The sequence below is a fragment of the Methylobacterium sp. Leaf85 genome, assembly GCF_001422125.1.
GTDB classification, from domain to species: Bacteria; Pseudomonadota; Alphaproteobacteria; order Rhizobiales; family Beijerinckiaceae; genus Methylobacterium; species Methylobacterium bullatum.
The window spans coordinates 506,860-548,297 of record NZ_LMME01000001.1 but is presented as its reverse complement, the minus strand read 5'-3'; the positions used below and the strand labels follow the sequence as shown (position 1 = coordinate 548,297).

At 66.9% G+C, this 41,438-nt stretch carries 35 protein-coding genes and 1 pseudogene (1 of these 36 running past the window's edge); 18 read left to right on the top strand and 18 right to left on the bottom strand.

Annotated elements, in window-relative coordinates; genetic code table 11:
• Window positions 1–2 precede the first annotated feature (2 nt).
• Both ASF08_RS02500 and ASF08_RS24440 read left to right on the top strand, forming a co-directional pair.
• Window positions 3–1,243, top strand: a pseudogene (locus ASF08_RS02500) (IS256 family transposase).
• Between the two features lie 190 nt (window positions 1,244–1,433).
• Complete coding sequence (locus ASF08_RS24440; RefSeq protein WP_156629423.1) at window positions 1,434–2,291, top strand: hypothetical protein; 858 nt, start codon at window positions 1,434–1,436, stop codon at window positions 2,289–2,291.
• A gap of 326 nt (window positions 2,292–2,617) precedes the next feature.
• Here the strand turns inward: ASF08_RS24440 and ASF08_RS24435 are convergent, their stop codons facing one another.
• Together ASF08_RS24435 and ASF08_RS02485 are read right to left on the bottom strand one after the other, a co-directional pair.
• Window positions 2,618–3,019, bottom strand: coding sequence for a hypothetical protein (locus ASF08_RS24435; protein ID WP_156629422.1), 402 nt, complete (start codon window positions 3,017–3,019; stop codon window positions 2,618–2,620).
• A gap of 133 nt (window positions 3,020–3,152) precedes the next feature.
• A complete protein-coding gene (locus ASF08_RS02485; protein WP_056140725.1) occupies window positions 3,153–3,800 on the bottom strand; it encodes a CatB-related O-acetyltransferase in 648 nt (215 codons plus the stop codon).
• 239 nt (window positions 3,801–4,039) lie between these two features.
• Between ASF08_RS02485 and rimP the strand changes: the two genes are divergently transcribed.
• The 9 genes from rimP (at window position 4,040) to ASF08_RS02440 (ending at window position 15,051) form a co-directional block, all read left to right on the top strand.
• On the top strand, window positions 4,040–4,813 hold the full coding sequence (gene rimP, locus ASF08_RS02480; RefSeq protein ID WP_056140722.1) for a ribosome maturation factor RimP: 774 nt from the start codon (window positions 4,040–4,042) through the stop codon (window positions 4,811–4,813).
• 86 nt (window positions 4,814–4,899) lie between these two features.
• Window positions 4,900–6,501: a transcription termination factor NusA gene (nusA, locus tag ASF08_RS02475; RefSeq protein ID WP_056140719.1), complete on the top strand. Its 1,602-nt coding sequence runs from the start codon at window positions 4,900–4,902 to the stop codon at window positions 6,499–6,501.
• Between the two features lie 196 nt (window positions 6,502–6,697).
• A complete protein-coding gene (locus ASF08_RS02470) occupies window positions 6,698–7,516 on the top strand; it encodes an RNA-binding protein (RefSeq protein ID WP_056140717.1) in 819 nt (272 codons plus the stop codon).
• The gene (gene infB, locus ASF08_RS02465; protein ID WP_056140714.1) at window positions 7,517–10,438 is read left to right on the top strand and encodes a translation initiation factor IF-2; all 2,922 of its coding nucleotides are present in this window, start codon (window positions 7,517–7,519) and stop codon (window positions 10,436–10,438) included. It begins immediately after the preceding gene.
• Window positions 10,439–10,579: 141 nt separating this feature from the next.
• On the top strand, window positions 10,580–11,011 hold the full coding sequence (rbfA, locus tag ASF08_RS02460) for a 30S ribosome-binding factor RbfA (RefSeq protein WP_018044938.1): 432 nt from the start codon (window positions 10,580–10,582) through the stop codon (window positions 11,009–11,011).
• Window positions 11,012–11,146: 135 nt separating this feature from the next.
• Window positions 11,147–12,172 (top strand): tRNA pseudouridine(55) synthase TruB, encoded by a 1,026-nt coding sequence (truB, locus tag ASF08_RS02455; protein WP_018044939.1) that lies wholly within the window; start codon window positions 11,147–11,149, stop codon window positions 12,170–12,172.
• A 205-nt stretch (window positions 12,173–12,377) separates the two neighbouring features.
• The gene (locus tag ASF08_RS02450) at window positions 12,378–13,892 is read left to right on the top strand and encodes a TadE/TadG family type IV pilus assembly protein (protein ID WP_056140907.1); all 1,515 of its coding nucleotides are present in this window, start codon (window positions 12,378–12,380) and stop codon (window positions 13,890–13,892) included.
• Window positions 13,889–14,473, top strand: coding sequence for a TadE/TadG family type IV pilus assembly protein (locus ASF08_RS02445; protein ID WP_056140711.1), 585 nt, complete (start codon window positions 13,889–13,891; stop codon window positions 14,471–14,473). Before ASF08_RS02450 ends, ASF08_RS02445 begins: the two co-directional genes overlap by 4 nt.
• Complete coding sequence (locus ASF08_RS02440; protein ID WP_338011733.1) at window positions 14,458–15,051, top strand: TadE/TadG family type IV pilus assembly protein; 594 nt, start codon at window positions 14,458–14,460, stop codon at window positions 15,049–15,051. The genes ASF08_RS02445 and ASF08_RS02440 overlap by 16 nt, the downstream gene beginning before the upstream one ends.
• 45 nt (window positions 15,052–15,096) lie before the next feature.
• On the opposite strand, the gene ASF08_RS02435 is transcribed toward ASF08_RS02440, so the two are convergent.
• The 3 genes from ASF08_RS02435 to ASF08_RS02425 form a co-directional block, all read right to left on the bottom strand.
• Window positions 15,097–16,266 carry a M20 aminoacylase family protein gene (locus tag ASF08_RS02435; protein ID WP_056140706.1) on the bottom strand — a complete coding sequence of 390 codons (1,170 nt, stop codon included), beginning with the start codon at window positions 16,264–16,266 and terminating at the stop codon, window positions 15,097–15,099.
• A gap of 138 nt (window positions 16,267–16,404) precedes the next feature.
• Entirely contained in the window at window positions 16,405–16,854 is a 450-nt protein-coding gene (gene cueR, locus ASF08_RS02430) for a Cu(I)-responsive transcriptional regulator (protein WP_056140702.1), read from the bottom strand.
• Window positions 16,851–19,340, bottom strand: a complete 2,490-nt coding sequence (locus ASF08_RS02425; protein ID WP_056140699.1) for a heavy metal translocating P-type ATPase — start codon at window positions 19,338–19,340, stop codon at window positions 16,851–16,853. The genes cueR and ASF08_RS02425 overlap by 4 nt, the downstream gene beginning before the upstream one ends.
• Before the next feature lie 132 nt (window positions 19,341–19,472).
• On the opposite strand from ASF08_RS02425, the gene ASF08_RS02420 reads away from it, so the two are divergent.
• Window positions 19,473–19,703, top strand: coding sequence for a hypothetical protein (locus tag ASF08_RS02420; RefSeq protein ID WP_238253763.1), 231 nt, complete (start codon window positions 19,473–19,475; stop codon window positions 19,701–19,703).
• A 16-nt stretch (window positions 19,704–19,719) separates the two neighbouring features.
• On the opposite strand, the gene ASF08_RS02415 is transcribed toward ASF08_RS02420, so the two are convergent.
• The 11 genes from ASF08_RS02415 to ASF08_RS02365 all read right to left on the bottom strand — a co-directional run bounded on the left by ASF08_RS02415 (window position 19,720) and on the right by ASF08_RS02365 (window position 31,807).
• The gene (locus tag ASF08_RS02415; protein ID WP_056140697.1) at window positions 19,720–20,985 is read right to left on the bottom strand and encodes an ATP-binding protein; all 1,266 of its coding nucleotides are present in this window, start codon (window positions 20,983–20,985) and stop codon (window positions 19,720–19,722) included.
• A 30-nt stretch (window positions 20,986–21,015) separates the two neighbouring features.
• Window positions 21,016–22,074, bottom strand: a complete 1,059-nt coding sequence (locus ASF08_RS02410; protein ID WP_056140692.1) for a lysylphosphatidylglycerol synthase domain-containing protein — start codon at window positions 22,072–22,074, stop codon at window positions 21,016–21,018.
• Window positions 22,075–22,199: 125 nt separating this feature from the next.
• A complete protein-coding gene (locus tag ASF08_RS02405; protein ID WP_056140690.1) occupies window positions 22,200–22,856 on the bottom strand; it encodes a uracil-DNA glycosylase in 657 nt (218 codons plus the stop codon).
• Window positions 22,840–23,613, bottom strand: coding sequence for a PIG-L deacetylase family protein (locus ASF08_RS02400; protein ID WP_056140686.1), 774 nt, complete (start codon window positions 23,611–23,613; stop codon window positions 22,840–22,842). The genes ASF08_RS02405 and ASF08_RS02400 overlap by 17 nt, the downstream gene beginning before the upstream one ends.
• Before the next feature lie 2 nt (window positions 23,614–23,615).
• Window positions 23,616–24,839: a glycosyltransferase family 4 protein gene (locus ASF08_RS02395; RefSeq protein WP_056140685.1), complete on the bottom strand. Its 1,224-nt coding sequence runs from the start codon at window positions 24,837–24,839 to the stop codon at window positions 23,616–23,618.
• Window positions 24,836–25,681, bottom strand: a complete 846-nt coding sequence (locus ASF08_RS02390) for a sugar phosphate isomerase/epimerase family protein (RefSeq protein ID WP_056140683.1) — start codon at window positions 25,679–25,681, stop codon at window positions 24,836–24,838. Before ASF08_RS02390 ends, ASF08_RS02395 begins: the two co-directional genes overlap by 4 nt.
• A complete protein-coding gene (locus tag ASF08_RS02385; protein ID WP_056140677.1) occupies window positions 25,678–27,264 on the bottom strand; it encodes a YcaO-like family protein in 1,587 nt (528 codons plus the stop codon). The genes ASF08_RS02390 and ASF08_RS02385 overlap by 4 nt, the downstream gene beginning before the upstream one ends.
• A 188-nt stretch (window positions 27,265–27,452) precedes the next feature.
• Window positions 27,453–28,478, bottom strand: coding sequence for a Gfo/Idh/MocA family protein (locus tag ASF08_RS02380; protein ID WP_056140672.1), 1,026 nt, complete (start codon window positions 28,476–28,478; stop codon window positions 27,453–27,455).
• Window positions 28,478–29,662, bottom strand: coding sequence for a class I SAM-dependent methyltransferase (locus tag ASF08_RS02375; RefSeq protein WP_056140669.1), 1,185 nt, complete (start codon window positions 29,660–29,662; stop codon window positions 28,478–28,480). Before ASF08_RS02375 ends, ASF08_RS02380 begins: the two co-directional genes overlap by 1 nt.
• A gap of 31 nt (window positions 29,663–29,693) precedes the next feature.
• Window positions 29,694–30,590 (bottom strand): hypothetical protein, encoded by an 897-nt coding sequence (locus tag ASF08_RS02370; RefSeq protein WP_056140666.1) that lies wholly within the window; start codon window positions 30,588–30,590, stop codon window positions 29,694–29,696.
• A 23-nt stretch (window positions 30,591–30,613) separates the two neighbouring features.
• Window positions 30,614–31,807: an inositol-3-phosphate synthase gene (locus tag ASF08_RS02365; RefSeq protein WP_018044958.1), complete on the bottom strand. Its 1,194-nt coding sequence runs from the start codon at window positions 31,805–31,807 to the stop codon at window positions 30,614–30,616.
• A 316-nt stretch (window positions 31,808–32,123) separates the two neighbouring features.
• On the opposite strand from ASF08_RS02365, the gene ASF08_RS02360 reads away from it, so the two are divergent.
• The 4 genes from ASF08_RS02360 (at window position 32,124) to ASF08_RS02345 (ending at window position 37,243) form a co-directional block, all read left to right on the top strand.
• The gene (locus tag ASF08_RS02360; protein WP_082473010.1) at window positions 32,124–33,314 is read left to right on the top strand and encodes a transglycosylase SLT domain-containing protein; all 1,191 of its coding nucleotides are present in this window, start codon (window positions 32,124–32,126) and stop codon (window positions 33,312–33,314) included.
• A gap of 160 nt (window positions 33,315–33,474) precedes the next feature.
• Window positions 33,475–35,949: a PBP1A family penicillin-binding protein gene (locus tag ASF08_RS02355; RefSeq protein WP_056140664.1), complete on the top strand. Its 2,475-nt coding sequence runs from the start codon at window positions 33,475–33,477 to the stop codon at window positions 35,947–35,949.
• A 77-nt stretch (window positions 35,950–36,026) separates the two neighbouring features.
• Window positions 36,027–36,461, top strand: a complete 435-nt coding sequence (locus ASF08_RS02350) for a MarR family winged helix-turn-helix transcriptional regulator (protein ID WP_056140662.1) — start codon at window positions 36,027–36,029, stop codon at window positions 36,459–36,461.
• Window positions 36,383–37,243, top strand: a complete 861-nt coding sequence (locus ASF08_RS02345) for an NADPH-dependent F420 reductase (protein WP_274534476.1) — start codon at window positions 36,383–36,385, stop codon at window positions 37,241–37,243. Before ASF08_RS02350 ends, ASF08_RS02345 begins: the two co-directional genes overlap by 79 nt.
• Window positions 37,244–37,346: 103 nt before the next feature.
• Here the strand turns inward: ASF08_RS02345 and ASF08_RS02340 are convergent, their stop codons facing one another.
• Window positions 37,347–38,816 (bottom strand): AMP nucleosidase, encoded by a 1,470-nt coding sequence (locus ASF08_RS02340; protein WP_026176131.1) that lies wholly within the window; start codon window positions 38,814–38,816, stop codon window positions 37,347–37,349.
• Between the two features lie 239 nt (window positions 38,817–39,055).
• On the opposite strand from ASF08_RS02340, the gene tsaA reads away from it, so the two are divergent.
• Both tsaA and ASF08_RS02330 read left to right on the top strand, forming a co-directional pair.
• The gene (tsaA, locus tag ASF08_RS02335) at window positions 39,056–39,631 is read left to right on the top strand and encodes a tRNA (N6-threonylcarbamoyladenosine(37)-N6)-methyltransferase TrmO (protein WP_056140658.1); all 576 of its coding nucleotides are present in this window, start codon (window positions 39,056–39,058) and stop codon (window positions 39,629–39,631) included.
• On the top strand, window positions 39,628–40,323 hold the full coding sequence (locus ASF08_RS02330) for an SGNH/GDSL hydrolase family protein (protein ID WP_056140655.1): 696 nt from the start codon (window positions 39,628–39,630) through the stop codon (window positions 40,321–40,323). Before tsaA ends, ASF08_RS02330 begins: the two co-directional genes overlap by 4 nt.
• Here the strand turns inward: ASF08_RS02330 and ASF08_RS02325 are convergent, their stop codons facing one another.
• Window positions 40,324–41,438, bottom strand: the final stretch of a protein-coding gene (locus ASF08_RS02325; RefSeq protein ID WP_056140652.1) for an efflux RND transporter permease subunit. The gene runs 1,984 nt beyond the window's last position; the window shows 1,115 of its 3,099 coding nt (coding positions 1,985–3,099); its start codon lies beyond the right edge, outside the window; the stop codon is at window positions 40,324–40,326.

The following is a 41,438-nucleotide window of genomic DNA, read 5'->3' as shown; positions in this document are numbered from 1 at the left end:
GGCTGATGGAGAAGAGCGCCGACGCGGATTTGCTACGCGAGATGATCGGCTTTGCGGCCGAGCGCTTGATGGAACTGGAGGTGGGCGGCCTGACCGGGGCGGCCCACGGCGAGAAGAGCGCCGAGCGGCTGGTTCAACGCAACGGCTACCGCGACCGGGACTGGCAGACTCGGGCYGGTACGGTGGAGTTGCGCATCCCCAAGCTGCGCAAGGGCAGCTACTTCCCCGGCTTCCTGGAGCCGCGCCGCATGGCGGAGAAGGCACTGACGGCAGTGATCCAGGARGCCTACATCCAGGGCATCTCGACCCGCTCCGTGGATGATCTGGTCCAGGGAGGGCCCCATCGCGGCAGGCCGCKATGGGAACCCGCGATGGGCGGCACGGGCGTGTCGAAGAGCCAGGTGTCGCGCCTGTGCCAGGAGATCGACGAACGGGTCGGTGCGTTCCTCGACCGCCCCATCGAGGGTGAGTGGCCGTATCTCTGGATCGATGCGACCTACGTAAAGGTGCGCCAGGACGGGCGCATCCAGGGTCCCCATCGCACATGTGCGACGGGAGCCCGGTCTCGGTGGCCGTCATCGTGGCGGTCGGYGTGAACACCGACGGTCGCCGCGAAGTCCTCGGCATGGATGTCGGCCCGTCGGAGGCCGAGACGTTCTGGACGGACTTCCTGCGCAAGCTCGCCCGGCGTGGCCTGCGCGGGGTCAAGCTCGTGATCTCGGACGCCCACGAGGGCATCAAGGCCTCGGTGGCCAAAGTCATGAACGCGACTTGGCAACGCTGCCGTGTGCACTTCATGCGCAACGTGCTCGCCCATGCCGGCCGTAGCGGGCGGCGCGTCGTGTCGGCCTTCATCGCCACCGCGTTTGCCCAGGACGACGCGGAGGCGGCCCGGCAGCAATGGCGACGGGTGGCCGATCAGCTCCGGCCCAAGGTGCCCAAGCTCGCCGYCCTGATGRACACGGCCGAACCCGACGTGCTGGCCTACATGGGCTTCCCGGCCGCCCACCGGGTCAAGCTCCACTCTACGAACCCCCTCGAACGACTGAACGGCGAGATCAAACGCCGGACCGARGTCGTGGGCATCTTCCCCAACGAGGCCGCCATCACCCGCCTCGTCGGCGCAATCCTGCTGGAGCAGAACGACGAATGGGCCGTCCAGCGGTCCCGCTACATGACCCTGGAAAGCATCGCCCCAATCGGCGATGATCCCCTCGTCAGCCTGCCGACCCTGGCAGCCTGATCCTCCCGGCCCAAGCCGGTGATCGTGGTGGCCCTCAGCGAGCTACACCACGCCAAGGGACACGACCTCGAAACCCTCCGTCGCCGACTCGCCATACTGGCGACGGAGACAAAACTGATCCGCCTCCAACNCCCTCGTCAGCCTGCCGACCCTGGCAGCCTGATCCTCCCGGCCCAAGCCGGTGATCGTGGTGGCCCTCAGCGAGCTACACCACGCCAAGGGACACGACCCCGAAACCCTCCGTCGCCGACTCGCCATACTGGCGACGGAGACAAAACTGATCCGCCTCCAACAAAGCCTGGACCGGAAGTACGATCCAGCCCAGCCCCGTGCGCCCGCCGGCCAAAGCGATGGTGGGCGGTGGGTCTCCGACGGGGGCGTCGGAGGCAGTCGCCTGACCGATCGTCCGTCAACCGGTCAGGCACTCCGGTCCTCCATCGATAACGGAAGCACGTCAGGCACGTCCACGCGAGAGGAAACCGTCACCGATGACGGGGCCCGGATTCTATCGCTGCGTATTCGTTCGGGACGCGGAGATTGGGACGACCAGCACGCCGTCGTCACACCGGATGGCGAAAGCAGGATTTTCGAGAATTCGGGCGACGCTCAGACCATCCGCGATGGGGCATCGGGAGAGGTTCTCTCGCGTGGCACGTTCGCGTCATGCGAATCGCAATCCCAGCCCTCGATACAACACGTCTTTCTGCCGGCGGTCATCGTCGCTCCGGCCGTCAAGGTAACACTCGAAGCGGCGGCACTTCTCTTCACTTATTTGGAAGCTCGGAGGCCAGGATTCGGCAAGGCGCCGGGCAGAACGGCACTGCGCTACGACTTCGACCCAGATCCGGACAAGAAACTCCCCCTCATTTGGGTTGGTCCGGTCGATCAGGCAACGCTCGACCAAGCTTGTCCACGTAATGCCGAGGTTCAGGCGGTCACGGACGAGGCGACGAAACGGCTGACGGCCTTGAATCCTCTTCTGACGAGACAGCAACTCGGCACCATGATCCATGTCGATATCGCCAAATCAAACAGTCTGCGTCTATGATTATAAAACTGGATCTGCGGGGCTAAGCTCAACAAGGGCGCTGTGCCTAGCCAGAGCCGCCAATAAATTTTGGCCACAGTCAAATGGTATAGTTATTATTCAAGTGAGGCTGATAAAATGACGACCATTAAGAAATTAAAGGCCTCGCCAAGAGTCTGCTCGACAGAAATACTGATCTTGCCGCTGCCGGCAGGAATTCTTTTTGGCTTCTCCCCGTCGGGCCTGTCGGACGATTGATCCACCTCGATCGGACAAGCAATCCGGCCTATTGCGTTGCGGGCTGGTATCTCGTCGAGTTCTTCATGCCCGGAGTTCGTTCATCGTCCTCACTCGGGCGATGCAGCGGAAGGATTGCCCGTTCCGAAGGCTTCTAGGGTGGCCAGGGCTGGTTCTGGTCCGACCCGACGATCTACGACGATTTCGTCACTCGTGTCGAAGAGGATGCCTTGGCGATCCTTCGCCCCCTGGACACAACGCGAGGATGTCTCGACTTCGCCCGCACCCGTCCCGCCACGGTCGGACGTCTTGGCCTGGATTGGCACCTCGTCTCCTGCATCGCGCTCGGCGAACTCGATGAGGCTCGGGCGAGCTGGTCCAAAATGGGCAAGCAGTACCGCAAGGGGGCCGTGATGGAGGATGCGCACTGGCAGTTGATCAACGACCGGACCTGCCTCATCGGCGAGCCGCTCATGGCCAACGATCGAGCCGCTCTCGCCACCCTGTTGCATCGTTGGGAAGCCGAGACCATCGTCGGAAGCCCCCTCGAGCCATTTTGGAGACCGAGCCCGTTCCCGCTAGAGGACAACGCATCTGCGGGCCGGTAAGCGGACATGGAAGGCTCCGGCGAAAGACGGACCGGCATCAAACTTCGGCCTCCAACGCCGCCACATCCCCACCACTGATCGCCGGCAGGCACCGGGTGATCCGCTCGGCATCCCAGTCCCACCACGCCACGGCCTGGAGTCGCGCGGCAATATCGGACGGTACGCGCATCCGCACGAGCGTGGCCGGGTTGCCGGCGACGATGGCGTAGGGAGGTACGTCGCGGGTGACCACGGATTTGGCGGCGACCACGGCTCCGTCGCCGATGCGGATTCCCGGCAGGATCGTGCTGTCGTAGCCGAGCCAGGCATCGTTGCCGATCACCGTGTCGCCCCGGTTGGGGAAGGCCATCTCTTCGGGGAAGCGTCCGGCCCAGGCGCCGCCGAAGATGACGAACGGGTAGGTGGAGGGCGCATCGAGGCGGTGGTTGCCCCCGTTCATGAGGAAGCGCGTGCCCGCCGCAAACGCGCAGAAGCGACCGATTCGCAAGCGGTCGCCCAGGAAGGCGAAGTGGTAGAGGATGTTGTCGAGGAAGGCCTCCGGGCCGGCGGGGTCGTCATAGTAAGTGTAGGCGCCGACCTCGACATTCGGCGGCAGGGGGAGATTGCGGATGAAGGTGATGCGGCTGTGGCCCGCAACCGGGTGAAGGCAATCCGGGTCGGGTCCGAACGACGGATCGGCGGCCATGGCCGAGGCTCCCTGAAACGAGTTGACGGCGACGGAGCGACCGGGATGCGCTCCGCCGGGGAACGGTTCGCGAAATCGCTTGAAACGATCCGACGATGGGACTACTCATAGCACATCAGTTCTGGTTGCAGTCTTGAGGCTGCGGTTCGGGAGTGGGCCCCACCGGGTCCGCTCTTTTTTATTGCCGCAACGCCTCTCGCACCGGATCGCTTCACGCAAGGCCGGACGTACAGCGCAGCATGGCGGACACTTCCGAAAAACGTCTGATCACCGAGACCGGCGTCGCCGCACGGGTCGTGCAGATCATCGAGGCTTCGATCGAGGGCCTCGGCTATCGCGTGGTCCGGGTGCGGGTGTCGAGCGCCAATGGCTGCACCGTGCAGATCATGGCCGAGCGGCCGGACGGCACCATGACGGTGGACGATTGCGAGACCGTGAGCCGGGCGATCTCGCCTCTGCTCGATCTCGACGACCCGGTGGGCAAGGCCTATTATCTCGAGATCTCCTCCCCCGGCATCGACCGGCCGCTGGTACGGGCCGTCGATTTCGAGCGTTGGGCCGGCTACGAAGCCAAAATCGAATTGGCGATACCCCTCGACGGCCGGAAGCGTTTTCGTGGGATCATCCGAGCTCCTAACGCGGATGGCCTCACGGTGCCGATCGATCTTCCCGACGTGAAGGAGGGTCTGCCGAGCCGCATCGACCTGCCACTTCACGATCTCGGCGACGCCTACCTCGTCCTCACCGACGATCTCGTGCGCGAATCGCTGCGACGCGGCGGCGGGCCACCGCCGATGCTGGACGATGAGGACGAAGACGACATCGAAGAGGGCGCCGAGGCCGAGATCGAGCCCCCCGCCCCTCTCAAGAAGAAGGTCGAGCGGCCGCTGAAGCCCAAGGCTTCGGCCAAGCCCAAGCCCGAAAAGATCGAAACCGAGGCGAGCCGGGCCAACAAGGCCAAGCCGGTCCGCACCAAGGCGGTGCGGGTCAAGGACGACGGCAAGCTTCACTAGAACATCGGCCCGGAGCCCAGGTGGATGCCCGATGGCACGCCGGGGTTTCCGAAAAAAACACACGACGAAGAGAGGGACGAAATCCGATGGCTGTCGTCAGCGCCAATAGGCTCGAACTCCTGCAGATCGCCGAAGCGGTCGCCCGTGAGAAGGTGATCGACCGCTCCATCGTCATCGACGCCATGGAGGAGGCCATCGCCAAAGCCGCCCGCTCGCGCTACGGCGCCGAGACGGACGTCCATGCCGAGATCGACCCCAAGACCGGGGCGCTCCGCCTGTCGCGCCACCTCGTGGTGGTGGACGAGGTCGAGAACGACGCCCGCGAGGTCACCCTCGACCAGGCCCGCCGCTACAATCCCGGTGCCCTGGTGGGAGACGTGATCTCCGACACCCTGCCGCCCTTCGATTTCGGCCGCGTCGCAGCCCAGTCGGCCAAGCAGGTCATCGTCCAGAAGGTGCGCGACGCTGAGCGCGACCGCCAGTTCGACGAGTACAAGGACCGCATCGGCGAGATCGTCAACGGCCTCGTCAAGCGGGTCGAGTACGGCAACGTCATCGTCGATCTGGGACGCGGCGAGGGCATCGTGCGCCGCGACGAGATGATCCCGCGCGAGACCTTCCGCCCCGGCGACCGTATCCGCTCCTACCTGTTCGACGTGCGCCGCGAGGTACGCGGTCCGCAGATCTTCCTGTCACGCTCCCACCCGCAATTCATGGCCAAGCTCTTCGGGCAGGAAGTGCCGGAGATCTACGACGGCATCGTCGAAGTGAAGGCGGTGGCCCGCGATCCGGGCTCGCGCGCCAAGATCGCCGTGATCTCGCGGGACGGCTCCATCGACCCCGTCGGTGCCTGCGTCGGCATGCGCGGCTCCCGCGTCCAGGCGGTGGTCGGCGAGTTGCAGGGCGAGAAGGTCGACATCATCCCGTGGTCGGAAGACCAGGCGACCTTCATCGTCAACGCGCTTCAGCCCGCAGAGGTGGTCAAGGTGGTCCTCGACGAGGAGGCCGACCGCATCGAGGTGGTGGTGCCCGACGACCAGCTCTCGCTGGCCATCGGCCGTCGCGGCCAGAACGTGCGCCTCGCCTCGCAGCTCACCGGCTGGGACATCGACATCCTCACCGAGGCCGAGGAATCCGAGCGGCGCCAGAAAGAATTCGCCGAACGCACCGCTGTCTTCATGGCCGCCCTCGACGTCGACGAGACGGTGGGTCAGCTCCTCGCGGCGGAAGGTTTCCGGAACGTGGAGGAAATCGCCTATGTCGAACCGGGCGAGCTCGCCAACATCCAGGGCCTCGACGAGGAAAGCGGTACCGAGATCCAGGCCCGCGCGCAGGATCATCTCGCTCGCGTCGAATCGGAGTTCGACGCCAAGCGCCAGGAACTCGGCGTCGCCGACGACCTGCGCGAGATCGACGGCGTGACCACACCGATGCTGGTGGCGTTGGGCGAGAACGACGTTAAGTCGGTGGAAGATCTCGCGGGCTGCGCCACGGACGATCTCGTGGGCTACACCGAGGGACGCGGCCCCGAGGCCACCAAGCATGCTGGCTATCTCGACGGGTTCGAGATCTCCCGCGCTGAAGCAGAAGCCATGATCATGGCGGCCCGCGTGAAGGCCGGATGGATCGAGGCGCCGGTCGAGGTGGATGAAGCCGAGACCACTGACGGAGAGCCCGAGGCGGTCTGAGCACGGCGTTCCGGGCGAGCCAGGCGCTCCCCCCTGAGGCACCCGCCTAAGGCGGGCCTCAGGAATCGCAGGGCCGACCGGAGAGTGCCTTCGCGACATTCCGGCATCTCACGTCGAGGACGCCGGTAGGTTGCAAGGCGAGAGGGCCGCGAATTGTTGCGGTCCATGCGACGATCAACAGGGATCCGACCGCCGCATGACGGGCGAATACGCAGATGTCGCGGACGATGCCGCCGAACCGGAGCCGAGCACGCTGCTCGATCCCGGTCTCGGGCGCGGCCGGCGCAATGCAATGCGCACATGCCTCGTCAGCCGGGTCTCGCAAAATCCCGATAGGATGATTCGGTTCGTTCTGTCGCCGGACGGCGAGGTGGTGATCGATCTAAAAGCGAAGCTGCCGGGGCGCGGTGCATGGCTCACCGCCGATCGCGTCACCGTGGAGGCGGCCTTGAAGAAGCGGCTGTTCCAGCGCGCCTTCAAGACCAAGGATGCCGCGGCACCGGCGGATCTGGGCGACCGGATCGCCGCGATCCTGCGCGAGGACCTGCGCCAATCCCTGTCACTCGCCAACAAGGCGGGTTGCCTGGTGGCCGGCTTCGCCAAGGTCGAATCCGCGATCGGCGACAAGGCCGGCGTAGCCGCCGTGATACAGGCCTCGGATGGCAGTGCGGATGGCAGGCGGAAGATCGCTGCGGCATTGCACCGGAGGCATGGCGATGCCATATCCCGTGTCCCGGTCATCGATGATTTGTCCAATGAAGAATTGGACATGGCCTTGGGTCGGGATCATGTGATACATGCGGCGCTTGTCGCAGGAGTCGGAAGCACCGGCTGCCTTGCGCGTTGGCGTCGGCTACGCTCTTTCGAGGGCAAGCCCACGACGGCCGAGGGGGCCGGTTACGCCCGAACAGGGCAGACCGCTCCGACTCTGCAGGACGACGACGAGACGGATTTACCCGGCGCACAGCAGTTTGCCGGTTCACGGGACGATGGAAACCCTCAGGGTTTGGACTGAATGAGCGATACGAATAATCCGGGCGACAAGACGCAGGCACGACCCCCCTCGAAGCCGCTGTCCTTGAAGCGCCCGATCGAGCAGGGAACGGTGCGTCAGAGCTTCTCCCATGGCCGCTCCAAGCAGGTCGTGGTCGAGACCGTGAAGCGGCGCGTCATCGGGGCGGCACCGGCCGCTCCCGTTCGCGAAACGCAACCGGTCGCCCCGGCGTCACGCGTGGCGCCTCCCGCTCCGGCGGCTCCGCGCCCCGCCCAGCGGGCGGCGGGTGGCGTCGTGCTGCGGACATTGAGCGAGCAGGAGCGTGACGCGCGCGCCGCAGCTCTCGCCGACGCCCAGCGCCGTGAGCAGGAAGCACGCCGCAAGGTCGAGGAAGAGGCCGCTGCTCAGCGTGCCCGCGAGGCTGAGGAAATCCGTCAGCGCGAGGCCGAAGAGCGTCGCCGCCAGGAAGAGGAGCGCCTTCGCGCCGAGGAGCAGGCTCGCCTGCGTGCCGAGGAAGAAGCTGCTCGTGAGGCGGCTCGCGCCGCTGAGGCAGCTGCGAAGGAGGCCGCTGCGGCAGCCCCCGCAGCTGCGCCCGTTCCGGCAACGCCGCCGAAGCCCGTCTCCAAGACGGTGCCGATGGCGCCCGTCTCGGCTCCGATATCCTCCACCCCGAAGCCTGCTCCGGCAGCACCTGCTCCCGCTCCGCAGGCTGCGGCCCCGGCTCGTCCGGCGGCCCCTGCCGTGCGTCAGCCCCTCACGGCACGCCCGACACCGGCCGAGCCGCGCAAGACTATCACCGCAGACGTGCGCAAGCCGCGCGACCTGAACTTCATGGCCAAGCCGGCGCCCGCGCCCGAGCCAGAGGCGGCTCCGACCGCTTCCACGGCCGCACGCCCGGCCGGTGCGGCGGCTCCCACCGCCCGCGCGCCGGGTCGGCCACAGGCTGCCGAGGAGGAGAGCGAGCAGAAGCGCGTGATCCGCCGTCCCGGCATGCCGCTCAAGATCATCACGCCGCCCAAGACCCCCAAGCAGCCGGGCGGCGACCGCAACCGTGGGCGTCTCACGATCGCTACCGCCACGTCGGGCGAGGACGAGCGCACGCGTTCCGTTGCCTCGTTCCGCCGCCGTCAGCAGCGCATGAGCGGCAACCGGCAGGTTGAGCAAAAGGAAAAGCTCTCCCGCGAGGTGACGATCCCCGAGACGATCACCATCCAGGAACTCGCCAACCGCATGTCGGAGCGGGCCGTGGACGTGATCCGCCTGCTCATGAAGCAGGGCGAGATCCACAAGATCACCGACGTGATCGATTCGGATTCCGCTCAGCTCATTGCCGAGGAACTCGGACACACCGTGCGCCGCGTCGCCGAGTCCGACGTCGAGGAAGGCCTGTTCAACGACGAGCCCGATCTCGAGGAGGATCTCGATCCGCGTCCGCCCGTCGTGACCATCATGGGTCACGTCGACCACGGCAAGACCTCGCTCCTCGACGCCATCCGCAAGACCGCGGTGGTGTCCGGTGAGGCCGGCGGCATCACGCAGCATATCGGCGCCTACCAGGTGGCCTCGCCATCCGGTGACATGGTCACCTTCATCGACACTCCCGGCCACGCGGCCTTCACCTCCATGCGCGCCCGTGGCGCCAAGGTGACGGACATCGTCGTGCTCGTGGTGGCGGCAGATGACGGCGTCATGCCCCAGACGGTGGAGGCGATCAGCCATGCGAAGGCGGCCGGAGTGCCGCTCATCGTGGCGATCAACAAGATCGACAAGCCCGAGGCGAACCCGCAGCGAGTCCGCACCGAGTTGCTGCAGCACGACATCCAGGTCGAATCGATGGGCGGTGAGACCCTGGAATTCGAAGTCTCTGCCAAGACCGGCGACGGTCTGCCGGACCTTCTCGAAGGCCTACAGCTCCAGGCCGAGATCCTGAACCTGCGTGCTAACGAAGCCCGCGACGGCGAGGGTACGGTCATCGAGGCCAAGCTCGATCGCGGTCGTGGTCCCGTCGCGACGGTGCTCGTGCAGCGCGGAACGCTCTTCACCGGCGACATCGTCGTCGCCGGCGCCGAATGGGGTCGCGTCCGCGCCCTCATCGACGACAAGGGAGAGAGCATCCCCTATGCCGGCCCGTCGGTGCCGGTGGAGGTGCTCGGCTTCAATGGGACTCCGGACGCGGGTGACCGCGTGGCCGTTGTGCCGAACGAAGCCCGCGCCCGTGAAGTCACCGAGTATCGCGCCCGTCAGAAGCGCGAGCGCATCGCCGCACGGACCGGCGGTGCGAACCGCTCGCTCGTCGACATGATGCGCGACCTCAAGGAAGGCCTGGGCCGCAAGGAACTCGCCATCGTCGTCAAGGGCGACGTGCAGGGCTCGGTGGAAGCCATCATCGGCGCACTGGAGAAGCTCGGCAACGACGAGGTGTCGGCGCGCATCCTGCTCGCGGGTGTCGGCGGCATCACCGAGTCGGACGTCACCCTGGCGGAGGCCTCCAAGGCCGTCGTCATCGGTTTCAACGTGCGAGCCCACAAGGAAGCGCGCGAATCGTCCGAGAACAAGGGCGTCGAGATCCGCTACTACAACATCATCTACGACCTCGTGGATGACATCAAAGCGACCCTGTCGGGCATGCTCCCGCCGACTCTGCGCGAGGAGCGCCTCGGCGAGGCGCAGATCCTGCAGATCTTCGATGTCTCGAAGGTCGGCAAGATCGCCGGTTGCCGCGTCACCGACGGTGTCGTGCAGCGCGGTGCTCATGTCCGCCTGATCCGCGACAGCGTGGTGATCCACGAGGGCAAACTGTCCCAGCTGAAGCGCCTCAAGGACGACGCCAAGGAAGTCGGGTCGGGTTACGAGTGCGGTATGTCCTTCGAGAACTTCCAGGACATGCGCGCCGGCGACACGATCGAGTGCTACCGGGTCGAGGAGATCCGCCGCACGCTCTAGCAGCGACGCGGCCAGACGAACCCGGCGGCTGCAGCGCGCGCTGCAGCCGCCGTTTTGTTTTGAAGAGGGCCGGCACGTCGATGCGCCCCCGCAAGGTGGGCTGCCCCCTCCAGGCGATCCCGGATCCGAGACCAAGCGATCATGGCTCAGAAACCCAACCCCAGCGGTCCCTCGCAGCGACAGCAGCGCGTGGCCGAGCTCGTCCGGCACGCCATCGCCGAGGTGCTTCAACGCGGTGACATCCAGGATCCCGTCCTCGGCTCGCACGTCATCACCGTGCCGGAAGTGCGGATGTCCCCGGATCTCAAGATCGCCACGGCCTACATCATGCCGCTCGGCGGGCTCGACGAGAAACCTGTCATCGCGGCCCTGGAGCGCAACAAGAAGGCGCTGCGCCAGGAAGTCGCCAGGCGCGTGAACCTGAAATTCGCCCCCGATCTCCGCTTCCTCCGTGACGAGACGTTCGACGAGGCGGATCGCATCGACGCCCTTCTCAGGAGCGAGAAGGTCCGGCGCGATCTCGAATCCCAGCCCCAGGATTCGGACGATCAGGACGGCGGCACTCAGAACTGACCATGGCGGCGATACAGATCGGCCCCAGCGATCCGACCCCTGCGTTACACCCCATCACGAACTGACCCTGGCGTAGATTAAGGATTTTCCGGCTGCAGAGGCCGTTGCTTCCATCTCGCCGCCGACGAGGACATCATGATCAACGATCCGACGATCGAGCATTCCGACGTCGCCTCCCCGCCGCCCCACCGTTCCGGCGAGGAAAGCCCCTCCAAAGGCCGCCGCCAGCAGCGGGGTCAAGGCTCGGATCGGCCCAAGCGCCGCGACGTGAACGGGTGGGTGATCCTCGACAAGGGGGTCGGCATGACGTCGACCCATGCGGTTGCCGTGGTGAAGCGTGCCTTCAACGCCAAAAAGGCGGGTCATGCCGGAACGCTCGATCCGCTGGCCTCCGGCATCCTGCCGATCGCCCTCGGAGAAGCGACCAAGACCGTTCCCTTCGTCATGGATGGCCGCAAGGCCTACATCTTCACCGTGACCTGGGGCATCGAGACGGATACCGACGATGCGGAAGGCCGTCCGGTTGCTACAAGCGACACGCGGCCGGATCGCGCCCTCGTGGAGGCAGCCCTCCCCGCCTTCATCGGCGCTATTGAGCAGGTGCCGCCGCGCTACTCGGCGATCAAGATCGCCGGCGAGCGCGCCTACGATCTTGCCCGCGACGGCGAAGTGGTGGAGCTGGTCGCGCGCCCGGTCCAGATCGACCATCTCGCGGTGGTGGAACACACGCCCGATCGCACCGTCATTTCAGCCGAATGCGGCAAGGGCACCTATGTGCGCGCCATCGCCCGTGATCTCGGCCGCGTGCTCGGATGTTACGGCCACGTCTCGGCGCTTCGCCGCACCCGCGTCGGCCCCTTCGCGGAAGCCGAATCCTGCCTCGTGGCCACTCTCGAAGAGGGCGGTCCGGACGGCAACGCCGCTCATCTTAGGCCCGTCGAAACGGCGCTCGACGCAGTCGTCTCGGTGGCCGTCTCGCGCGACATGGCGCTTCGTCTGATGCGGGGCCAGCCGGTTCTCCTCCGGGGGCAGGACGCCCCCACGGAGGGCAAGGCTTTTGCCACCTGCGGCGGTATCCTCGTGGCCGTGGGCGACGTCGAGCGCGGCGAACTGGTTCCGCATCGCGTATTCCACCTCGGCGGAACGGCACGCCAGGGTTGAGGGGATCGTCGCTTGCCGGCAGCAGCGATACCTTGCTGGTTCTGGTCTGCGGGAACACGACGAATGTCTTCCGTTTGGTTTACGGGTTGTTGACATTCATCAACATTGTCTCCCGCCGACTGCCGAGGGCCGGCGGGATTTAGTGTTCCGTTAGAAGGTTCATCCTACGCCTCGGTGCATGACCACCCGCATCAGACAGTCGGCGATGAATCTACTCGGTCGGTTTCGCAAGGAGACCGACGGTGCCATCGCCATTCTGTTCGCCCTGCTCTCGATTCCCCTGTTGATGCTGTCGGGGCTAGCGATCGATTACAGCGTGAACTCCATGGCCCAGCAAGGCCTCCAGGATGCCGCGGATTCCACCGTCATCTCATTGCTGAAGTTGCCGCTCTCCACCACGGATGCCGACCTCCAGGCGAAGGCGGACAAACAGATCAGGGCCGCCGTTCCCAAACTGGTGGACGCAGGCACGACGGTCACCGCCACGCGCGTGGACAATACGATCACCGTGAAGGTGGTCGGCAAGAGCCCGACCAGCGTGTCCAAGATCGCCGGCTACGAAGCCTTTCCCGTCTCGGTCACAGCCGCCGGCACGCGCGGATCCGGCAATCTCGAGATCGCCCTCGTACTCGACAATACCGGATCGATGAGCGGCGCGAAGATCACCAACCTGAAAGCGGCCGCCAACGACCTCGTCACGTCGCTGTTCAAAGAGGCCGACACCACCAAGCCCAACGCCCTCAAGATCGGAATTGTCCCGTTCTCGATGACCGTGAATGTCGGGCCTTCGAATGCGACCCAGTCATGGCTCGATAAGGATGCGAAAGCCTCCTATCACTCGGACATCTTCGTCTCGCCGGCGAACCGCCTGACCCTGTTCAGCCAGATGAAGGTCGCGTGGGGCGGGTGCGTCGAGAGCCGGCCCGCGCCCTACGACGTTCAGGACACGCCACCGTCGATCGCCAATCCAAACACTCTGTTCGTCCCCTTCTTCGCACCCGACGAGTCCGACAAGGACAATAACGCCGTCAACGATTATATGAACGATTACGTCACCACGTCGTCGGTGACCGACTACCGCACGCGACAGGGCCAGATCACAAAATATTTAAAGAACGCCATCTTACAAAAAGGCCGGATCAGCAGCAACATCCCCTATCTCTACGGGCCCAATTCCGGCTGCGAACTCCAGCCCATCACGCGCCTCACCACATCGCAATCGACGCTTACGAACGCGATCAACGCGATGACCGTGGTCGGCGACACGAACATCGCCATGGGGTTGGTCTGGGGATGGCACCTGCTGTCTCCGAACGCCCCCTTCGCTGAGGGTGTGCCCTATGACGACAAGAACACCCGGAAGTTCGTCGTCCTGATGACGGACGGGCAGAACACCTCCTATGTCGGATCGTCCGCAAACGCATCGATCTATTCCGGCCTCGGCTTCATCTGGCAGAACCGGATCGGGACCACGTCGACGAATACGACCACCCGCACGAACGCCATGAATGCCCGGCTGTCGACGCTCTGCTCCAACATGAAGAATGCCGGCATCACCATCTTCACGGTTCGCGTCGAGGTGACCGAGGGAACCAGCGACATCCTGCGCAACTGCGCCACCAGCTCGGACAAGTTCTACGACGTCCAGAACTCGGCAACACTCACCGATGCCTTCAAGGCGATCGGATCACAGATGAGCGAGTTGCGGATTTCCCGATGAACGTCCGGGGACGCACTCGCCTGATCGTCCGCACGCTGCGGGAACTCCCAGGTGACCGAAGCGGTGCGACAGCCGTCGAGTTCGGGCTCGTCGGTATCCCCTTCTTCGTGCTGCTCGGCGCGATGCTGGAAGGCTTCATGTTCATGGTCGCCCAGGTCTCCTTCGACAACGCCCTGGACCGGGCCGCGCGTGCCGTCTTCACCGGCACGTTTCAACAGGGGTCCAACGGCAGCGACCCGGCGGCCCGCCTCATCCAGGAGATGTGCAAGGACGCCACGCTGTTCACGTGCAACGCGGCGAAGATCAAGCTCGAGGTCACCACCGCGGATGCGGACGACGCGCCGGTGACCTGCTCTCCCTACGACAGCACGAGCCAGTCGATCTCGGCGGGTTTCGGGACCAAGTTCCAGTGCCCCAATGGCGACGATATCGTCACGATCTGTGCCATGGCTGCGATCCCGCGCTATTTCCCGACATCGAAATTGACCTTACCGCCTCTCCCGAACAACGAGCAGATGATTCGGTCGATGGTCGTCTTTCGTGCGGAGCCATACGCGCAGGGAAAATGTCAGGCGAATTGATGCGGGCCGTCATTCTCTGCCGGCGGTTCGTCATCGAGCGATCGGGTGTTTCCGCCGTGGAATTCGCACTCGTGGCACCGGTGATGATCCTGCTGTTCATGGGAACGATCGAACTGCCTCGTGCCTACACGACCGGGCAACATGCCAACCGCGCCGCTCGCTCGATGGCGGATCTGATCTCACGCAAGACCCTGACCGCTCAGGAGGTGGACGGCGTCTACAATACGGGCCGCAACATGATGGCGCCGTACGATGCCACCGACGCGAAGATCGTCCTGACGGCGGCGGGCGTCTATCAGCAGAAAGACGGTTCGTTCAAAGCCAAGGTCTGCTCCAGCACGGCGGTGAATGCCCAGAAATACGCGGCTTCCACGGACCTTGGAGCACCGCCACCGTCGGAGGCGGTCGACAAGGCCCGCTACGTCATCGCCAAGATGACGATCGAATATAGGCCCATCTTCGACATCTTCCCGGCGCTCACCTCCTTCTCGTTCGAGAAGGAAGTGACTTGGCCCGTCCGAGCGATGAACGGAAAGCCGATCATCCTGCCCGGTGGTGTGGCCTGCCCGGCGACGTGATTCGCGAAGGGCATGGCGGATTCAGGGACCCGCCTGGATTGACGGTCAGCGAGCCGGCAGAGCCGTCTCGATCACCCTCGCCCAAAGCGAGGCCCCGTAGGGAATGGCGGCATCGTTGAAATCGTAATGCGGATGGTGGAGCCCGGCGCTGTCCCCGTTCCCCATGAAGATGTAGGCACCGGGCCGGTGGGCCAGCATGTAGGAGAAATCCTCTGCCGCCATCATCGGCGCCACATCGCGCTCCACATGGCTATCTCCGACCATCCCTGCCGCCACGTCTGCGATGAATTCCGCCTCGACCGGGTGGTTCTCCGTCACCGGATATCCGCCGCTGTAATCCACACGGGCGATGGCCCCGTAGGCCGCGGCCGTGTTCGTGACGATGGCATCGATGCGCTCCAGCATGGTGGCGCGTACCGTCTTCGAGAGCGCGCGCATGGTGCCCCGCATGGTCACCTGCTGGGGCAGGACGTTGAAGGCGTCTCCGGCCTCGAGGGCACAGACCGACACGACACCGCTTTCGAGGGGGTTCACGCTGCGCGCCACGACCGATTGCAGCGCGACGACGATGTGGCTCGCCACCAGCACGCTGTCGATGGCGAGATGCGGCTGCGCCGCGTGGCCACCGCGCCCTTCGATCGTGATGGTGAAGCGGTCTGTGGAGGCCATGATCGGGCCGGGACGGATTGCGAAACGGCCGAGTTCCAATCCTGGGATGTTGTGCAGCCCGTAGACGGTCTCGACGCCGAACCGTTCCATCATGCCATCGCGGACCATCGCCTCGCCGCCACCGCCGCCTTCTTCGGCTGGCTGGAAGATCATCACCGCCGTGCCGTCGAAATCGCGTGTCTCGGCGAGGTACTTCGCGGCACCGAGAAGCATCGCGGTATGACCGTCATGGCCACAGGCATGCATCCGCCCCGGCACGGTGGAGCGATAGGCGAGATCGCGCACCTCCTGGATCGGCAGCGCGTCCATGTCCGCGCGCAGCCCGATGGCACGGTTCGAACCGTGCGAGCGCCCGCGAATGATCCCGACGACGCCCGTCCGGCCGATTCCCGTGGCGACCTCGTCGCAACCGAAATCCCGAAGCTTTTCGGCGACGAAGCCGGCCGTGCGATGGACGTCGTATTGCAGCTCTGGATGGGCGTGGAGGTCGTGCCGCCATGCGGTGATCTCATCCGCCAGGGCTGCGATCCGGTCGACGATGGGCATGGTTCACGTCTCTTGCGCGTCTTGGCTCGTCTCGGGCCGAGCTCGTCGACCATAGCGCATACCAGCAAGGGCGAGGCCATTTAGATCGATTTCAAAGGGCGCGGATGACGGATCATGTGCAGAACGTGATGGCCGATGCTAGCGGGAGGGCGGCCTTGCCCGCACGGGCCGTCGTGGAGCCGGCGCATGAGCGGCGGCGAGATCGTCGAGGATCGGGCAATCGGGGCGGGCATCGCCGCTGCAATGGTCCGCGAGTGACGCCAGAGTTCGGGCCATGGCCTCGAGCTCGGCGATGCGGCGCCGCAGGTCCGCAACGTGATGCAGTGCCAAAGCCTTCACCTGGGCGCTGGCGCGGCTGCGATCCTGCCAGAGGGCGAGAAGGCCGGCGATGTCCTCGACGGAGAAGCCGAGATCGCGGGAGCGGCGCACGAAACGCAAGGCGTGCAGATCCTCCTCGCCATACATCCGGTAGCCGGACGTCGTCCTGCCGGCTGGCGGCAACAGGCCGATCTCCTCGTAGTACCGGATCATCTTGGCCGAGACGCCGGTGGCCTTTGCCGCCACGCCGATGGTGACGGCACCGCTCATCCCAGGCCTCCCACGCGGCGTCCCGCATTACGAAGGCGGAGGGCATTGGCGAGCACGAACACGCTCGACAGCGCCATGGCGCCCGCGGCCAGGACCGGCGAGAGCGACGGACCGCCGAACGCATGGAGCAGCCCCGCCGCCACGGGAATCAGCGCGACGTTGTAGGCGAAAGCCCAGAACAGGTTTTGCGTGATGTTCCGCATCACCGCGCGCGACAGGCCGATGGCAGAGACGATGCCGGACAGTGCCCCCGACATCAGCACCACGTCCGCGCTCTCCACGGCGATGTCCGTACCCGTCCCGATGGCGAGGCCGATTTCGGCCTCCGCGAGGGCCGGAGCATCATTGATACCGTCCCCGACGAAGGCCACGGGACCGAACCGGGCGCGCAAGTCCCGCACGGCCTCGACCTTGCCGCCGGGAAGCACCTCGGCGACGATCTCGGCAATCCCCAGCCGGGCCGCGACCCCGGAGGCCGCTCCCCTGGCATCCCCAGTGACCATGGCCACGACGAGACCCTGTGCCTTCAGGGCCGAGACGGCCTCGGCTGCACCCGCTTTGATCGAGTCCGATACGGCCACGAGGGCGGCGAGGCGACCGTCGATGGCGACGTAAAGGGGGCTCTTTCCGTCACCCTCCAATCGGGATGCCGCCTCGGCGAGGCCGGCCATGGCGATGCCGTACCTGTCCAGATGGCGCCGTGCGCCGACGATAATCTTCTGCCCCCCGACGCTCCCCTCGACGCCGTGGCCCGGCACGGCTTCGAAACGGTCTACGGGAAGCAGGGAAACGCCCCGTTCACCGGCCGCCTCGACGATGCTGCGCGCGATAGGATGTTCGGACCGTGCTTCAACCGAGGCTGCGAGCCTCAGCACTGCGTCCGGCTCGAAGCCGGCCGCGGTGATGAAGTCGGTGAGAGTGGGCCTGCCCTCGGTGAGGGTTCCGGTCTTGTCGAAGGCAACGACCTTGGCGTCGCGCAGGGCCTGTAGCGCCGCGCCGTTGCGGAAGAGCACGCCGAGCTCCGCCGCGCGCCCCGTGCCGACCATGATCGAGGTCGGCGTCGCCAGCCCCATGGCGCAGGGGCAGGCGATGATGAGGACGGCGATGGCGTTGACGAGGGCGAAGCCCATTGCGGGACTTGGACCGAAGGCGAGCCATCCGACGAAAGTCATCAGGGATGCGGCGATGACGGCCGGGACGAACCAGCCGGTGACCCGATCGATCAGGGCCTGGATTGGCAGCTTGGCGCCCTGCGCCGCCTGGACCATCCCCACGATCTGCGCCAGCACCGTACGCGCGCCGATCGTGTCCACGCGCAGATCGAAGCCGCCATTGGTGTTCAGCGTGCCGCCGACCGTGCGGTCGCCCTCGCGCTTCCGCACGGGCAAAGGTTCGCCGGTGACCATGCTTTCGTCGACGAAGCTCTTCCCCGCAACGACCACGCCGTCGGCGGCGATGCGCTCGCCGGGGCGGATGCGGACGATATCGCCGAGGCGAAGGGACGCGAGGGGAATGTCGCTTTCGCGACCCTCGCGCATGACGCGTGCGGTCGCCGGCGCGAGTCCGACGAGGCGCGCGATGGCCGCGCCGGTACGCCCTTTGGCGCGAGCCTCCAGCAGGCGGCCGAGGAGAATCAGCGTGACGATGAGGACGGCAGCCTCGAAATAGAGATGGGCCGTCCCGGGCGGCAGAACCTGCGGCGCGAGGGTCGAGACAAGGGAATACGAATACGCGGCCCCCGCGCCGAGGGCGACGAGGACGTTCATGTCCGGATGCCCCTTCACCAGGGCCGGAAAACCCTGCCGGAAGAAGCGCCGTCCGGGCCAAGCGAGGACGAGAGTGGCGAGAACGGCCTGAAACAGGCCGGCCGCCGTGCCGAGATGAGCCTGGACCGCCTCACCAAATCCGGGGACGAGATGCCCCCCCATGTCGAGGACGACAATCGGGGCCGACAGGGCGGCGGAGATGACGGCATCGCGCCGGAGCTCCGAAGCCTCGCGCTCGTGCCGATCCGCGGGCACTCCTCCCTTCACCTCGCCAACGGGAGTGGCCTCGTAGCCAGCGGTCTCGACAGCCTTTACGAGATCCGCAACGTCGACCGCCCCTTCCGCATGGCGCAGCGTGGCGCGCCCGGTGGCGAGGTTCACATTGGCGGTGCTTACCCCGTCGAGGGCGAGAAGCGAGCGCTCCACGCGGCCGACGCAGGACGCGCAGGACAAGCCGCCGACGGACAGCTCCGTGACGGTCTCGGGCACCTCATAGCCAACTCTGCGAATAGCGGCGACGACGCTTGCCGGGTCGTCGTTCAGTGTCAGGCTGACCCGCCCGGTGGCGAGATTGACGGCGACGTCCGAGGCGCCGGGAAGAGCGGCAAGAGCGCGCTCGACGCGACCAACGCAGGACGCGCAGCTCATGCCGACGACCGGAAGGTCGAGACGACGTCCCCTGACGGGGTGCTGCTTGGGGGAAGCGATCACGGTATCCATACGAGCCTATGTGGGGCTTCCCATCGTGGGAAGGTCAAGGCTGCGACGCATGGCTCATCGCGTCGCGTGCACATAGCATCCGGGGCGTTTCCGCGTCATAGGAAGGCGATGATACAGCCTCTCGACACCTGCATGCGAACCTTGAGCGCGCTGATCACCTCCGACATCCCGGCGGGTGAGGCCGAGGCCAATGCCTGCATCGAGACCTATCTCGCGACGTTTCCCGGACCGGCGAAGCAGGTGGCGGCCCTGAGCATGCTCGACCATGCGGTCGACCAGCGCTTGAGCCCCTCCCCCTTCCTGCCCGTGCTGAAGGCGATCATCGAGGCGCAGTACCGGCGCCTCGGCACCAGCCGGAACTGAACGGCCAGGGCCACGGTCAGAGGGTCGTAGACGTTTCGTCGCCAGCCTGCCGTTCCGGTAGCAGCGCGCGGACGGTGGTGCCCCGGTCCGGCTCGCTCTCGATGACGAGCTTGCCACGGTGGCGGTTGACGATGTGTTTGACGATGGCGAGGCCGAGGCCCGTCCCGCCCTTCTGCCGGCTCGAGGCCACATCCACCCGGTAGAACCGCTCCGTCAGACGGGGAATGTGTTCGGGCGCGATACCCGGCCCATCGTCCCGCACGCTGAGCGCAATCTGCGGCTTTCCCGACGCCGGGCGAAGGGTCCGTTCCAGACCGACGACGACGTTGCCGCCCCCGTACTTCACCGCATTCTCCACGAGGTTCTCGACCACGCGGGCGAGCTCGTCGCGCTCGCCGAGCACCGGATAGGTGGCATCCGGCGCGTCGAGGGTGATGCTCACGCCGCGCTCGCGGGCCAGCGGCCCCTGCATGTCCACCATCTGCCGCGCGATCTGACCGAGATCGACGACCTGCGTCGGCGGGACGTGCTCGCGCAGTTCGATGCGCGAGAGCGAGAGCAGGTCGTCGATGAGGCGCGTCATGCGCTGCGCCTGGGTCTTCATGATGCCGAGGAACTTCTCCCTGGCCGGCGCATCGGCCTTGGCCGGCCCCTGCAGGGTCTCGATGAAGCCGAGGAGGGAGGCGAGCGGCGTGCGAAGCTCGTGGCTGGCATTGGCGACGAAATCGACCCGCATCGCCTCAAGGCGACGCGCCGCCGTGAGATCGCGCAGGAACAAGACGACGTTGGGCTGTCCGCCCCCCGGGCCGTCCGGCATCGGCAATGCGCCGATCTGCACCTCGAACGCACGCTCGGTCGGCACACGCGTCGTGTAGAGGGTCTTCAGTGGGGCACCGGTGCGGAGCACCTCCTCGATCCCGTCGAGAACGTCCGGTGCCCGTAAGGCAAAGGAAAGCGGGTGCTTGAGCTTGAGGGCCGGCAGGAGCGTGCGCGCGGCCGGATTGACCTCGATGACCACGCTGCGCCGATCCACCAGGATCACCGGATCGGGGATGTTGGCCAGAAGGGCCTCGGCGATGGAGTGGCGCGTGCGGGCGGCGGCCTCGGGCGGGGCCACCCTCCTCGGCCGGCTCAGGCTGCCGACGAGGCCACCAATGACTATTGCCACCGCGCCCGCGGCGACGATGACGGCAAGGTCACCTCCCACGCTCGAGGCGACAACCGTGATCGTGGCAGCGATGCCTGCGCCGATCCAGGCCGATCTTCGCGCGCCACGGGCCATCGCTCACCGTTCCCTGGCCGAAGACACCGCTCAGGAGCCGCTTGACGCGGATGGCGAAGCCCTGCGCACTCGCCGGACGATCTCATAGACGCCGAGCATCGCCAGGGCGACCACGAAGGGAACGAGGTAGTAGCAGACCCGGAACAGCAGCAGTGAGCCGAGGACCTGATCTCGCGGCAGGCTCGACAGGGCGAGCAGGATCGTCGCCTCGAAGACCCCGAGCCCGCCCGGTGCGTTAGAGGCGATGCCGAGCATGGCCGCCAGGACGTAGACGCCGACGAAGGTGGTGAATCCGATGCTCGAACCAGCGGGGAGCAGGACATAGAGCGTCGCCGCCGCAGCGCAGACGTCACCGATGCCCACCACCATCTGGCTCATCGACACCGTGGCGCCAGGCAGTTCGAGGGACCAGCCCTTGACCCTGACATGGCGGCGCTTGAGCGAGACCCAACCGAGATAGCCGAACACCATGAGTAGGGCCGCAAAGCCCACGCCTTGGTTCAGACGGATGCTGGTGAAGGTGAGCGCCGCCAGTTGCCCCGCCTCGACCACGAGGCTGAGACCGAGGACGACCCCCATGCCGAGCCAGAAAGTGAAGCCAGCGATGACGGTGAGCGCCGCGATCTTCGCCGCGCTCAGACCTTTCTTCGAGTAGATCCAATAGCGGATCGTTCCCGCCGTCAGGAGCGGGAAGCCGAGGGTAAAGCTAACCGCGTAGCTGGTGAACGAGGCGAGCGCCGTCGTCCTGTAGGGGACTTTGATCTTGAGCTGTCGCAGGGCGAGGGCGTCGTAGCAGGTAAGGAACAGATAGCTCACGCCGACGAACAGGAAAGCGAAGCCGAGCTGTTCGCCGGTGGCCGCCGTCAGTGCCGCATGCAGCTCGGCCCAGGTGACCTGCTGCGACAGCTTCCACAACACGCCGAGTGACACCGCGAAGATGACGATGCTGGCGGCGGTGCCGAGCCAGGCGTAGCGATTCCTGTAGGAGCGCTTCGGCGCTGGCGGAGCGCAATCCTCCGTTTCGGCCGTCGTCACGGCGTCGGCCGGCTTCACGTCGGCCCGCCGATGATGGTCTCCCGCAAAGTTCATGTCGTCGGCGTCCGCCTCCGCCGGCCTTCCCGCCCAACCTCGACGGCGGCGTGGATTGGGACCGAGCTTTTGCCGGACCGCGGCCCGTGCCCCGGCATTTAGGGTCTTTGCGTCCGGATGGCCAGTCACCTCGGCCCCTCCGCTGGTGAAGTCCGGTATGAGAGTAGCTTCGCCGCGGCTTGGGCCAGCCCCTCGACGATCCGCTGAGCCACCAGGGGGGAGGTGCAGACGAAGGTCGGGCTCGGATGTGGAATGGCGAGAACCGGTATCCCCGGCCGGAGCCGTGAGAGTGGTTCGCGCGACAGGCCGGCCACGCGCCCGGCAAGCACCACGACGGCGAGGGACGGAAGCAGATCGATGAGCGGCGCGAGGTAGACGGCGGCGGACGCGATCTCGGCTTTCCTCGGTGCCCGGTTGAGGGCGCCGGGCGCGTGGATGACCCAGGGAACGGCGTTCCAGATGAGGCTGTCGCGCCGTGCGATACCGGCCTCCGCCATGAACCGGAACAGGTTAGCGGCGGTGCCGGTGGGGTTGTCGCGCGAGACGATGCCGGTGCGGCCGATGCCCGGACCCGGTGTCTCCAGCAGCAGGAGAAGCCGTGCGCCGATCCCACCATCGTGCGGATCGGGGTCCGGCACGGCCGCGGACCGTTCCGCCGCGATCCGTCGCGCCAGCGCTTGCAAGGGCGCCACATGCGCCGCATTTCGGCGTGCGCGACGGACAGCGAGCTGCTCCGGATCGGCGAGGCTCCTTGGCCGGATCACGTCAGCCTCGGGCGGCATGGTCCTCGAACAGGGCGGCAACATCGGCGGACAATGTCCCGGCAAGGCGGAACCGCTCAGTCCTCGCCTCGCCCGCCAGACGACCCATCAACCCTTCCACTCCACCGAACTGGAACGCGAGCTGGGTCGCATAGGCCGAGCAGGAGGCACCCTTCCGCGCCTCGGCCATCGCCGAATAGCGACACGCGCGCTCCGGCAACGCATAAAAATCTCGCTTGAACGGCTCCTTCGGCGCAGCGTCGCGAACGGTATAGGGAAAATCACGCCACCACAGAATCGGAACGGTCCATCGCGCTTGGCTCATGGCGCGGACCAGCTGGACGTGATCGACATGGCCGCCGACGGCCTGCGGGGCGAAGACGAGATCGGGAGAGAGGTCGCCGACGAGGCACGAAACCGCATCGCCGAGGGTATCGACGATGTCGTCGTCGCCGCGAGGTTCGGCGAAGAGCTCCGGTGCGGTGCCGTAGCCGCGATGCGGCGCTTCCCGAAACGGCATGTGCAGAGGCGGCGCGATCCCGAGCGCTTCGGCCGCGTGCCGATCCTCGTCCCGCCGGAGCGCCATGTAGTCGATCTCCGGACCCAGGCCTTTGTCGGTCTGGCAGGCGAGGGCAAAACCCTTCGGATCGGCGACGGTGGCGGTGAAGATCGTCGCCATCACCACCTTCCAGCCAGCTTCGGCCAGGGTCGCCAGGGTTCCCCCGCATGAGAAGGCGGCATCGTCGAGATGGGGTGAGAGCGCGAGGGCGACGGGCATAGTCAGAGCAGGTGGGGCTCGGCGCGGAACCGGCAGGCGGGATCATGCGGAAGGGTGTCCGCGAAGTCAGTCCGGGGACGCTCGCCCGCGACCTCGGCATAGACGTCCATGATCTGGCGGCCGACCGCCGTCCAGGAATAGACGCGGCGGCACTCGTCGAGTCCGTCCCGGGCGAGACGCCGGCGCAAGGGCTCGTCCTCGATGACGCGCCGGAGCGCATCGGCGAGGGCTTCCACGTCGCCGGGCTGGACCAGCAATCCGTTCTCACCGTCGCGCAAGCAGTCGGACACGCCCACCGCATGGGTCGAGACCACGGCGAGCCCCGCAGCCATGGCCTCCAGGATGGTGTTGGAAAAGCCCTCGGCATAGGTCGGCGAGACGAAGACGTCAGCCTGCCGGTAGAGGTCGGGTACGGTGTGGTAATCCGCGTAGCCCGTGAAGCGGATCTCGGCCTCGGAAAAGTTCAGCTCGGCCGCACGGGCCTTCGAGGAATCCACGTCGGGTCCGATGCCGGAGACGATCGTCTCGAATGGGACGCCGCGCGAACGCAGCAGGCCGAGCGCGTCGATGAAGTCGAGCACGCCTTTCCGGCGGTCGACCCGGCCGTGATAGAACAGCCGCACCGGCCCCGCATGACCCAGAGGACCGGGGGTAAAGCGCGCCGTGTCGACGGCGCCGGGCACGATAGTGAAGCGGTCCGGGTCGGAGCCCAGCCGGTCGCAGACCTCCTCCACGAAGGAGCGGCCGCCGATGAGGAGGGCGTTCGCCTGGGCCAGCACCTCGCACATGGCGACGCGATGGGTCTCGCAGCAGGACCCGACCCAATGGCCGTCACCGCCCTGGATCGAGACGACGTTGGGAACGCCGATCCGCTTCGAGGCGAGCAGCGTCGCCCAGCCCGTTGGATAGCCGTATTGGGCGTGGAGAAGATCGAAGGGCTGAAGCGCGTGCTCGGTCACGATGGTCTCCACCATCGTCTCGATGTCGCGCTCGAAATCGCCGTTCGTCTGCTCGCCGACCTGTTCGAGGCCGATGACGCGCACACCCGGCACGGATGGCGGCGGGCCACCGCCATAGACGCGGGTGCCGAATTCGTCGCCCCGGTACTGGCTGATCATCGTCACGTCGTGGCCGGCATCGACCAGTTCTCGCAGCAGGTTCTGCGCGTACACGCTCATGCCGGAAATCGCCGGGAAGTAGCGGCGGCTGACGAAGCAGATCCTCACGCGTTCACCTCTGCCTTGTGATTGCGGCAGGTCCGCAGGTAGTCCAGCGATCTCGGCACCATGACGTCGGCGCGGTGGCTCTCGCGGGAGAGTTCGACGCAGACGAGGCGCTGGAAGCCGATGGCGTCGAGGGCGTCGAGCACACCGGCGACCTCCATATCGCCCTCACCGAAGGGCAGGTGGATATGCTCGCCCCGCGCCATGTCCTCAATGGCGACGGTGCCGATCACGTCGGCGAATTCCGCCACGGCCGCCGCCGGATCGCGCTCGCCGGTCACGAGGCAATGGCCGGTATCGAGGGCGAGCCTCAAGCCTTCGATGTTCAAGGCGGCGAAATCGTCCAGGGTCTCCACCAGCATGCCGGGTTCCGGCTCGAGGCAGGCGACGATGCCCTGCTCACGGGCATAACCCACGATCTCGGCGACGCCATCGCCGAGCCAGAGGCGGGCCTCGTCCCGGTCGATGCCGGATCTCGGAACGCCGGCCCAAAACGACACGGCTTCCGAATGCAGGATCACGGCGATGTCCACCGCCCGCTTGAGGAACCCGATGCGCCGGGCGCGCCCGGAAGCGTCCGCGCTCACGAGGGTCGGCTCGTGCTTCGCCCTTGGGTCGAGGAGGAAACGGGCACCGGTCTCGATGACGCTGCCGAGGCCGAGCCGTTGCAGCCGGCTCGACACGCGCTGGGCCTCCTGGACCCAGTTCTCGGCGAACGGATCGAGATGGTGGATGTCGAGAGTCAGTGCCACGCCCTGGTAGCCGGCATCGGCGATGAGATCGATGGCGTCGTCCAGGCGATGGTTGGCCGTGCCGTTGGTGTTGTAGGCGAAACGAAGGGTCATGCCGCCCTCCCCTGCTGTTCGAGGCGGAACGGCGCGTGATGCGATTCCGGCTCGCGGTAGAGCGGGTAATGCCGCCCGACGATCTCGTCGGCCAGGGCCACGTCGAAGAGCGGCTGGCCGCCGAGACGATCGAGCGCTTCGGGGGTGAGACGCACGGGGAGCTTCGTCTCGCTGGCCTCACCGAACGTGATCAGCGGATGGTCCCGCTCGATCAGTTTGGCGGCGTTGCGCTCGCCGATGCGGTGATAGCTCATCGTCTCGACTTCCAGCCCCGGTACGATCGCCTTGACCACACCGACGCTGCCGCGTGGCGGAGAGCAATCGACGTAGAGAACGTCGAACCCGGCCTCTTCGAGGCGCTCGCGGGCGATCCGTCCACGGGCATGGCCGTCGGGGGCCTCCGTCGTCGGCAGGTCCGTGAACGCCTTGGTGCTGCGCTCGGAATAGACCGTGTCCTTCAGAACGTCGCGCAGCCCCTCCGGCGGCAGGACGATCCATTCGAGCATGGCTTTCAGGGCGCGGCTCTCCTCCAGATCGAGGCTCGGCAAGGCCTTCTGGATGAAGGCGTTGACGTAGCCCGGCGGCGTCACCCGTTCGGCGAAGGAAAGTGGGCCGTGGCCGAAGGCCTTGCGCACGCGGGCCGCCTGGAATTCGAGGAGCGCCTTGCGCAGGGCCCGCTCGCGGTCCGGATCACAGGCCTCGCCGCAGGCGGAGAGGGCCACGGGGACCGGAGCGTCGGCGGGGTTCCGGTCGTGACCGACGACGTAGATGTTGGTGAGACCGAACTGGTCGGTGGCGAATTTCGGCAGCGCCCGGATGCCGAGATCGTCGAGACGGGCGAGCATAGCCCTGTTTTCCGGGCCGATCCCGTCGAGATCGAGCATCACGCCCTGGTCGAGGGCGCGGAACAGGAGGCCGTTACCGTCGCGCTGGAGCAGTTCGAGCAGGCCGTGGCCAAGGGCGAACTCCACATCCGGCCCGGCGCCGAGGCCGTTGGTGATGAGGTTGGTGAAGGGCTTGTAGCCCTCCGACAGTTCGAAATAATCCGTGGCCGCGATGTCGAGGGGCATCAGAACGGTCTCGCCCGTGCGCGCCCGGACGCTCGGCGTCCATTCGAGCACCCTGTCGCGGCCAACCGGGGAGCCTGCGGGCAGACACAGGGTGAGCGGATCGGCGACTGAGCCAATGCCGAAGACCTTGGTCAGGTCGTGGTAGGAGCCTCGCTCCTTCTTGCGCGGCATGACCGCCAGTGACGGCATCAGGTTCTCGGCGATTTCGGCGACCGCGCCGATCAGCGCCTCGTCGTCGGTGGCGCCGTAGCCAATACCGCTCGGCATGGCGCCGACGAAGAACGGATCGTCGAGGAACAGCGAGACGAACCAGACAGGGATGCCGGTCCGGTCGAGTGGGGCCAGGGGGAAGCCGACGATGCGCCCCTTCGGCAGGATGTCGAGATAGGCGCGCACGGGCTCGGGCAGCGACGCGGGCAGCCCCTCGATGACCCGCGGGCCGCCATAGGTGTAGGGCCGGGGGGACTTGATGCGCGGGTCGCGCGCCCGGGCGTCCTGGTCGTGTTCGCTCATGTCGGTCGTCCCTCAGTTCAGGATAGTCCCACCCATCGACCTCATCCTGAGGTGCCGCAGCGTCGCTGCGGCCTCGAAGGAGGCCTCCGGGACCGAGAGCGATCGCTGGAAGTCTCCTTCGAGGCTGCTTCGCAGCACCTCAGGATGAGATCCGGGGTGGGAAGCAAGTAGGCGTCACGGTCCGCATTCTAGTCCTCGACGACCCGAGCGGTCCGGCAACCTTCGTAAGCCCGAGCCAGGAGCCGCATCGTGTGAAGGTCGCGCTCGGCGCTGTAGGCGTCGCGCTCGGCGGGCCGGCGCAGGGCGGAGCCGAAGGCGCGGACCTGTTCGAGGAAGGGCGAGGCCTCTGCGTCGAAGGAGAGGGCTTGCGCCTGCCCGCTGACACCGTCGGTGAGGCTGAGCGTGCCGCCCGCCACCTGCCCCATCGTGTCGATGGCGGTGAGGGCCCCCTTGGTGCCGATCGCTTCGAGGCGGCGGCGTGGCAGCGCGTCAGGGCAATTGTAAGCGACGTGAAGGTTGGCGAGGATGCCGGAGCCGGTACGGCCGATGAGAAGCGCGCCGTCATCGACGGCGTAATCCTGCGCCCTCGCCTGGGTCAGAGCGGCGATGTCCTCGATGGACTCGTCGAGGAGGAAATCAACGAGGTCGATGCCGTGGGGTGCCAGATCCATCAGCGCCCCGCCGCCTGCCTTCAGCGGGTCGATGCGCCAATTGTCCTGTCCGGCGAAGGAGGTCCAGGCGCGGTCGAGCCAACAGGCATAGACGATGCGGATCGTGGTCACGGCGCCGATGCGGCCCTGGCGGATCGCGTCGCGCATCGCCCGGTGCGCCGGGTGGTGACGCTGGTCGAAGGCGGTGCCGTAGAAGATGCCGCCTTTGCCAACCGCAGCGACCATCGCCTCGGCGTCGGAGAGCGAGGCTGCCATCGGCTTTTCGCAGAGCACCGCTTTGCCCGATGCGGCGAGGGCCTCCACCGCCTCTCGGTGGAGGTGGTTCGGGGTCGCCACGTAGACCGCCTCGACCTCCGGCTCCAAGAGCAGACCGGCGATGTCGGCATGAGCGCGAGCGCCTTCCGCCTCGGCGGCAGCGCGCGATGCCTCTCCGGGATCGGACACGGCAACGAGCCGATGCCCTGCGCTGCGGATGCCGGGAGCCATGTAATCCCGCGCGACCCAGCCGTAGCCGACGATGCCCCAACCGATGGAATCGCCCATCACCAGCGCTCCGGCAGGTCGACGAACTCGCGGCGGCGGACACGGTCCTCGTGGGGCGATTGCTCGCCGCCAACCCAGTCGAGGATCTCGGGTCCGTCCGAATGCGGGGGATAGGTGACCCGGGAGGCGTATTCCGCCTCGTAGCGTTCGGAGGGCCAGACGACGGTGTAGCCGCCCGCCGAGTCGGGCTCATAGAGAGGGTTGAGGCGAAGCGACGTTCCCTCGGTCGGCCAGGTCAGACCATCGAGGATGGCGCGCGGGGCTGGCCTCATTCCGGCGCCGGCGACCACGGAGAACGCCTCCACATGTCGCAGGTCGGCCGGGCGCCGTGGCGACGGCGCGCGCTTCTCGACGAGGGCGCGGGTGAGTTCGTCGTCGTCATAGACGAGCGCGTCCGGAAACAGCTCCTCGATCTCGTCCGCCGAGACCGCACGACCGGCCGAGAAGCCCGGCCGCTCGGAATTGTGGATGTGGCTGAGAACGAGCCAGCCATCGTCGCCGGCATTCTGGCGGAGGCATTCGAGCACGGCCGGCTTGTCGTCGAGGAAGTAGAACGCGTCGTTGCAGACGACGAGATCCACCGGCGCACCCGGGATCGGCCAATGCGGCGAACCGGCGTCGAAACAGACGAACTGCGCCGTCTCGCCGACGACCCAGTGGCGCGCCACCCAAAGCTTGGCGAAGACGACGTCGGCGCCCGCTACTTTGACGCCGCGCGCCTGGATCTCGCGCAGATAATGGCCGATGCCGCAGGCGAATTCGAAGACGCAGAGGGGGTCGTTCCAATGCGCCTCGAGGAGCGTCAGCCCGGCCAGGAAGGTCGGGTCGGTCCAGCGATGCAGGAAGTAGTCGCCGACCCGGCCCCAGCCGAGAAGACGCACGGCGTCGCGCAGACTGGCCTTGCTGCGGTCGCGGACGAGGGCATGGAGGTCCAGGGGATCGGCCGGAGGGCCGGTCCACCAATCGTCCTGATCGGCAAGCAGACCTTCCAGGGCGAGATCGTCCTGACCGTTGTCGAGCAGGGCGAGCGTAGATTCGACGAGGTCGTCGCGCCCGGTTCGGAGGTAGGGAATGCCGTCCACGACGGGCCAGCGCACATTCGTCTCCACGTCGCGCAGGGAATGCGGCGTGTCGGCTTTGAGCGCGTGCCCCGTGTGAGGGGAAAGGAGGTCGAATGGAATCATGACACGCGGCCCATCCTGCCGCTGCAAACCATCACGGGATTCGCATGTCCCTGAGGACACGGTCGTGGAAGCCCTTCACCGGGCCGGCATGGACCAGTTCCATGTCGTCGAGCACGGTCGTCATGGTCAGGGACGCGGCCTTAAGGTGTTGGGAAATCTGAAGAACCCGGTCGATGCAATCGGCGGCGTGGAAGGCGCGACCCTCGGCCGTCGCATCGTCGGGCAGGACGGCGCGCGCCCGCTCAACGGTCTCGCGCAAGGGGGCGTCCAACTCGTCGAGAGCCCATTGCGTGGTCCGCGCCATGATTGGAGCGAGGTGGTCGCCGAGCAGCATTTCGCCGGTGAAACCGGCATCGGGCATTGCCGCGTTGTGGAAGTGGTGGCTCATGGCCGCCAGGAAGACGAGGGTGGGGTCGGCCCGGTAGAACGGGCTCAGCACGACCCCGTAGACCGCCACCATCAGGCAATGTTCGGCATGGTTTTCCGGCGGTTCGAGCAGGATGCGAGGCTTGCCGGGACAGGTCACGCCGGCCCTCGGCTGGTGGCTCAGTGCCGCCACGAAACCCGGTAAAGGACCGCCATGCACCACCCCGTTCGTGCGCAACGCGACGGCCATACGCCGTTTCAGATCGGGGTCGACCGTGGCGGTGACGGCGTCGAGTCCGGACGTGAGAACGTCGCCGATTTCCGCCTCGCCGAGACCGGTGGAGGCGAGGAAAGCGGCGTCGAGGTCACAGAGCCTGGAGGCCGCGAGCGCCTTGGCGGTGATGTCGATGGCGACCGTCTCGGGATCGGCGCCACCGGTCAGGGCCGACCAGCCTTGAGCGAACAGCCGCTCGGCGATGGAGCCGATGCGCCCGGCCGAATGCACGCGCTTGAGGTCGTTGAGCTCGACGAACAACTCGCGCAACGCGAAGGGGGCAGCCATGCCGCCCCCCGTATCGGACGAGGTCATTGCTGGCCGCCGAGCCACTCGAGCAGCATGTGCTGCTGCTTGCCGAAATCGTGCTCCGGCCCATGGCCGTTGGCGACCATCGGCGCCTTGAAGAACGAGGACAGCTGCTCCTGGGGGCCGCTCTCGCCGCGCTTCTTGGCGAGGTCGAGAACGCGGGCGATCTCGATCACCAGGGGTGCGGCAAGGATGGAATCCTTGCAGAGGAAGTTGACCTTGATCTGCATCCGCTGACCGAGAAATCCGGTGACGTCGATATTGTCCCAGGCTTCCTTGTCGTCGCCACGCGGACGGTAATAGTGGATGTGGACCAGATGGTCCTCGACCGGATAGCCGAGGATCGAATCCAGCACCGTACCCTTGGTGTTGAGCTTCGACTGGAGCGAATCCTTGTCGTTCAGGGCGAGACCGTCGCGGTTACCGAGGATGTTGGTGGAGAACCAACCATCCACGTGCAGGGCACGGGCCTTGAGGGCCGGCGCCAGGACGGTCTTCATCATGGTCTGGCCGGTCTTGCCGTCCTTGCCCGCCAACGGCACGCCGTTCTCGCGGGCGAGTTCGAGCAGGGCCGGAATGTCGGCGGCCACGCTCGGGGTGAAGTTGGCGTAAGGCACGCCGCTCTGGATCGCCGCATAGGCGTAGAGCATCGCCGGGCTGATCGCCTCGTCGCTGGAATCGAGACCCTTCTCGAAAGCGTCGCGCGAGTTCAGTGCGGGCGCATCCAGGTTGGGCCAACGTTCCGTGGAGGCGAGGTTGATCACGACGACTTCGTCGAGATTGCTCTCCAGGCGAAAACGACGAAGGTCGTTTGCGATGACGGAGACCGCCTCGCGGTGATCGGCGGCGACGATGCGGTTGGCACCCTCGATGTTCTTGCAGAACTTGGCGCTGCCGACAGCCGGCCAGGGCTTGATGCCCTTGAGCACCTGGGCGCCGTTCTCGATATCCTGCTTGGTGAGCACGCCGTGGCCGGTGGCGGCCGAGGCGAGATCGTCGTCGTTGAGATCCCAGCCGCCGAAAACGAGATCCTTGTAATCGGCCAATCCGGCCACCGAGAGGCCTGCGAGAGGCAACCCGTCGAGGCGGTTCGATCCGGATTTGATCATCTCGATGCCGGCGATGGCGGTGGTGGCGACAGCGCCACCCATACCGACGAAGGCAACGCCGACGCGGCGACCGGTCTGCATGCTCATTGGAAAAAGGCTTCCTTCAATGGGTCCATCGGGGCGCGTCTCGTCGATGTTTCGAAATCGCCCTCTGGGACCATCGTAACTGGGCTACGGAGCCTTCGTTCCAACCCCGGCCAGAATGCCTTTTTGACGCGGCCTCTCTGAACCGCGTCCGAACGATTAATTAAAATATCGTTAAATCATAGCCTTAACCGTTCCTTAAGCGTGCCACGCTTGAATCACGGAGCTGTCCCAATGTGGTCACAGCTCCCAGCGAGATGTCCGCTCGCTGAACTGATCGAAGCCGCGTCCTAGAACGCCGCGGCACGAACAAGGAACAATGATGGGGCTTTTCCCGGAGCCGGCGCATCGCGCCGACGACGCGTGCCGTCTCGAGCCTGACGAGACCCTGGATCGTGACGAGACGGTTGCTTGGCTGAAGCCCGGCTCCCTTCGCGACAGGAAGACGGCAAGCACCACGGTATCGGCCAAACTCACCCTCGCGAAGATCGCGATCGGCCTGCTGCTCGGCTCGGGACTGCCGCAAAGCGCCTTGGCGCCGGCAGCGACCGCCCACGACCGCATCGACATCCGCGCCTACGTCGCCAGCGATTTCGCGGCGGCCACGATCGACAAACCCACGGATTGGGATGGGGTTCCCCTCCTCGACCAGGAACCTGCGACGGCCAGCCTGATCGAAAACGACCTCGCTTCTCTTCCCCAGAGCCGCGAGAGCGACGGACGGGACGTGCTTCGGTTCGGCGACATGAATGTGCCGCGCGACATCGTCGAGACGATCCTGAAGGCGTCGTCCGAAACCGGGGTCGATCCGGTCTACATGATGGCGCTGGCCGACAAGGAATCGAGCTTCTCGACCACCGTGAAGGCATCGACCTCTTCGGCCGAGGGGCTGTTCCAGTTCCTGTCCGCCACCTGGCTCGAACTGCTGCGAACCTATGGCGCCCGCTACGGCTATGAGACCGAGGCCAACGCCATCACCGGCCGCGGCAGCGCCATCACGATCCAGGACGAAGCCACCCGCACCCGCGTGCTGCGCCTTCGGCAGGACCCCTATGCGGCAGCCCTCATGGCGGGAGAACTGATCAAGCGCGACCGCGCCCGCATCGAGCAGCGTATCGGCCGCGAACTGAAGACGTCCGAACTCTATCTCGCCCACTTCCTCGGGACATCGAGCGCCGGCAAGTTCCTGACGCTGAGCGACGACAACCCGGATCTCGTGGCCAAGCAGGCTTTTCGCGCCGCCGCGCGCGCCAACCGCAGCCTCTTCACCGCGAAGGACGGCAAGCACCGCCGCAGCCTCACCGTCGCGGAAGTTCGCGAGCGCCTCGGCGACATGATCGACCGCCGGCTCGACCAGTATGAAGGCGTCACCGCCCTGGTCGGTACCCAGGACGTCACCCCGGGGACGAACAGCGATCCGAGCCAGGCTTCGGCCCTCCTCGATGCCAGCCTGCGCGTTTCGGCCCCGACCCAGCGGATGCAGGTGACCGAGGCTTTGCCGAGAGAGTAGAGCTTCGGAGGAGATTCGGCGCTCGGGCTGCACGGGACCAAAGGGCGTGACGATGCCGCTTCCGGCATGGCGTCCACGGTTCTTTCCGGTCTAGAACCGCCAAATCAGCGCCGACGGTAAGCCGACGGGACCTGCACTCCTGGATGACGACCGGCGGCCGATGACAGATCAAGAACCGGAACGGCCGAAGGCCCCTGACGTGCCGGATGCCCGAACCGCCGCCCGCGAAGCCGGGCAGGCGGCACGTGTCCTGTTCAGGCATCTCGGCTTTCTCCTCGCCACGGCCTTACGCGGCCTCGCGCGGGGCTCGCTTTCGACGGGGCGCGCTGCGAGGCGGATGCTCGCCACCCTCGGTTCGAGGCTCACCGCACGCACCACCTCCGCGCGAGCGAGCGACACGGGCACTCCGCCTGCGGCAGGGATCGCTCCGGCGGCGCAGACGCCACAATCGGGCTGGCGCGGCCGTCTGCGGCAACGGCCCTACCTCGCTGCCGGTCTTGCGGCCCTCGCCCTGCCGCTGGTCTTCGTCGCTTGCCTCGTCCTCTACAGTTTCGCGACCCTGCCCCCGCTCGGCGGGGTGGTGCCGGAAGGCGGCCAGCGCGCCCTCACGGTGGAGGCGGATGACGGGAGGGTCTTCGCCACGCGCGGCGCCTTCCAGGGCCAGAAGCTCACGGCGGCGGACATGCCCGCTCATCTCGCCCAGGCGGTGGTCTCCATCGAGGACCGGCGGTTCTACTCGCATTGGGGGGTCGACCCGCGCGGGCTGGTGCGGGCGCTCTGGCGCAACACCGTGAGCGGCGGCGTGCGCGAGGGCGCGTCCACCATCACGCAGCAATATGTCCGGCTCACCTCCCTCACCCAGGAGAAGACGCTGCGCCGGAAGATCCAGGAAGCGTTCCTGGCCCTGCGCGTGGAGAGCACGATGTCGAAGGAGGACATCCTCCTCGGCTATCTCAACACCGCCTATTTCGGGGCCGGCGCCTATGGCATCGACGCCGCGTCCCGGCGCTATTTCGGCAAGGGCGCGAAGGCGCTGACGCTGCCCGAGGCGGCGATGCTGGCGGGCCTCGTCCGGGCGCCGTCGCAATTGGCGCCGACGCGCAATTTCGGCGGCGCCAAGGAGCGCGCCGACATCGTGCTGCAGACCATGGTCGAGACCGGCGCGATCACCGCCGCCGAGGCCGACAAGGCACGCGCCGAGACGATCACCCTGCGCACCCCGCCCGAGACGCCGCCGGGCACCAACTACTTCCTCGACATGGTGTCGGCGGACGCCAAGCGCCTGTCGGACACATCCGGCGACGTCACCCTGCGCACCACCCTGAACCTCGATCTGCAGAGCCTGGCGGAGGGCGTCATCGCCCGGCGGCTCGATGCGGAAGGGGCCAAGAAGAAGGCGAGCCAGGGCGCCATGGTCGTCCTGAACAAGGAGGGCGCGATCCTCGCCATGGTGGGCGGGCGCGATTACGAGGACAGCCAGTTCAACCGGGCGACCCAGGCCAAGCGCCAGGCCGGCTCACTGTTCAAGCTGTTCGTCTACCTCACCGCCTATGAGAAGGGCCTCTCGCCGGAGACGGTGCTGGTGGACCGGCCGATCCAGATCGGCGATTGGGAGCCGCAGAATGCGAGCGGCCGTTTCCGGGGAGCGGTCCCCCTCCGCACCGCCTTCGCGCAATCGATCAACACCATCGCCGCGCAGCTCGCCGATGAGATCGGCATGGCCTCCGTGATCGAGACCGCACGCAAGCTCGGCGTCACCTCCGATCTTCCCAACGTCCCGAGCCTTGCACTCGGCTCGGCCGAAGTCTCCCTGCTAGAGATGACACGGGCCTATGCTGGCGTGCTGGCCAGCGCCCAGCCCCTCGACACCTATGGCGTCCATGCCATTCGCGGAGCCGGCCCCGACCCGCTCTACCTGCGCCCCGACGCCAAGCCGGCGACGCCGCTGCCGGGCGAGAGCCGCGCGATGATGCTGGATTCACTCCAGGCGGTGGTGGATAGCGGAACCGGGCGGGCCGCGCGGATCACCAACCTCGCGGTGGGCGGCAAGACCGGGACGACGCAGGATTACCGCGATGCCTGGTTCGTCGGCGTGACGCCGGACCTCGTCGTCGGCGTCTGGGTCGGCAACGACGACAATTCCTCCATGAACAAGGTCGGCGGCGGCGACCTGCCGGCGGCGATCTTCAAGGACTTCACCCAACGCGCCACCGTGCAGATGGCGTCACGGCGCAAGCGCCCCTCGGCCGCCCGCGCCGAGCCGGCTCCGGCCGCCAAGGAGACCAGTGCGGCCGGGGCGTTGCGCGGCGTGCCGGAGGTGATCGATACCGGCACTCTCTCGTTCCGTGGTCGGACGGTGCGCCTGCTGGGCGTCGATGGCGAGCGCGGCGCCCTGGCGCGCCAACTCGCGCGCTATCTGCGCCGGCGCGAAGTCGTCTGTGCCCCGGCGGCCGGCGAGGCGACCGACGAGGCGCAGCCCGCGGGCCTGCGCTGCCAGATCGACGGCGACGACCTCGCCTCCCTCATCCTCACGGCCGGCGGTGCCCGCGCGTCTGAGGATGCCCCGTCGGACCTCCTGGCGGCGGAGGAGCAGGCCCGGTCCGAGCGGGCCGGTTTGTGGCAGCGGGAACGTTAGGATCGTTCGCCCGTCGTTGACAGGCGACCATCCCTCACCCATTTGTGTAGTACGCTATATGATAGTAAGCTGCACGAATGACCCGTGATCGACAGAGGATCGCGACGGAGTTTTCCTTCGCGCTTAACGCCGCCGCCAACCGCATGGTGCGGCTGCACAAGCCTTTCCTCGAGCCGCTTGGCCTGACGTTCTCGCAATACCTCGTCGCCCTCGAATTGATGAATGGCTCGCCTCTGACGGTGGGCGAGATATGTGCCCGCCTCGACATGGAGACGGGCACCCTGACGCCGCTGCTCAAGCGGCTGGAGGCCGCCGGCGTGGTGACACGGACACGCGACGCCTCCGACGAACGCCGGGTGCTGATCGATCTGACCCCGCATGGCCGAGCCCTGGAAGGAGCGCTTCGCGGCATCCCCGACAGGATCCGGACGGCGTGTCAGCTGACCCCGGAGGCCATCGAAGAGTTGCGCCGCACTCTCGACGGCCTCGCGCGCCCGGTCGCCGCCCCGTGAGGGGGGCGGCCACCCCAAATTCAAAGGACACAGGCATGAAAATCGGCGTCATCGGCACCGGCAATATCGGCGGCACGCTCGCCCGCAAGCTCAGCGCGGCGGGACACCAGGTCCGCGTGGCGAATTCGAAGGGCCCCGACGGCGTGCGCGCCTTCGCCGAGGAGATCGGCGCGACTCCCGCCGATGCCCACGGGGCCGTCGCGGGCGCGGACCTCGTGATCCTGTCGATCCCGTTTCCCGCCGTCGCCCAGCTGCCGAAAGACCTGTTCGACGGCCTGCCCGAGGCCACCCCGATCGTCGACACGGGCAATTACTATCCCGGCCTGCGCGACCCGCAGATCGCCGAACTCGACGCGGGTAAGACGGAGAGCGTCTGGGTGTCGGAACAGATCGGCCGCCCCATCGTCAAGGCGTTCAACAACATCCTCGCCCATTCCCTCGCCGAGCTCGGGCGTCCGGCGGGTGCGCCCGACCGGATCGCCGTCGCCGTGGCCGGCGATGCCGAAGCGGCGAAGCGGACCGTGATGGACATCGTGGACCAGGTCGGCTTCGACCCGGTGGATGGGGGATCGCTGGCGGAGTCCTGGCGCCAGCAGCCCGCCACCCCGGGTTATTGCTGCGACTACGACGCGGAGACGATGCGCGAGGCCCTGCTCGCCGCAGTGAAGGGAGAGGCTCCCAAGACCCTGAACCGGGTCTATGGCCTCTTGGGAAAACTCGGTCCCAATCCCAGCCATGCCGAGATGATCGCCATGAACCGTTCGGTGCATGCGGCCGACTGAGAGCGGACGAACCGTAACCCGGGACCATTCGCGGCGCCGCGCCGATCCGATGGCACCGGGGCGGCGTCCCACATCGTCCCTCGGTCGCCGGCCTTCGGACGGCCTACCGGAACGGCGGTTCGTCGAAGCTCCTCAGCTTGCGCGAATGCAGGCCGTTGCGGTCGGCGCGGAGGATATCGAGGGCGGAGAGGCCGATGAGCAGGTGCTCGGCCACCGCCCGTTCGTAGAAGGCGTTGGCCGCCCCCGGCAGCTTGATCTCGCCGTGGAGCGGCTTGTCGGACACACAGAGGAGCGTGCCGTAGGGAACCCGCAGGCGGTAGCCCTGCGCCGCGATGGTGCCGCTCTCCATGTCGACGCCGATGGCGCGGGACAGGTTGATCCGCCGCCGCTCCTGGCTGAAGCGGAGCTCCCAGTTGCGGTCGTCGTAGGTCACCACCGTGCCCGTGCGCAGGCGCCGCTTCAGGTCGTCGCTGGTCTCGCCGGTGACGCTGGCGGCCGCGGCCTGGAGCGCGAGCTGGACTTCGGCCAGGGCCGGCACCGGCACGTCCGGCGGAACCAGCTCGTCGAGGATACGATCCCTGCGCAGATAGCCATGGGCGAGGACGTAATCGCCGATGGTCTGCGATTGCCGCAACCCGCCGCAATGGCCGACCATGAGCCAGCAATGCGGACGCAGGACCGCGAGATGGTCGGTGATCGTCTTGGCGTTGGACGGGCCGACGCCGATGTTGACCAGCGTGGTGCCCTGCATCGACCCGTCGGGGCCGCGCGCCACGAGGTGATAGGCCGGCATCTGGAACTTGTGCCAGGGAGAGGCGGCGATGAGGGCCGCCGGATCGATGCCCGCCGCCTCCTCCCGCGAGACGGTGATACCGCCGGGCAGGATCATGCGCTCGTAGCCGTCCCTGCCGCTGGCGAGCTGCTCCAAGCCGTGCCGGATGAAGCCATCGACGTAGCGATGGTAGTTCGTGAGCAGGATCCACGGCTGGACGTCGCGCCAGTCGCAGCCGGTGTAATGGACGAGGCGGCGCAGGGAGTAATCGACCCGGATCGCGTCGAACAGCGCCAGGGGCTTCGGCTCTTCGACCGGCGCCACCCAGAGGCCGTCGGCGATCTCGTCACCCACCACCGAGAGCAGCGGGACGGGGAAGTAGGTGGCCAGATCGCGCGGCGTGATCCCGCTGCCCGAGAGGTTGGCGCCGGGCTCCAGCACATAGGGATAGGGAATTTCCTGCGCGCTCAGGCCGACTTCGAGGGTCGCACCGTAATCCCGGATCAGGGGCGTCAGCTGCTCCAGCAGGTACGGCCGGAAATGCGCCGGCTGCGTCACCGTGGTGGCGTAGGTGCCGGGAGACTGGAACTTCGCCGTTGCGCGGGAAAAGCGCGGAATCGGCCCGGACGGGTGATAGGTGATCCGCAATTCGGGATAGCGGAACTGAAGCCGCTCGGCATGGTCGGGCGCGGCGCCCCCGTCGAGATAGCGGGTCAGGGCGGTCTGGAGCGACTGGATCGCACCCGCGTAGAGAGCGGCGAGGCGGTCGACGGCGGTCTCGGCATCGCCCACGGATTCCATCGGGCGCCATTCGCTGGTGGTCACGCTCTCTCCTTGGGAAGGCTTCGGCCCGAAGGCCGGCGGTGCCGCCGACGGCCATATGCAAGAATCTATACCGCACCGGCGCCCGATGGAACGATGCGGCCCGCATGGCGGCTCGCTGTCGACCGGCTTGCGCACGGGGGCGAGTTGTCCGACATGCTCGCTTCGAACGGCTCGGGGCTCTTCCGGGCACCGCCTCTCCAAATCCGATGCGTCTGATGAGCGACCCGATCGACCGGCGGCCCGGCGAAGAGACCGTCACGCTGCCCGCCTCCCACGATGCAGGGCTCTACTTCATCGGCCGTGTCCGGACCCCGTGGGCGACCCGCGCGGAATGCCCCAAGAACGGGCTTCAGACCGACGCCATCTGCACGCTGGAGGTCGATGCCACCTTCGCCCCCGGCTTGCAGAACGTGGAGGGGGCGAGCCACCTCATCGTGCTCTACTGGATGGACCGGGCCGCCCGGGACATCGTGCGCCAGAGGCCGCGCCATGCGGAGGGCAGCCGGGGCACGTTCTCCCTGCGCTCGCCGGCGCGCCCGAACCCCATCGCGCTCTCGGTGGTGGAACTCCTCGGCATCGACGGAGCGACCCTGAGCGTCCGGGGGCTCGACTGCCTCGACGGCACGCCGCTCCTCGACATCAAGCCCTATTACGCCACGACGGATTCGCGGCCGGGCGCCACCGTCGACAGGGCCGGCACGGCGAAGACCTCGGAGGTATCGAAGACATTGGAGGGATCGACGACATCGGAGGTATCCAAGACATCGGACTCGCCGGGAGCAACCCGATGAAGGCCCTGCGTCTGGGCATTGCCGGGCTGGCCGTCCTCGGTGTGGGCTTCGCCGTCGGATGGGTCGAGAAGCCCTCGCGTCTCAACGCCCGGCTCTACGCCACGGACCGGCTGCCTTCGATCCAGGCCCATCTCGACGATGCACCGAACGGCTACATCCTCCTCGCCGGCGATTCGCAGGCCGAGTTGCAGAGCCCGGCCCAGCGGGTCTGCGGTACGGAGATCGTCAATGGCGGCATCAGCGGCGCATCGGCTTCGGTCTATGCCGATCTCGTGGCCAAGCTGTCGGTGAAGACCCGCGCCCGCGCGGTGGTGGTCTTCATCGGAACCAACGACCTGCAGCGGAAGAAGGAGCCGTTGTCCGACAGGACCGCCCGGGGCTTCGACGACGCGGTGGAGCGGATCGTGACGCGGCTGCAGGCCGGCAGCGACCGTGTCGTGGTCGCCGCCGTTCCGCCCATCTCCCGTTCGGTGGAAAAGCGCCTCGAACCGGCGGCGGTCGTCGCGTACTCCGCGCGGATCGAGGCCCTGTGCCGGCGTCTCTCCTGCCGGTACGTGGACCCCTACGCGGATCTGCGCGACGGCGACACCGGGTTCGCCCTGCCCGGCGCCTTGCGCGACGCTCTGCACATCACCGATTATCGCCGCGTCATGCGGGCCCTGGAGCCCGCACTCTGCGCCGCAGCGCCCTGATCAGGCCTCGGCGTGATGGCCCGCCGCCGGGGCCGTCGATGCGCCGCCCGCGGGGCGATCCCCCTTCGGAGCCTTGATGCGGTACCAGCCGACATAGAGCGCGGGCAGGAAGAACAGGGTCAGGAAGGTGGCGGCGATGATGCCGCCGATCATGGCGTAGGCCATCGGCCCCCAGAAGACCTCCCGCGCGATGGGGATCAGGGCGAGGCTCGCCGCGCCAGCGGTGAGCAGGATCGGCCGCATCCGGTGGCAGGTCGCCTCCACCACCGCGTCCCATGGGGTGTAGCCCTCGCGGTCGTACTCGTCGATCTGCATCACCAGGATCACCGAGTTGCGGATGATGATCCCGATGAGCGCCAGCACGCCGAGGATGGCGACGAAGCCCAGCGGCTTGCCGAAGGGCAGCAGGATCGCCACCACGCCGATGAGGCCGAGGGGCGCCACGCTCGCCACCAGGAACAGCTTCTGGAAGCTCTGGAGCTGGATCATCAGGAACATCGCCATGGCGAGCAGCATCACCGGCGCCACGGCCGCGATGGGTCCGCTGCCCTTGGCGCTCTCCTCCACCGCACCGCCGACCGCGAGGGTGTAGCCGTCCGGCAAGGTCTTCTCGAACGCCTTGATGGCCGGATCGAGGGCGTTGACGATGGTGGGCGCCTGGGTGTCGTCGACGATCGCCGCCCGCACCGTGATAGTGGGCAGGCGGTCGCGGCGCCAGACGATGGGCTGTTCGAGTTCGTAGCTCACGGTGGCGAAGGCCAGCAGGGGCACGACGCTCCCGTTCGACAGCGGCACCTGCAGGCTTTGCAGCGTCTCGACGGAGTTGCGTTCCGCCGCCTGGGCGCGGCCGACCACGTCCACGAGGTAGATCGAGTCGCGCACCTGCGTGATCGAGCGACCGCCAACGATGCCGTTGAGGAGCCCGGCGATATCCTCCGAGGTGACGCCCAGCTGGCGCGCCTTGTCCTGGATGATGTCGACCTTCAGCACCTTGCCGGGCTCGTTCCAATCGAGGTTCGGCAGGCCGACATTCGGGCTCGATGCGACGATGTTGCTGAGCTGGAGCGCGAGGCCGCGCACCTTCTGGAGATCGGGCCCGCTCAGCCGGTACTGGA

Excerpts from the sequence above, each read along its gene's own strand:
- cueR (WP_056140702.1), bottom strand. The coding sequence starts at position 16,854 with ATGAGCGGTGCCGTCACCATCGGCGTGGCGGCAAAGGCCACCGGCGTC.
- rbfA (WP_018044938.1), top strand. The coding sequence starts at position 10,580 with ATGGCTCAGAAACCCAACCCCAGCGGTCCCTCGCAGCGACAGCAGCGC.
- ASF08_RS02340 (WP_026176131.1), bottom strand. The coding sequence starts at position 38,816 with ATGGAATCCGTGGGCGATGCCGAGACCGCCGTCGACCGCCTCGCCGCT.
- ASF08_RS02380 (WP_056140672.1), bottom strand. The coding sequence starts at position 28,478 with ATGGGCGATTCCATCGGTTGGGGCATCGTCGGCTACGGCTGGGTCGCG.
- ASF08_RS02415 (WP_056140697.1), bottom strand. The coding sequence starts at position 20,985 with ATGGCCCGTGGCGCGCGAAGATCGGCCTGGATCGGCGCAGGCATCGCT.
- ASF08_RS02420 (WP_238253763.1), top strand. The coding sequence starts at position 19,473 with ATGCGAACCTTGAGCGCGCTGATCACCTCCGACATCCCGGCGGGTGAG.
- ASF08_RS02470 (WP_056140717.1), top strand. The coding sequence starts at position 6,698 with ATGACGGGCGAATACGCAGATGTCGCGGACGATGCCGCCGAACCGGAG.
- rimP (WP_056140722.1), top strand. The coding sequence starts at position 4,040 with ATGGCGGACACTTCCGAAAAACGTCTGATCACCGAGACCGGCGTCGCC.
- ASF08_RS02350 (WP_056140662.1), top strand. The coding sequence starts at position 36,027 with ATGACCCGTGATCGACAGAGGATCGCGACGGAGTTTTCCTTCGCGCTT.
- ASF08_RS02360 (WP_082473010.1), top strand. The coding sequence starts at position 32,124 with ATGATGGGGCTTTTCCCGGAGCCGGCGCATCGCGCCGACGACGCGTGC.
- ASF08_RS02485 (WP_056140725.1), bottom strand. The coding sequence starts at position 3,800 with ATGGCCGCCGATCCGTCGTTCGGACCCGACCCGGATTGCCTTCACCCG.
- ASF08_RS02425 (WP_056140699.1), bottom strand. The coding sequence starts at position 19,340 with ATGGATACCGTGATCGCTTCCCCCAAGCAGCACCCCGTCAGGGGACGT.
- ASF08_RS02445 (WP_056140711.1), top strand. The coding sequence starts at position 13,889 with ATGAACGTCCGGGGACGCACTCGCCTGATCGTCCGCACGCTGCGGGAA.
- truB (WP_018044939.1), top strand. The coding sequence starts at position 11,147 with ATGATCAACGATCCGACGATCGAGCATTCCGACGTCGCCTCCCCGCCG.
- ASF08_RS02410 (WP_056140692.1), bottom strand. The coding sequence starts at position 22,074 with ATGAACTTTGCGGGAGACCATCATCGGCGGGCCGACGTGAAGCCGGCC.
- ASF08_RS02330 (WP_056140655.1), top strand. The coding sequence starts at position 39,628 with ATGAAGGCCCTGCGTCTGGGCATTGCCGGGCTGGCCGTCCTCGGTGTG.
- ASF08_RS02370 (WP_056140666.1), bottom strand. The coding sequence starts at position 30,590 with ATGGCTGCCCCCTTCGCGTTGCGCGAGTTGTTCGTCGAGCTCAACGAC.
- ASF08_RS02355 (WP_056140664.1), top strand. The coding sequence starts at position 33,475 with ATGACAGATCAAGAACCGGAACGGCCGAAGGCCCCTGACGTGCCGGAT.
- ASF08_RS02390 (WP_056140683.1), bottom strand. The coding sequence starts at position 25,681 with ATGACCCTTCGTTTCGCCTACAACACCAACGGCACGGCCAACCATCGC.
- tsaA (WP_056140658.1), top strand. The coding sequence starts at position 39,056 with ATGAGCGACCCGATCGACCGGCGGCCCGGCGAAGAGACCGTCACGCTG.
- ASF08_RS02405 (WP_056140690.1), bottom strand. The coding sequence starts at position 22,856 with ATGCCGCCCGAGGCTGACGTGATCCGGCCAAGGAGCCTCGCCGATCCG.
- ASF08_RS02400 (WP_056140686.1), bottom strand. The coding sequence starts at position 23,613 with ATGCCCGTCGCCCTCGCGCTCTCACCCCATCTCGACGATGCCGCCTTC.
- ASF08_RS02435 (WP_056140706.1), bottom strand. The coding sequence starts at position 16,266 with ATGCCCATCGTCGACCGGATCGCAGCCCTGGCGGATGAGATCACCGCA.
- ASF08_RS24435 (WP_156629422.1), bottom strand. The coding sequence starts at position 3,019 with ATGCAACAGGGTGGCGAGAGCGGCTCGATCGTTGGCCATGAGCGGCTC.
- ASF08_RS02365 (WP_018044958.1), bottom strand. The coding sequence starts at position 31,807 with ATGAGCATGCAGACCGGTCGCCGCGTCGGCGTTGCCTTCGTCGGTATG.
- ASF08_RS02440 (WP_338011733.1), top strand. The coding sequence starts at position 14,458 with ATGTCAGGCGAATTGATGCGGGCCGTCATTCTCTGCCGGCGGTTCGTC.
- ASF08_RS02375 (WP_056140669.1), bottom strand. The coding sequence starts at position 29,662 with ATGATTCCATTCGACCTCCTTTCCCCTCACACGGGGCACGCGCTCAAA.
- nusA (WP_056140719.1), top strand. The coding sequence starts at position 4,900 with ATGGCTGTCGTCAGCGCCAATAGGCTCGAACTCCTGCAGATCGCCGAA.
- ASF08_RS02450 (WP_056140907.1), top strand. The coding sequence starts at position 12,378 with ATGAATCTACTCGGTCGGTTTCGCAAGGAGACCGACGGTGCCATCGCC.
- ASF08_RS02385 (WP_056140677.1), bottom strand. The coding sequence starts at position 27,264 with ATGAGCGAACACGACCAGGACGCCCGGGCGCGCGACCCGCGCATCAAG.
- infB (WP_056140714.1), top strand. The coding sequence starts at position 7,517 with ATGAGCGATACGAATAATCCGGGCGACAAGACGCAGGCACGACCCCCC.